Source organism: Butyrivibrio sp., from assembly GCF_017635265.1.
In the GTDB taxonomy this organism is placed as follows: domain Bacteria; phylum Bacillota; class Clostridia; order Lachnospirales; family Lachnospiraceae; genus Butyrivibrio.
The window spans coordinates 1-44,896 of sequence record NZ_JAGBLU010000093.1 but is presented as its reverse complement, the minus strand read 5'-3'; the positions used below and the strand labels follow the sequence as shown (position 1 = coordinate 44,896).

General features: G+C 39.0%; 52 protein-coding genes. 49 read left to right on the top strand and 3 right to left on the bottom strand.

The window, feature by feature from the left end; all coding sequences use genetic code 11:
• The 24 genes from rpsH to rplQ form a co-directional block, all read left to right on the top strand.
• Positions 1 to 217: 30S ribosomal protein S8 (rpsH, locus tag J6O61_RS11360; protein ID WP_292213184.1), on the top strand; the 217-nt coding region annotated here is incomplete at its 5' end.
• A gap of 15 nt (positions 218 to 232) precedes the next feature.
• Complete coding sequence (gene rplF, locus J6O61_RS11355; protein WP_292213180.1) at positions 233 to 772, top strand: 50S ribosomal protein L6; 540 nt, start codon at positions 233 to 235, stop codon at positions 770 to 772.
• A gap of 21 nt (positions 773 to 793) precedes the next feature.
• On the top strand, positions 794 to 1,162 hold the full coding sequence (rplR, locus tag J6O61_RS11350; RefSeq protein WP_292198979.1) for a 50S ribosomal protein L18: 369 nt from the start codon (positions 794 to 796) through the stop codon (positions 1,160 to 1,162).
• Between the two features lie 18 nt (positions 1,163 to 1,180).
• The gene (gene rpsE, locus J6O61_RS11345) at positions 1,181 to 1,690 is read left to right on the top strand and encodes a 30S ribosomal protein S5 (RefSeq protein WP_022772944.1); all 510 of its coding nucleotides are present in this window, start codon (positions 1,181 to 1,183) and stop codon (positions 1,688 to 1,690) included.
• 14 nt (positions 1,691 to 1,704) lie between these two features.
• Positions 1,705 to 1,893, top strand: a complete 189-nt coding sequence (rpmD, locus tag J6O61_RS11340) for a 50S ribosomal protein L30 (RefSeq protein WP_022764368.1) — start codon at positions 1,705 to 1,707, stop codon at positions 1,891 to 1,893.
• Positions 1,894 to 2,010: 117 nt separating this feature from the next.
• On the top strand, positions 2,011 to 2,451 hold the full coding sequence (gene rplO / locus J6O61_RS11335) for a 50S ribosomal protein L15 (RefSeq protein WP_292213177.1): 441 nt from the start codon (positions 2,011 to 2,013) through the stop codon (positions 2,449 to 2,451).
• A complete protein-coding gene (secY, locus tag J6O61_RS11330) occupies positions 2,451 to 3,770 on the top strand; it encodes a preprotein translocase subunit SecY (RefSeq protein WP_292213174.1) in 1,320 nt (439 codons plus the stop codon). The genes rplO and secY overlap by 1 nt, the downstream gene beginning before the upstream one ends.
• Positions 3,771 to 3,879: 109 nt before the next feature.
• Complete coding sequence (locus J6O61_RS11325; RefSeq protein ID WP_292213171.1) at positions 3,880 to 4,524, top strand: adenylate kinase; 645 nt, start codon at positions 3,880 to 3,882, stop codon at positions 4,522 to 4,524.
• The gene (gene map / locus J6O61_RS11320; RefSeq protein WP_292213168.1) at positions 4,517 to 5,275 is read left to right on the top strand and encodes a type I methionyl aminopeptidase; all 759 of its coding nucleotides are present in this window, start codon (positions 4,517 to 4,519) and stop codon (positions 5,273 to 5,275) included. Before J6O61_RS11325 ends, map begins: the two co-directional genes overlap by 8 nt.
• Before the next feature lie 23 nt (positions 5,276 to 5,298).
• Complete coding sequence (gene infA, locus J6O61_RS11315) at positions 5,299 to 5,517, top strand: translation initiation factor IF-1 (protein WP_013280019.1); 219 nt, start codon at positions 5,299 to 5,301, stop codon at positions 5,515 to 5,517.
• 216 nt (positions 5,518 to 5,733) lie between these two features.
• Positions 5,734 to 6,813 carry a TRAP transporter substrate-binding protein gene (locus J6O61_RS11310; RefSeq protein ID WP_292213164.1) on the top strand — a complete coding sequence of 360 codons (1,080 nt, stop codon included), beginning with the start codon at positions 5,734 to 5,736 and terminating at the stop codon, positions 6,811 to 6,813.
• A 13-nt stretch (positions 6,814 to 6,826) separates the two neighbouring features.
• Positions 6,827 to 7,351 carry a TRAP transporter small permease gene (locus tag J6O61_RS11305; RefSeq protein ID WP_292213161.1) on the top strand — a complete coding sequence of 175 codons (525 nt, stop codon included), beginning with the start codon at positions 6,827 to 6,829 and terminating at the stop codon, positions 7,349 to 7,351.
• On the top strand, positions 7,351 to 8,646 hold the full coding sequence (locus J6O61_RS11300) for a TRAP transporter large permease (RefSeq protein WP_292213158.1): 1,296 nt from the start codon (positions 7,351 to 7,353) through the stop codon (positions 8,644 to 8,646). Before J6O61_RS11305 ends, J6O61_RS11300 begins: the two co-directional genes overlap by 1 nt.
• A gap of 21 nt (positions 8,647 to 8,667) precedes the next feature.
• Positions 8,668 to 9,138 carry a YcxB family protein gene (locus J6O61_RS11295; protein WP_292213155.1) on the top strand — a complete coding sequence of 157 codons (471 nt, stop codon included), beginning with the start codon at positions 8,668 to 8,670 and terminating at the stop codon, positions 9,136 to 9,138.
• Between the two features lie 79 nt (positions 9,139 to 9,217).
• Positions 9,218 to 10,720: a sensor histidine kinase gene (locus J6O61_RS11290; protein ID WP_292213153.1), complete on the top strand. Its 1,503-nt coding sequence runs from the start codon at positions 9,218 to 9,220 to the stop codon at positions 10,718 to 10,720.
• 9 nt (positions 10,721 to 10,729) lie between these two features.
• Complete coding sequence (locus J6O61_RS11285) at positions 10,730 to 11,515, top strand: response regulator transcription factor (RefSeq protein ID WP_292213152.1); 786 nt, start codon at positions 10,730 to 10,732, stop codon at positions 11,513 to 11,515.
• Positions 11,512 to 12,528, top strand: coding sequence for a TRAP transporter substrate-binding protein (locus J6O61_RS11280; protein ID WP_292213150.1), 1,017 nt, complete (start codon positions 11,512 to 11,514; stop codon positions 12,526 to 12,528). The genes J6O61_RS11285 and J6O61_RS11280 overlap by 4 nt, the downstream gene beginning before the upstream one ends.
• Positions 12,529 to 12,615: 87 nt before the next feature.
• Positions 12,616 to 13,998, top strand: a complete 1,383-nt coding sequence (locus tag J6O61_RS11275; RefSeq protein ID WP_292213147.1) for a uracil-xanthine permease family protein — start codon at positions 12,616 to 12,618, stop codon at positions 13,996 to 13,998.
• Between the two features lie 193 nt (positions 13,999 to 14,191).
• Complete coding sequence (gene rpmJ / locus J6O61_RS11270; protein ID WP_013280022.1) at positions 14,192 to 14,305, top strand: 50S ribosomal protein L36; 114 nt, start codon at positions 14,192 to 14,194, stop codon at positions 14,303 to 14,305.
• A 188-nt stretch (positions 14,306 to 14,493) separates the two neighbouring features.
• Entirely contained in the window at positions 14,494 to 14,862 is a 369-nt protein-coding gene (gene rpsM / locus J6O61_RS11265; RefSeq protein ID WP_026663745.1) for a 30S ribosomal protein S13, read from the top strand.
• 101 nt (positions 14,863 to 14,963) lie between these two features.
• Positions 14,964 to 15,374 carry a 30S ribosomal protein S11 gene (rpsK, locus tag J6O61_RS11260; RefSeq protein WP_022772964.1) on the top strand — a complete coding sequence of 137 codons (411 nt, stop codon included), beginning with the start codon at positions 14,964 to 14,966 and terminating at the stop codon, positions 15,372 to 15,374.
• A gap of 139 nt (positions 15,375 to 15,513) precedes the next feature.
• Entirely contained in the window at positions 15,514 to 16,107 is a 594-nt protein-coding gene (gene rpsD, locus J6O61_RS11255; RefSeq protein WP_022772965.1) for a 30S ribosomal protein S4, read from the top strand.
• A gap of 45 nt (positions 16,108 to 16,152) precedes the next feature.
• Entirely contained in the window at positions 16,153 to 17,109 is a 957-nt protein-coding gene (locus tag J6O61_RS11250) for a DNA-directed RNA polymerase subunit alpha (protein ID WP_292213144.1), read from the top strand.
• Between the two features lie 161 nt (positions 17,110 to 17,270).
• A complete protein-coding gene (gene rplQ, locus J6O61_RS11245; protein WP_292213141.1) occupies positions 17,271 to 17,807 on the top strand; it encodes a 50S ribosomal protein L17 in 537 nt (178 codons plus the stop codon).
• Between the two features lie 42 nt (positions 17,808 to 17,849).
• Here the strand turns inward: rplQ and J6O61_RS11240 are convergent, their stop codons facing one another.
• The gene (locus J6O61_RS11240) at positions 17,850 to 18,521 is read right to left on the bottom strand and encodes a Crp/Fnr family transcriptional regulator (RefSeq protein WP_292213138.1); all 672 of its coding nucleotides are present in this window, start codon (positions 18,519 to 18,521) and stop codon (positions 17,850 to 17,852) included.
• 263 nt (positions 18,522 to 18,784) lie between these two features.
• On the opposite strand from J6O61_RS11240, the gene J6O61_RS11235 reads away from it, so the two are divergent.
• The 6 genes from J6O61_RS11235 to J6O61_RS11210 are packed head-to-tail and all read left to right on the top strand — an operon-like array spanning position 18,785 to position 25,133.
• Complete coding sequence (locus tag J6O61_RS11235) at positions 18,785 to 19,570, top strand: nitrogenase iron protein NifH (RefSeq protein ID WP_292213134.1); 786 nt, start codon at positions 18,785 to 18,787, stop codon at positions 19,568 to 19,570.
• Positions 19,539 to 20,813 (top strand): nitrogenase component 1, encoded by a 1,275-nt coding sequence (locus tag J6O61_RS11230; RefSeq protein ID WP_292213131.1) that lies wholly within the window; start codon positions 19,539 to 19,541, stop codon positions 20,811 to 20,813. The genes J6O61_RS11235 and J6O61_RS11230 overlap by 32 nt, the downstream gene beginning before the upstream one ends.
• Before the next feature lie 21 nt (positions 20,814 to 20,834).
• Positions 20,835 to 22,013 (top strand): nitrogenase component 1, encoded by a 1,179-nt coding sequence (locus tag J6O61_RS11225; protein ID WP_292213128.1) that lies wholly within the window; start codon positions 20,835 to 20,837, stop codon positions 22,011 to 22,013.
• 51 nt (positions 22,014 to 22,064) lie between these two features.
• Positions 22,065 to 23,258, top strand: a complete 1,194-nt coding sequence (locus J6O61_RS11220) for an ABC transporter substrate-binding protein (protein WP_292213126.1) — start codon at positions 22,065 to 22,067, stop codon at positions 23,256 to 23,258.
• Between the two features lie 25 nt (positions 23,259 to 23,283).
• Complete coding sequence (locus J6O61_RS11215) at positions 23,284 to 24,312, top strand: FecCD family ABC transporter permease (protein ID WP_292213124.1); 1,029 nt, start codon at positions 23,284 to 23,286, stop codon at positions 24,310 to 24,312.
• A 32-nt stretch (positions 24,313 to 24,344) separates the two neighbouring features.
• Positions 24,345 to 25,133 carry an ABC transporter ATP-binding protein gene (locus J6O61_RS11210; protein WP_292213123.1) on the top strand — a complete coding sequence of 263 codons (789 nt, stop codon included), beginning with the start codon at positions 24,345 to 24,347 and terminating at the stop codon, positions 25,131 to 25,133.
• A gap of 324 nt (positions 25,134 to 25,457) precedes the next feature.
• Here J6O61_RS11210 and J6O61_RS11205 read toward each other — a convergent pair whose 3' ends face one another.
• A complete protein-coding gene (locus J6O61_RS11205; protein WP_292213120.1) occupies positions 25,458 to 26,459 on the bottom strand; it encodes a M15 family metallopeptidase in 1,002 nt (333 codons plus the stop codon).
• 121 nt (positions 26,460 to 26,580) lie between these two features.
• Between J6O61_RS11205 and J6O61_RS11200 the strand changes: the two genes are divergently transcribed.
• The 17 genes from J6O61_RS11200 (at position 26,581) to J6O61_RS11120 (ending at position 40,507) form a co-directional block, all read left to right on the top strand.
• A complete protein-coding gene (locus J6O61_RS11200) occupies positions 26,581 to 27,432 on the top strand; it encodes an energy-coupling factor transporter ATPase (protein ID WP_292213118.1) in 852 nt (283 codons plus the stop codon).
• Positions 27,433 to 27,540: 108 nt separating this feature from the next.
• The gene (locus tag J6O61_RS11195) at positions 27,541 to 28,392 is read left to right on the top strand and encodes an energy-coupling factor transporter ATPase (protein WP_292213113.1); all 852 of its coding nucleotides are present in this window, start codon (positions 27,541 to 27,543) and stop codon (positions 28,390 to 28,392) included.
• Entirely contained in the window at positions 28,386 to 29,192 is an 807-nt protein-coding gene (locus J6O61_RS11190) for an energy-coupling factor transporter transmembrane component T family protein (RefSeq protein ID WP_292213111.1), read from the top strand. The genes J6O61_RS11195 and J6O61_RS11190 overlap by 7 nt, the downstream gene beginning before the upstream one ends.
• Positions 29,193 to 29,219: 27 nt before the next feature.
• Entirely contained in the window at positions 29,220 to 30,005 is a 786-nt protein-coding gene (gene truA / locus J6O61_RS11185; RefSeq protein ID WP_292213109.1) for a tRNA pseudouridine(38-40) synthase TruA, read from the top strand.
• A gap of 200 nt (positions 30,006 to 30,205) precedes the next feature.
• Entirely contained in the window at positions 30,206 to 30,634 is a 429-nt protein-coding gene (gene rplM / locus J6O61_RS11180; RefSeq protein WP_022772976.1) for a 50S ribosomal protein L13, read from the top strand.
• A 26-nt stretch (positions 30,635 to 30,660) separates the two neighbouring features.
• Positions 30,661 to 31,059, top strand: a complete 399-nt coding sequence (gene rpsI / locus J6O61_RS11175) for a 30S ribosomal protein S9 (RefSeq protein ID WP_026663746.1) — start codon at positions 30,661 to 30,663, stop codon at positions 31,057 to 31,059.
• 603 nt (positions 31,060 to 31,662) lie between these two features.
• Complete coding sequence (locus tag J6O61_RS11170; RefSeq protein ID WP_292213104.1) at positions 31,663 to 32,457, top strand: hypothetical protein; 795 nt, start codon at positions 31,663 to 31,665, stop codon at positions 32,455 to 32,457.
• 234 nt (positions 32,458 to 32,691) lie between these two features.
• Complete coding sequence (locus J6O61_RS11165; protein WP_292213103.1) at positions 32,692 to 33,465, top strand: class I SAM-dependent methyltransferase; 774 nt, start codon at positions 32,692 to 32,694, stop codon at positions 33,463 to 33,465.
• A gap of 28 nt (positions 33,466 to 33,493) precedes the next feature.
• Entirely contained in the window at positions 33,494 to 33,949 is a 456-nt protein-coding gene (locus J6O61_RS11160) for a GNAT family N-acetyltransferase (RefSeq protein WP_292213101.1), read from the top strand.
• A gap of 381 nt (positions 33,950 to 34,330) precedes the next feature.
• Complete coding sequence (locus J6O61_RS11155) at positions 34,331 to 35,635, top strand: ATP-binding protein (protein WP_292213099.1); 1,305 nt, start codon at positions 34,331 to 34,333, stop codon at positions 35,633 to 35,635.
• Between the two features lie 33 nt (positions 35,636 to 35,668).
• The gene (locus J6O61_RS11150) at positions 35,669 to 35,941 is read left to right on the top strand and encodes a hypothetical protein (protein WP_292213098.1); all 273 of its coding nucleotides are present in this window, start codon (positions 35,669 to 35,671) and stop codon (positions 35,939 to 35,941) included.
• Positions 35,942 to 36,049: 108 nt separating this feature from the next.
• Entirely contained in the window at positions 36,050 to 36,625 is a 576-nt protein-coding gene (locus J6O61_RS11145; protein ID WP_292213097.1) for a hypothetical protein, read from the top strand.
• A 334-nt stretch (positions 36,626 to 36,959) separates the two neighbouring features.
• Positions 36,960 to 37,871, top strand: a complete 912-nt coding sequence (locus J6O61_RS11140) for a helix-turn-helix transcriptional regulator (RefSeq protein WP_292213095.1) — start codon at positions 36,960 to 36,962, stop codon at positions 37,869 to 37,871.
• Positions 37,872 to 37,875: 4 nt separating this feature from the next.
• Positions 37,876 to 38,511 (top strand): GyrI-like domain-containing protein, encoded by a 636-nt coding sequence (locus J6O61_RS11135; protein ID WP_292213093.1) that lies wholly within the window; start codon positions 37,876 to 37,878, stop codon positions 38,509 to 38,511.
• Positions 38,512 to 38,513: 2 nt separating this feature from the next.
• A complete protein-coding gene (locus tag J6O61_RS11130; protein ID WP_292213090.1) occupies positions 38,514 to 39,266 on the top strand; it encodes an N-acetyltransferase in 753 nt (250 codons plus the stop codon).
• A 381-nt stretch (positions 39,267 to 39,647) separates the two neighbouring features.
• Entirely contained in the window at positions 39,648 to 40,352 is a 705-nt protein-coding gene (locus tag J6O61_RS11125) for a gamma-glutamyl-gamma-aminobutyrate hydrolase family protein (RefSeq protein WP_292213087.1), read from the top strand.
• Between the two features lie 2 nt (positions 40,353 to 40,354).
• Positions 40,355 to 40,507: a hypothetical protein gene (locus tag J6O61_RS11120; protein ID WP_292213085.1), complete on the top strand. Its 153-nt coding sequence runs from the start codon at positions 40,355 to 40,357 to the stop codon at positions 40,505 to 40,507.
• A gap of 239 nt (positions 40,508 to 40,746) precedes the next feature.
• On the opposite strand, the gene J6O61_RS11115 is transcribed toward J6O61_RS11120, so the two are convergent.
• The gene (locus J6O61_RS11115; protein ID WP_292213083.1) at positions 40,747 to 41,835 is read right to left on the bottom strand and encodes an acyltransferase family protein; all 1,089 of its coding nucleotides are present in this window, start codon (positions 41,833 to 41,835) and stop codon (positions 40,747 to 40,749) included.
• Positions 41,836 to 42,129: 294 nt separating this feature from the next.
• Between J6O61_RS11115 and J6O61_RS11110 the strand changes: the two genes are divergently transcribed.
• Both J6O61_RS11110 and J6O61_RS11105 read left to right on the top strand, forming a co-directional pair.
• On the top strand, positions 42,130 to 43,479 hold the full coding sequence (locus J6O61_RS11110; protein WP_292213082.1) for an MATE family efflux transporter: 1,350 nt from the start codon (positions 42,130 to 42,132) through the stop codon (positions 43,477 to 43,479).
• A gap of 667 nt (positions 43,480 to 44,146) precedes the next feature.
• Entirely contained in the window at positions 44,147 to 44,491 is a 345-nt protein-coding gene (locus J6O61_RS11105; protein ID WP_292213081.1) for a hypothetical protein, read from the top strand.
• Positions 44,492 to 44,896: the final 405 nt, after the last annotated feature.

Here is a 44,896-nt window from a genome sequence, read left to right as displayed (position 1 = left end):
CACTCTTAAGTATGGTGCTGACAGAAACGATAAGGTTATCACAGGTCTTAAGAGAATCTCAAAGCCTGGTCTTCGTGTATACGCAGGCAAGGATGAGCTTCCCAGAGTATTAGGTGGTCTTGGTATTGCAATTATTTCTACAAACCAGGGCGTTGTAACTGATAAAAAAGCAAGAGAGCTTCAGGTTGGTGGCGAAGTTCTTGCATTCATTTGGTAAATTGGAGGTACGGGCATGTCACGAATCGGAAAAATGCCAATCGCAATTCCTGCAGGTGTAACTGTAGAAGTTGCAGAAAATAATAAGGTGACTGTAAAGGGACCTAAGGGTACTCTTACAAGAGTTTTCCCGGCTGAGATTATTTTCTCACAGGAAGATGGACATATTGAGGTTAAGAGACCTGACGATCAGAAGAAGACTAGAGCTTTACATGGTCTTTCAAGAAGCCTTCTTAACAACATGGTTATTGGTGTTACAGATGGCTACGAAAAGAAGCTTGAAGTTAACGGTGTAGGTTACAGAGCTGCTAAGAATGGTAAGACACTCTCTCTGACACTTGGTTATTCTCACCCTGTAGAACTTGTTGATCCTGAAGGAATCGAGACAGTTGTTGAGGGTCAGGTAATTACAGTTAAGGGAATTGATAAAGAAGCAGTTGGACAGCACGCTGCTATCATCAGAGAAAAGAGAGCTCCAGAGCCATATAAGGGCAAGGGTATCAAGTATGCTGATGAAGTTATCAGACGTAAAGTTGGTAAGACTGGTAAGAAATAATTAAGATAAGGAGAGTGCAAAATGGTTAGTAAGGAATCAAGATCAAAAGTTCGTGCTAAAAAGCACATGAGGATTCGTAATCGTTTCAGCGGCACAGCTGAAAGACCACGTCTCGCAGTATTTAGAAGCAATAATCATGTATATGCACAGGTTATTGATGATGTAGCCGGTAAAACAATTGTATCTGCTTCAACTCTTGAGAAAGATATCAAGGCTGAGCTTAAAAATACAGATGACATTGATGCTGCTTCAAAGGTTGGAAGCGTAGTAGCGCAGAGAGCAATGGAAAAAGGTATCAAAGCCGTTGTATTTGACAGAGGTGGATATATCTACCACGGCAAGGTAAAAGCACTTGCTGATGCTGCCAGAGAAGCTGGCCTGGAATTCTAAGAAGGGAGAAAACACATAATGAAGCGTACAATCGTAGATGCTAGTCAGCTCGAATTGACAGATAAAGTTGTAACCATCAAACGTGTTACAAAGGTTGTTAAGGGTGGACGTAACATGAAGTTCACTGCACTTGTTGTAGTTGGTGACAACAATGGACACGTTGGTGTTGGTCTGGGCAAATCAACAGAAATCCCAGATGCTATCCGTAAGGGTAAGGAAGATGCTACAAAGAACCTTATTACTGTTCCTCTTGATGAGAACAACAGTATTACACATGATTTCGTAGGTAAGTTTGGCTCTGCTGAAGTTTTACTTAAGAGATCTCCAGAAGGTACTGGTATCATCGCCGGTGGTCCTGCTCGTTCCGTATGTGAGCTTGCCGGAATCAGAAATATCAGAACTAAGTCACTTGGTTCAAACAACAAGCAGAACGTTGTTTATGCTACAATCAATGGTCTTGCTCAGTTAAAGACACCTGAAGAAGTTGCAGCAAAGCGCGGTAAGTCAGTTTCAGAAGTAACCGCATAATAGGAGGAAGAGTGATGGCAAGCGAGAAGAAACTTAAAATCACATTGGTTAAGTCCACAATCGGTGCTGTACCTAAGCAGGTAGCAACAGTAAAATCAATGGGATTCAAGAAACTTAATAGTTCTGTTGAACTTCCTGACAACTCAGCTACAAGAGGTCAGATTCAGCAGATCAGACACCTTGTTAAGGTTGAAGAAATCTAATAAGGTTATTGAAACATAAAATGTGACTGGAGCTGTTCTACGTATACGCGAGTGGTGTATGATAAACATATGCTGCGCATAGCGGTACAAGCTCCAGTATTTATAAGGAGGAATATCATGGAATTATCCAACTTAAGACCTGCTGAAGGCTCAGTTCACAGCGATAGTTTTAGAAGAGGCCGTGGACATGCTTCAGGAAACGGTAAGACTGCCGGTAAGGGACACAAGGGTCAGAAAGCTCGTTCAGGAGCTCCAAGACTTGGTTTCGAAGGTGGTCAGATGCCACTTTTCAGAAGACTTCCAAAGAGAGGCTTCAAGAATATCAACCATAAGAATATCGTAGGTATCAACGTAAGCGCACTTGAAGTATTTGACAACGGAGCAGTTGTTGATGTTCAGGCACTTAAGGATAATGGTATCATAAAGAAAGAACTTGACGGTGTAAAGATTCTTGGAAATGGCGAATTTACTAAGAAGCTTACGGTTAAGGCTAACGCTTTCAGCGCATCAGCTAAGGAAAAAATCGAGGCACTTGGTGGAACAACAGAGGTGATCTAATGTTTAAGTCCCTAATGAATGCATTAAAAGTAAAAGAAATTCGAATGAAAATTCTGTTTACTCTTGCAATGCTAGCCCTGATCAGACTTGGTTCTGCTATTCCGGTACCTGGAATGAATACATCTGTATTCAAAAATTGGTTTCAGGGTTTGACAGAGAGTGATGCATTTGGCTTTATGGATCGATTTACAGGTGGTTCATTTGAGAATATGTCAGTTTTGGCGCTCAATATAACACCCTATATTACTTCTTCCATTATCATTCAGCTTCTTACAATTGCTATTCCCAAATTTGAGGAGTGGCAGAGAGATGGTGAAGACGGAAGAAAGAAGCTTACAGCTCTTACAAGATATATAACTGTAGCTTTGGCACTTATCGAATCCATCGCAATGGCAATCGGATTCTACAGAAATACAGGCTTCTTAACTTCACAGTCTGTTTTCCTTGTAGTTCAGATTGTAGCAGCACTCACAGCTGGTAGTGCATTCCTGATGTGGATTGGTGAAAGAATCACAGAAAATGGGGTTGGAAACGGTATATCAATAGTTCTGACTATCAACATTCTTTCAAGAATGCCGTCAGATATAAGCTCACTGTTTGGTCAGTTTGTGAGCGGCAAGCCTATTGCAAGGGGAGTAGTATCAGCAATTGTTATTATTGCAGTTATTATTGCAATGGTAGTATTGGTTGTTCTTCTTAATGGTGCTGAACGTAGAATTCCTGTTCAGTATGCCAAGAAGATTCAGGGAAGAAAAACTTACGGCGGAAACCGTTCGGAGATTCCTCTCAAGGTCAATACAGCAGGCGTTATGCCTATTATCTTTGCAATGTCACTTTTCCAGTTCCCTATCATTATAAGCCAGCTTGTTGGCTATAATGGATCAGGAGCCTGGGGACAGTTCATTGCATATTTGAACCAGAGTAACTGGTGCAATCCAAATCATTGGAATTATTCTATTGGTTTGGTTGTGTATATTTTACTGCTTATCTTTTTTGCATATTTCTATACCTCAATCACATTTAATCCGATTGAGATTGCAGATAATATGAAAAAGCAGGGCGGCTTTATTCCTGGAATCAGACCAGGTAAGCCTACTAGTGATTACCTCACAAGTATTCTGAACTATATCATTTTCATCGGAGCATGTGGTCTTACAATAATTGGTGTATTACCTATCTTCTTTAATGGTATGTTTGGAGCAAGCGTTTCATTCGGTGGAACAAGCCTTATCATTGTGGTAAGTGTTATTCTGGAGACAATCAAACAGGTTGAATCTCAGATGCTTGTACGTAATTACAAAGGATTCCTGGAAGATTAATTGGTAACTTAAAAGAGGTCGCAGGGGATGCATTTGCGCCCTTGCAACCTCTTATTTGTCTTTAATCAGAATATTGGATTTTATTTAAAAATAAAAGAGGGTTATGGGTATGAAGATAATAATGTTGGGCGCACCCGGCGCAGGAAAAGGAACACAGGCTCAGATGATTGCGGATAAATATAATATCCCACACATTTCTACCGGAGACATATTTAGAGCGAATATCAAAAATGGAACAGAGCTTGGTAAGAAGGCTAAAGAGTTCATGGATAAGGGACAGCTTGTTCCGGATGAGCTTACAGTACAGCTTCTTTTGGACAGAGTTGCAAATGAAGATTGCAAGAATGGTTATGTTCTTGATGGTTTTCCACGTACTATACCTCAGGCTGATGTTCTTGACAGTGAACTTACAAAACTTGGGGATAAAGTTGATTTCGCTATTAATGTTGATGTTCCTGATGAGAATATTGTTCGCAGAATGTCCGGTAGGAGAGCATGCCTAAAATGTGGTGCAACTTATCATATAGAGCATATTAAACCTAAACAGGAAGGTATTTGTGATAAGTGCGGCAGTGAACTTGTTCAGAGAGATGATGATAAGCCTGAAACAGTTCAGAACAGATTGTCAGTTTATCACGAGCAGACCCAGCCTCTTATTGACTATTATGATAAGAAGAATATACTAAAGACAGTTGACGGTACAAAGGATATGCAGGAAGTTTTCAGCAATATCGTAGGTATTTTGAATGCGTAAAGTTATTACAATTAAGACTGATGAAGAAATCGATCTTATGAGACAGTCCGGGCAACGACTTGCCAAGGTGCATGAGGCACTTCACGATGCGCTTAAGCCCGGAATTTCAACTTTAGAACTTGATAGAATTGGAGAAGATACTATCCGTTCTCTTGGTGGAATACCTAATTGCAAGAACTATGAGGGATTTCCCGCTTCTGTTTGCATTTCTGTGAATGACGAAGTTGTTCACGGAATTCCAAGTGCTGATAGAATCCTTAATGAGGGTGACATTGTAACCTTCGATACAGGACTCATATATAAAGGGTATCATTCCGATGCGGCCAGAACCTGGGGCGTCGGTAAAATAAGCGATGAAGCACAAAAGCTCATTGACGTTACCAGACAAAGTTTTTTTGAAGGCATAAAGAAAGCAAGGGCCGGAAACAGATTACATGAAATATCCAGAGCGATTGATGACTACATTACACCCTTCGGATATGGTATAGTAAGAGAGTTGACAGGTCATGGTATCGGAAAAAGTCTTCATGAAGAACCAATGGTACCTAACTATAAAAAATTGCTTCCGGGTGTTAAACTCAAAAAGGGCATGACAATATGTGTTGAACCTATGATAACTATGGGGGAGAGGTATGTTGGATGGCTTGATGATGAGTGGACAGTTGTAACTGTTGATGGCTCTCTGGCAGCACATTATGAAAACACGATCGCTATAACAGATGGCGAACCAGAGATATTAACTATTATTTGATAGTAAAGGATAGGAGGAAAGAAATGTCTAAGGCTGATGTAATTGAAATCGAAGGAAAGGTTATTGAGAAGCTACCAAACACTATGTTTCAGGTTGAACTTGAGAATGGACATGTAGTTCTTGCCCATATCAGTGGTAAGCTTCGTCAGAACTTCATCAGAATCTTACCCGGTGACAAGGTTACACTTGAACTTTCACCATATGACCTTACAAAAGGAAGAATTATCTGGAGAGATAAATAATCCATAATAGTGTAGGTGTTTTTATATTTCCGGATTAGATTGAAGTCATATATTCCGGCTAATATAAAGCAACTGCCACTATTGTTAAAAATATGCTAGGCTATGATAATAATGTCCGATTTTACCGCCCTTCGCGGTAACATATAATGGCATTGTCGAAAGACAATGTCATTTTTTTATTGCACTAATTTAATTTTATAACGGGAGGTTACAGAAATGAAAAAAAGAGTTGTATCAGTTCTTATGGCGTTAGCAATGGGACTATCTGTTGTGGCATGTGGAGTATCTGCTCCTGAAGCGCCGGCAGAAACACCCGCAGCGGAACAGAAAGAAGAGACAACGCAGACTGAAAGCACAGAGACAGTTACACCTGCAGCGGATGCTATCACACTTGTTATGGCTGAGGTTAACCCTCTTGATACCATTGTAGGTATGACAGACCAGAAGTTTAAAGAAGAGGTTGAGGCAAGATCAAATGGTTCAATCATCATTGACCTTCAGGCAAGTGGAGTACTTGGATCTGAAAATGATGTATTAGACACGATGCTTGGCGGAGGCGGAACAATTGATATGTCAAGAATTTCTGCTTTTGCGCTTACAAGCTATGGCGGACAGAAGTCTATGCTTCTTTCTCTTCCTTATATCTTTACAAGTCGTGATCACTTCTGGAATTTCGCAACATCAGATCTTGCACAGGAATTCCTTCAGGAACCTTCAGAAAATGGAAGTGGTGTAAGAGGTCTTTTCTATGGAGAAGAAGGTTTCCGTCATTTCTTCACAGTAAATGAAGTTACAGATATTAGTTCATTCAAGGGAATGAAGCTTCGCGTTTCAAATGACCCTATTATGAATGGTCTTGTTGAAGGACTTGGTGCTTCTCCTACAGTTGTCAGCTTTGGTGAACTTTATTCAGCTCTCCAGACAGGTGTAGTTGACGGTGCTGAGCAGCCTATAGCCAATTATAAGTCTAATGCGTTTCCGGAAGTTGCACCTTATATGATTCTTGACGGACATACACTTGGAGCTATTCAGGTAATTATTACTGACGATGCATGGAATAAGCTTTCTGCAGATCAGCAGCAGATTCTTGTTGAAGCCGGCAAGGCAGCTTCAGAATATAATCGTTCAATTTCAGAAGAAAAAGAGAATGCTGTATTGGAAGAACTCAAAGCTGAAGGGGTAAATATCATTGAAGTTGAAGATATCACTCCGTGGCAGGAAGCAGTTAAGCCTGTAATCGAGGAGAACATCAAAGGTCTTGAAGACTATTATCAGAAAATTGTTGATATGAAGTGATAAAAGGGGAAATATGGAATCATTTTTTAAAACTGTTGATAAAATCAAGCCTGTATATGATGTGACATATAAGGTTATGCTTTTTATCTGTAAACTGCTGTTGATTGCAGATATTATTATTACGAGCATGAGCGTTTTGGGAAGATATATTCCTTTTATTCCCGATCCTTCCTGGACTGAGGAAATCGTACTTACGCTTATGGCTTACATGGCAGTTTTGTCTGCGGCGCTGGCAATAAGAAGAGGTGCGCATATCAGAATGACTGCTCTTGACAGATACTTGCCAAATAATCTGATCAAGATACTGGATCTGTTATCAGATGTCTGCATCATGTTTTTGGCATTTGTAATGCTTATTGTTGGATGGCAGTATGCTTCTACAATCGGAAGCAAAGGAGTGTATGTTTCTCTTCCTAAGCTCTCCAGGTTTTGGATGTATTTTCCGATACCTGTGGCCGGACTTGCGATGATCATTTTCGAGGTTGAGGCAATCTACAATCATATTAAGAGCTTTTTTGTAAAGGAGGGAAATAAGTAATGACTGCTAATTCTACAGCAATTGCAATATTACTCATAAGCTTTTTGATAATGATCTTTTTGAGATTTCAGATAGCGTATGCAGTAGCCTTATCTTCAATCCTTTGCCTGTTGTATCAGGGACTTCCCCTTACAACAGTTTGTCAGCAGATGGTAAAGGGAATTAGTTCTTTTTCACTTATGGCGGTACCATTCTTTATAACAATGGGATGCATTATGGGAACAGGCGGAATATCAGAAAAGCTTATTGCTTTGGCGGATGCCTGCGTCGGTTGGATGACCGGCGGCATGGCAATGGTCAATATAGTAGCTTCCTATTTCTTTGGAGGAATATCAGGTTCTGCAGCTGCAGATACTGCCTCTCTTGGAAGTATTTTGATCCCTATGATGGTTGAACAGGGATATGACGATGACTTTTCAACTGCGGTTACAATAACTTCATCTTGCGAAGGTTTACTGGTTCCTCCCAGTCATAATATGGTTATTTATGCTATGAGTGCAGGGGGCGTATCTGTCGGAAGTCTGTTTCTTGCAGGATATTTTCCGGGGGCACTTCTCGCAGCATCTCTTATGATCGGATCTTATATTATTTCAAAGAGACGTCATTATCCTAAGGGAGATGCATTTAGCATAAAGAGATTCATTGAGCAGCTCGGAGTTTCATTCTGGGCGCTGGCCGCAGTAGTTATCGTTGTAGTAGGTGTTGTCGGTGGAATTTTTACAGCTACCGAATCAGCGGCTGTTGCAGTAATTTATAGTCTTGTTGTAAGTGTTTTTATCTATAAGGGACTTGATTTTAAAGGGGTATGGAAGACACTTGAACAGTGCGTTGATACATTGTCAATTGTTCTCATACTTATATCTACATCAAGTATTTTCGGTTACTGCCTGACAACGCTGCATGTTCCTGATCTTGCTGCAAATGCTATTATAGGACTTACACGAAATCCAATACTTATTGCACTGCTTTTAAATGTTATTTTGCTGGTACTTGGATGCATTATGGATATGGCACCAATTATCCTTATTGCAACACCTATTCTTTTACCTATTGCAACTTCAATCGGAATCAATCCGATACAGTTTGGTATAATGATAATTTTAAACTGCGGTATAGGACTTTTGACTCCTCCTGTAGGAGCGGTTCTTTTCATAGGTTCTGCTGTGGGTAAGGTTAAAATGGAAAAAGTAGTAAAAGCAACATTGCCATTTTATCTTTGTATGATAGTAGTGTTATTGTTGTTGACCTTTATCCCTGAAATAAGTATGTTTTTACCTAATCTGTTGATGAAATAATGATTATTTGAAAGGCTTTTTATGGAATATAAGTATATTTGTGATATTAAAGCATCAGATCTATGGAAAATGGCTATGCTTAGAACTTACAAGTCTGTGGTTGGAATTGTGAATATAGTGTTTACTGTGGCACTTTTTCTTTTGACAATCAGGTTTTGGGGTGCAAGTTCCGGCATCATTAAGAGCTTTTTGGTTTTGGGATGTATTCTTTTCCCGGTGATACAGCCTCTTGCAACCTATGGGATGAGCGTAAAACAGCTTGAGGCTCTTACAAAAGACATTGAGTTAACCTTTAATGACAAAGGGCTTCATGTGGAAACAGGTGGACAGACTCAGAACATTAAGTGGAAAAATATATCAAATGCCATAAAAAGAAAGAACATGATTATTATAATGTCAGATGACAGACATGGGTATATGCTGACTGACAGGGTACTGGGAAAAGAGAAAGATGCTTTTTATGATTTTCTCTGTTCTAAAATAACAGCATAGATATAATAGTTTTTTTAAGGAGGCAGCGCTATAATTTTTTGGTAAATATAACGTTGTCTCCTTATTGTGTTGTGGATGTATGAAAAAGATAAGAAATATCTGGAAAAATCTGACTATAAAAAATAAGATAAAAGTGTTTACTGGAAGTGTATTTGTGGCAATCCTGGCAGCGCTTTTATTTTGTGTGTGGATAATTAAGCTCTTTCTGATGGATTTCAACGATATTATGGAAGACAATGCCAAAAGCGGGGAAATCATCAATTCGTTAAACAGAGAGATTGAAGTATTTGATCAATATGTGCACGGCTCAGATCCTGCCAACACCATAGAGTGGGAAGCAAGTGCGGGTGGAACCTGGAGAGTAATACACAAAGTTACTCTTGATTACAAAAGGCTTGGGGAAGAGAGATATGCTCTTTTATTTGCATTAAAGACAGCTTACAGTGAATACTGCAATAAACGGGATAAGGTAATTAATGACTTTCAAACCGATAATATGCATATAAGTGAACTGTACGAAGTTTACGGAATGCAAAAATATCTTGCCCAGTATGCGCAGCGCTTTGTAGACATAACTCTGAAAGAAGGAAATGCCAAATATCAGGAGCTTGTGCCTGTAATTGTCAGTATTCCTTTTTTGGTGGCAGCACTCGGCGTAATTGTCTTTATTGTAATAATAGAAATATCAGTTATGATGGACAGGTCAATTACTGTCCCTGTATTAAAGCTTGCAGGTGCATCGAGGAAAATAGCTGCCAATGACTTTTTTATTGATGATATACATGTTGATAATAAGGACGAGATAGGAGAGCTTGTTACTGCTTTTAATAAAATGAAATTTGCCACAGGCGAATATATCAAGGCTCTTGAGGAAAAAAGAGAAGCACTTGACCGGCTTCATGCTCAGGAAATGGAGAATCTTGAGATAGAAAAACAGCTTGAAACTATGAACCTTGAACTACTAAAAAACCAGATTAATCCACATTTTCTTTTCAATACATTAAACGTGATTGCAGGAACAGCCAATCTTGAAGATGCTCACACTACAGAACAGATGATTGAGGCCTTAAGCTCGCTTTTCAGATACAATCTTAAGACTCAGGCAAAAGAAACTGTACTGGCCCAGGAATTAAAGATATCCAAAGATTACATGTACCTTCAGAAGATGCGATTTGGGAGCAGAGTCGATTTTGAAGTCGATTCAGATGTTGATGAAAATGCTGTTGTGGTGCCGACGTTTACGTTGCAGCCGCTTTTGGAAAATGCTATCATTCACGGTATTTCACCAAAAGTAGAGGGCGGAAAGATATATGTAAGGGTAAGACAAAAAGAGAAGAGACTTTTGATTGAGGTCGGAGATTCCGGTGTTGGAATCGATGAAATCATGTTGTGGAAAATCAAAAAGAGGCTGTTTGATGATGAGAGAAATCAAAGCCCGAGTGATGTTGTCGGAATCGGAATTGGTAACATAAACAGGAGAATCAGGGCTATGTACGAGGACGGAAAGCTTGATATCGAAAGCCGGCCGGACGTGGGAACTGTAGTGAAAATTGATATTCCATTGAGAGGAAAAGAAATTTAGGGAGATGAAATGTACAGAATACTTGTGGCGGATGATGAACCTATTGAGCGCAGGGTCATAAATAAAAAAATAAAAGAATTTTTTTCTGACAGGGTGGAAGTATTTGTGGCGGAAAATGGAATTGAGGCCGTCGAAGAATACAGAAAAAATGCCTGTCAGATAGCTATTTTAGACATAGAAATGCCGGGGATGAATGGGCTTGATGCAGCTTGGATGATAAAAGAAAAAGACAGGAAAAGCAATATTATATTCCTGACAGCATTTGATGAGTTCAGTTATGCAAAAAGAGCTATTGAAGTACGGGCACTGGATTATCTTCTAAAGCCCGGATCTGATGAGGAACTTATAAATGTATTGGAAGAAGCCTTCAGAATATGTGACAGGTCTTTGGAAGGAAAAGAGTTTTTTTCAGAAAACAATGCTGAAGGAGACATGGAAGGCGAGGCTTTGACCGGCACTTCGGATCGCCCGGGGGCACTTATTGACGAAATATCTTCATATATAAGCAGGCATTATGCCGAAGATATTGCGCTTCAGGATATAGCAGGATTTCTTGGCTATTCAGATGTTTATTTTTGCAAATTGTTCAAACAGAATTTTGGTAAGAACTTTATTACTTATCTGAATGAATACAGAATGAGTAAGGCCAAAGAGCTTTTGGCCAATCCCATGATTAATATAAAAGATGTGGGATTAAAGGCCGGATACAGAGATGCCAATTATTTTACAAGACTTTTTAAACGTATGGTTGGTAAGACACCAAGCGAATACAGAATCGGAGTATTAGGTCAATGAAAAAAAGATTGGGATATGGCTTGATATTTTTATCAGCACTCATAATAGTGATAATAGTAGGGGGAAGGCTCTTTTTCTGGGCCAATAAGGACGTATATGGGAATATGCCGGAATATGTTTTGCTTTATGCTGAAAATCAGACAGATGATTATCCTACAACCATGGGAGCCCGTAAATTTGCTGATCTTGTCTATGTCAGATCAGGTGGGAGAATCAAGATAGAAGTAAAATGCGATGCAGAGCTTGGCAGTGAAATGCAGGTTATTGAACAGCTAAAGTTCGGCGGAGTTTCTTTTGCCAGAGTATCATTATCCCAACTTGCTGAGTTTGAGCCTGAAATGAATATATTACAGCTTCCGTATTTATATAAGGATTCTGAACATATGTGGCGTGTCCTTGATGGGGAAATAGGTGATGATTTTTTAAAGAAAACATCAGACATAGGAATAGTTGGACTTTCATGGTATGATGCGGGTGCCAGAAATTTTTACAGCACTTTGCCAATCAGGAAACTGGAGGATTTGGAAGGCTTAAATATAAGAGTTCAGGAATCGGATATGATGGCAGACATGGTTTCGGCACTTTTGGCCAATCCTGTGAAAATAGTGTATTCTGACGTGTATTCAGCCATTGAGCAGGGAATTGTGGACTGCGCAGAGAATAACTGGCCATCATATGATGCTATGAAGCATTATGATGTAGCAAGATTTTATACTGTGGATGAGCATACCAGAGTTCCTGAACTTCAGATATGTTCCAAAGTGATATGGGATAAGCTTGATGAGAAGGATCAGCAGATTATACTGGACTGTGCCAAAGAATCGTCATTATATGAAAGAAAATTATGGCAGGAGAGTGAAAAGTCTTCGAGAGAAAACGCTGAGAAAAACGGTGTGACGGTTATAGAACTTTCAGAATCTGAAAAGGCTCGTTTCAGAAATGCAATGTCGACCGTATATGAGAAATATTGCGGCAATCAAATGGAACTGATAAATGAAATATCGGAATACTAAAATCTTGAAAAAAACGGTTTATTTGTCAGGCAGTAAATGATATACTAGCCGAGGAAAAAATTAAATACCTTTTTTAGGAGGAGAAAAATGGGAGAAAAAAGACAGGCTATCTATGATGCCACGACGTTGGGAAAACCCAAAATGGCGCTCTTGGGATTGCAGCATATGTTTGCAATGTTTGGAGCCACTATTTTAGTTCCGATTTTAGTTAATGGTTATTTTAATGGGGAAGGACTTTCGGTTCAGGTTACACTTTTCTTTGCCGGTATCGGTACACTTCTGTTTCATCTTTTTTCTAAGTTCAAGGTTCCCGCTTTTCTGGGATCATCATTCGCATTTCTAGGTGGTTTTGCCACAGTAGCTAATTTAAACAGTGGAAAATATGCTGATATGACATATGGAGAAAAACTTCCTTATGCATGCGGTGGTATTGTTGTTGCGGGACTTTTATATCTTATCCTTGCAATAGTTATTAAAATTGTTGGAGTTAAGAAGGTTATGCATTTCCTTCCACCTGTAGTTACAGGCCCTATCATTATCTGTATTGGACTTTCATTGGCACCTTCCGCTGTGTCAAATGCTTCTGCAAACTGGTTCCTTGCTCTTGTAGCACTTTTCGTTGTTATCTTCTTTAATATATGGGGCAAGGGAATGTTCAAGATTATTCCTATTCTTATGGGAGTAGTAATATCTTACGTTGTCGCTCTTATAATGAATGCTGTTGGCTTCACAAATGCAGATGGAAGTGCAATATTGGATTTTGCACCTGTGGCAGAAGCAAGCTGGGTTGGTCTTCCACCTTTCCAAATTGCCAAATTTGATCTTACAGCAGTACTTGTTATGGCACCTATTGCAATTGCTACAATGATGGAGCATGTTGGAGATATTTCAGCTATATCTGCAACTACAAACAAAAATTTCATAGAGGATCCGGGACTTCACAGAACACTCTTTGGAGATGGACTTGCAACAGCAATAGCAGGACTTTTTGGCGGTCCGGCAAATACAACATATGGTGAAAACACAGGTGTTCTTGAACTTTCCAAGGTTTATGACCCTAAGGTTGTTGAGATTGCAGCTGTTTATGCTATAGTGGTAAGCTTTATTCCGAAGATTTCAGATATCATTGGAACAATGCCTACAGCAATCATCGGTGGCATCAGCTTTATACTATACGGAATGATTTCAGCAATCGGTGTCAGAAACGTAGTTGAGAATAAAGTTGATTTTACAAAATCAAGAAACCTCATTGTTGCGGCAGTTATACTTGTGTCAGGACTTGGTTTTTCAGATGGAATCACTTTCACAATCGGAAATACTCCTGTAACACTTACTTCACTTGCAATAGCAGCACTTCTTGGAATTATACTTAATGCTGTTTTACCGGGAAATGATTATGACTTTGGTATAAATCATAAGGGAGACATAAACAGAGGCGTAAGCTTTAACAATCATGAAGAAGTAGGTTGAAGGGCTCAGCTGCAATAATATATTATCAGGATTTCGGTAGAAAATTTTTATCGGAATCCTGGTATTTTTTTTGTAAAAACATGTTGATTATTGAATTAATATATGCTATGATATCAAATGGTCTTTTTAGGAAAAGGGGATAGTGTGCCCTTTTTCAGGCATTATTCTGTTACCATGCAGGAAAGGAGAAACAATGAAAGTTAGGTCTTCTGTTAAGCCTATGTGCGAGAAGTGCAAGGTTATTAAGAGAAAGGGCGTTATCAGAGTAATCTGTGACAACCCTAAGCACAAACAGAGACAGGGTTAATTCGAGCCGTTTCGGATTACTTTTTGATACCAATAATGAATTGCGTATTGGAAAGATCGGATTAAGTACTGTCCGATTGGGCAATAAAGCCCCAATCAAACAAGTAACAGCTCTGGACAAGATTACCGGAGCAGGAGGAGTAAAGCTTCTCATTAAACTATTATTTATTTGTAAATGGAGGAATTAAAATGGCTCGTATTGCAGGTGTAGATTTACCTAGAGATAAGCGAGTAGAGATCGGTTTGACATATATCTACGGTATCGGTAGAACAAGCTCAAACAAGATTCTTGAGGCAGCAAAAGTAAATCCGGACACACGTGTTCGTGATCTTACAGACGAAGAAGTAAAGAGAATTGCCGAGATCATCGGTAACGACTACGAGGTAGAGGGTGACCTTAGAAGAGAAGTTGCTATGAACATCAAGAGACTTACTGAGATCGGATGTTTCAGAGGAATGCGTCACAGAAGAGGACTTCCTTGCCGTGGTCAGAGAACTAAGACAAATGCAAGAACAAGAAAAGGACCAAAGAGAACAATCGCTAATAAGAAGAAGTAATTCTTTCCAGAGGCTATTGGGACCGGATGAATTTGTGCATGGCAGATTCATAAAGTAACATTACAACTAGTATTTATAGGAAGAAAGTAGGTTAGTTTAAAATGGCAAATCAGAAATCAGCTACAGCTGCAAAGAAAGCAGCTGCAAAAAAGCGTGTCAAGAAAAACGTTGAACACGGACAGGCACATATCCAGTCATCTTTCAATAACACAATCGTTACTTTGACAGATGCTGCAGGAAATGCTCTTAGCTGGGCAAGTGCCGGCGGTCTGGGATTTAAGGGTTCAAGGAAATCTACTCCTTATGCTGCACAGGTAGCTGCAGAGACAGCAACTAAGGCTGCACTTGTACATGGCCTTAAGACTGTTGATGTATTCGTTAAGGGACCGGGATCAGGAAGAGAAGCTGCAATCAGAGCTCTTGCTGCAAGCGGTCTTACAGTTACATCTATCACAGACGTAACACCTGTACCACATAACGGATGCCGCCCACCTAAGCGTCGTAGAGTATAATCGGTGATCCTATCACGATTATAAGCAGTTACATGTGCATATAGATGTGTAAACTATAACTCGTTGGACGAAGGTGCATAACACTGTAAACAACATCAGAGAGCAAATGGCGATCTGAGAAAAAGAAAGGAGCCAAAAAATGGCAGTAAACAGAGTTCCAGTATTAAAAAGATGCAGATCACTTGATTTGGATCCAACATTTCTTGGATATGACAAGAAGTCAAAGAGAACATCAGCTAGAGCTGGTAAGAAGATGAGTGAGTACGGACTTCAGCTTCGTGAGAAGCAGAAGGCTAAATTCATCTACGGTGTTCTTGAGAAGCCTTTCAGAAATTACTATGTTCGTGCTGACAGAATGAAGGGTCAGACAGGTTCAAACCTTATGACAATTCTTGAGAGCAGACTTGACAATGTAATCTTCAGAATGGGATTTGCAAGAACAAGAAGAGAAGCAAGACAGGTTGTTCTTCATAAGTTCATTACTGTTAATGGCAAGATGATCAACATCCCTTCATACCTTATCAAAGCTGGTGATGTAATCGAAGTTAAAGAAGCAGCTAAGAATATCCAGAGATTCAAGGATATTTCAGAGATCACAGCAGGAAGACTTGTTCCTGAATGGCTTGATGTTAACAAGGAAGGCCTTAAGGGTACAGTAAAAGAACTTCCTTCAAGAGAAGTTATCGACGTACCGGTTGACGAAATGCTTATCGTCGAGTTGTATTCAAAATAATGATATAATTAACTTGTTAACAAACCACTTAAGGAGGGTATATCAGTGTTTGATTTTGAAAGACCAAATATTGAAGTTGCTGAAATCTCAGATGATAAGAAGTATGGTAAATTCGTAGTGGAGCCTCTTGAGAGAGGATACGGTATTACACTGGGCAATTCCCTTCGCAGGATTATGCTCTCTTCATTACCTGGAGCAGCAGTTAGTCAGGTTAAGATTGAAGGCGTTCTGCATGAGTTCAGTTCTATTCCCGGAGTTAAGGAAGACGTAACTGAGATCATTATGAATATCAAGAATCTTTCAATTAAGAATTCTTCAGACACAAATGAACCAAAGACAGCTTATATCGAGTTCAATGGTGAAGGTGTTGTGAAAGCTTCTGATATTCAGGTAGATCAGGATATTGAGATTATGAATCCTGATCAGGTAATCGCTACACTTTCCGGAAAAGATGCTAAGCTTTATATGGAGCTTACCATCACTAAAGGAAGAGGTTATGTAAGCTCAGACAAGAATAAGACAGGCGATCTTCCAATCGGAGTTATCGCTATCGATTCTATCTACACTCCTGTAGAGAGAGTAAACGTAACTGTTGAGAATACACGTGTAGGTCAGGTTACTGATTTTGATAAGCTTACACTTGATGTTCATACTGATGGAACACTTACTCCTGACGAGGCTGTAAGCCTTGCAGCTAAGGTTCTTTCAGAGCATCTTAGCCTCTTTATCGATCTTTCCGAGAATGCCAAGACTGCAGAAGTTATGGTAGAGAAGGAAGATGATGAGAAGGGTAAGGTTCTTGAGATGTCTATTGATGAACTTGAACTTTCAGTTCGTTCATTCAACTGTCTCAAGAGAGCCGGAATCAATACAGTTCAGGAACTTGCAAACAAGACTCCTGATGATATGATGAAGGTTCGTAATCTTGGCCGTAAGTCACTTGAGGAAGTTCTTGCTAAGCTTGATGAGCTTGGACTTTCACTCAGAGCAGATGGCGAATAATTACTAATATCATTTAAATGAATATCCGGACCGGATAAAGCCGATGTGTACCGGTCCGGGTTCTCATAGTAACATTAACAGCATCCGGAAAGTAAGACCGATGAGCATTTCCTCATGTTAACTGGCAGGGGAAACCTGCAGATGAGAAAGGAATTAAAACAATGGCAATGTACAGAAAGCTTGGAAAAGCAACAAAACCTAGAAGAGCACTTCTTCGTAATCAGGTAACAGCACTTCTTTACAATGGTAAGATTATTACCACAGAAGCAAGAGCAAAAGAAATCAAGAAGATCGTAGAGCCTATGATCACTCTTGCAGCTAAAGAGAAGGACAACTTCGAGACACTTACAGTTGATTGCAAGGTTCCTGAAAAGGACAAAGACGGTAAGAGAGTAAAAGAAGTTGTAGATGGCAAGAAGGTTACAAAGTATACAACTGTTAAGAAGGAAATCAAGAAAGATATGCCTTCACGTATGCACGCAAGAAGACAGCTTCTTAAGACTCTTTATCCTGTAGTTGAAGTTCCACAGGAGAATAAGGGAAGAAAGAGAAATACTAAGGAAATCGACCTTGTTGCAAAACTTTTCGATGAGTATGGTCCTAAGTATGCAGACCGTAAGGGTGGATACACAAGAATCGTTAAGATTGGCCAGAGAAAAGGCGATGCAGCTATGATGGTTGTTCTTGAGTTAGTATAATTCAGAGTTTTTTAAAAGGGATTAGTATTTGCTAGTCCCTTTTTATGTGAATGAAAAGTCATTGGAAATTGTGATAATATTGCCGTTTACCTTTATAAGTCCATCATCCTGCATTTTTCCAAGCTCCCGGCAAACAGATGAACGCTCGGAAAAGACATATCTTGCAAGTTCTTCTCTGGTAAAATGCAGCTCAAAGCTATTACTGCCGGCCATATCAGACAGATGAATAAAATATACCATCAGCTTTTCTCTAAGGGAGCGCCTTGTTAATAGCTTGATCTTACGATTAAGGATTATATTATTAGAAGCCAATATGTTTGTCAGATTTCTTATAAATATCGAATAGTATTCGGAACAAACCGGATTTTCCAGTATTTTGTTAATATTAAAGAAGAAAACTATTACATTATTCCTGACTCTGAATTGAGACAGATCGTTGCAGGTTCCTGTTATGCAAAAAGCCGGTCCGATTATATCCCCTTTGCAATCCCTTCCTACAATTTCCTCATCTCCGTGTATCGAGGTGTGCAATACATCGACTTCTCCGGATAATATTATTCCTGCATGGCTGATTGGTGAATCTGCGGGATATATGTCAGCTCCTTTCAGATATTCTTTGATATAGTAGTCTGATTTTTCTAAAAGTAAATCTATATCAGAAAAATCTATATCTTTAAAAAGTCTGCATTTTCCCAGTTCTTGAATGTTTTCCATAAAAATCAAAAAGTGTTGCGTAGGCAACATATTATTCTTTCTATATTTGATAATCTTGTCAGTGGTTAGCAATAGCTAACATTCTACTCCGATATTTTAATACAAAAAGCGCTTATATACAAGATTTGGAGTGATGTTTTATTGCAGTTTTATATACAAAAAAGTAACCGGTTACCTTTTATGACCGTCTTTTGGTCTGTTAAGGTATCCGCTTCTGACTGGATTTTGTCAGATAAAAACTATTGATTAAAGAGGAGAAACTTATGGTAAAAATTGCTGTATATGGCAAAGGTGGCATTGGAAAGTCCACCACAACTTCAAATTTATCTGCGGCATTGGCAGATGCCGGATATAAGGTAATGCAGATTGGCTGTGATCCCAAATCCGATTCAACAAAATGTTTGATGAATGGAGTAAAGATACCCACAGTTCTTGATCAGATTAGAGATAAAGGCCCAACAGGAGTTGAGCTTGACGATATTGTTTTCAAGGGCTTTCGCGATATCCTCTGTGTAGAGGCCGGAGGACCGACACCGGGAATCGGTTGTGCAGGAAGAGGCATAATAACGGCTTTCGATAAGCTGGAGGAACTGGGAGCATACGATATATATAAACCGGATATTGTGCTTTATGATGTGCTTGGAGACGTGGTTTGCGGTGGCTTCGCTATGCCTATAAGAGAAGGATATGCTGATCATGTACTTGTCGTAACTTCAGGCGAGATGATGGCTCTTTATGCAGCATCCAATATAGTCAGTGCTGTTCATAATTTTGGAAAAAGAGGTTATGCAAAACTTGGTGGAATTATATTAAACAGCAGAAACGTAGAAAACGAAGTGGAAATTGTTGAAAAAGCCGTAAATGAAATGGGTGAAAAAGTGTTATGCGTAATTCCGCGTGACGGAGCTGTTCAACAGGCAGAAGCACAGGGAAAGACAGTTATTGAAGCACTTCCCGATTCAAGAATGGCAGGTTGTTACAGGACTCTGGCAGAAAAAGTTTTGGAGGTAAGCGCCTATGAGTTGCAGCTTGATAGACAATGTGTTTGAAACAAGCCTTCATTATTCATCTCCTGCCCATGGTAGCTGGGGAGTATTAAAAGCAGCACAGCTGATACCTGAGAGTTATTTTTTGTTTGTAAGTCCGGCAGCGTGCGGAAGGCATGGAGCGCTTGGTGCCAGAATGGATGGCAGAAAAGAGCGTGTTTCGTATTTGTTTTTAACCGAACAGTCAATTGTATCCGGTGACTATGAACAAATGCTTAAAGATGCTCTTGAAGAACTTCTTTCTTTTTTAAAAAAAAGAAATAGAGTACCAAGAGTTATGGGAATTTTTGTCAGCTGTATAGACGATCTTCTTGGAACGGACCATGAGGCGCTTATGGCTGAACTTTGTGATATGTATCCGGGGATAAAATTTATTGACTGTCACATGAATCCGACATCGACAGATACAGGAGTTCCCCCGGTTGTAAATGTGCAGAATAAACTGTATTCAGTTCTTGAGAGAAATGATGACAGAGACAAAGGCATAAATATTATCGGGAATTTGCAGGAAATATCAAAGAACAGTGAATTATTCGAAGTGTTACTTTCAATGGGAGCCGATGAAATAAGGCACATATCTGACTATAAGTCTTTTGATAATTATCAGGATATGGCAAAAAGTGCACTTAATGTTGTAATTGCACCGTCAGGAGAATATGCAGCAAGAAATATGCAAAAAAAGCTTCAAATTCCCTATGAGAAAGTACTGATTGCATTTAGACCTGAGAATATAAGGGCGGGATATGAAAAAATAGCCGAAAAACTTGGATGTGAGTGTCCTGAACTTGAAAGCTATGAAAGCAGAGCAAGAAAAGAACTTGAGTTGACAAGAAACTATTTGGAAAATATGCCTATCATAGTGGATCAGGAAGCTATTACCAGACCATTTGAATTTGCCAGATGCCTTCTTGAAGCCGGATTAAATGTCAGAAGAATATATTCACAGTTGTTGATTCCATCTGACAAGGAAAACTATGAATGGGTGATGGAAAATTATCCTGAGATGGAGATTCGTCAGCCGCTTAATCCAAAGGTGACGGAAGAAGAACATGTGTCTGAAGATTATTTGGCGGTTGGCTATAGTGCAGGTTATATATCAGGTGCGAAACATGTGGTTGACATAGGAGGCCAGAATGGATTGTTTGGCTACAATGGCCTCATAGAACTGCTGAAAAAAATGCGTGAAACTAAAGATGAAATCACAGATTTAAAGAAAATTCTGGATGATGCGATTATTATTGTTTAACAGATAAAAGAGGAAAAAACAGTGGAACAGTTATGGATTACATTACCTGCCATTGCACCGGATTATTCAGGAGTTTGTTCCGCCATGTTCGATTTGGGCGGAATGAGTATTATTCACGATGCATCCGGATGTACAGGTAATTATACAGGATATGACGAGCCAAGATGGTATGGGACAAAATCCATGGTATATTGCTCGGGACTTAGAGAAATAGATGCAGTTCTTGGCAGGGACGACAAACTTATCAAAAACGTTCTTAAGACATCGGAATATAAAAATCCGACATGCTATTCAATTATAGGAAGTCCCGTTCCAATGGTAATAGGCTCTGATTTAAAAGGTATAGCACATGAAATTGAGGAATTGACAGGACTGCCTGCCTTTGGCTTTTCAACAAACGGATTGGGCCTGTATAACAAAGGAGTATCCGAAGCTATGCTGGCCGTTGTTAAGCGGTTCATAAAACCTTCGGAGGAAAAATTTGATAAAGGCATCAATGTTCTTGGCACTACGCCATTGGATTTTTCAGCTAATTCAAATGCAGATGATTTATATGATAAGCTCGGCAGTTTAGGCTATAGAGTAGTTGGAAAAATGATGATGGGAGCCTGCATTAGTCAGATAGAAAATTTAACCATGGCTCAGGTTAATCTTGTTGTTACAGAATCGGGACTTAATACAGCCAAGTATTTATATGAGAAATATGGAATACCTTTTGTGGCAGGAATGTTTACAGGTACTGATGATGAAGAGCTTATTGATATGTTGGAAATGACAAGAAAAGACAAAGTTAACAGAGTACTTGGAAAGGATGAAAGCGGTAAAGTAAATGGTTTTGGTGATAAGAAATCAATCCTGATTGTAGGAGAGCAGATTCTTGGAAACAGTATTCGCCGAAATATAAACAAAAGGACAAAAGACATAAATGTCGTAGTTGGAACTATGACAGGGCTGCGCAAGGAACTGGCTCTTGATGGAGATATGGATATAAAAAGTGAAGAAATGCTTCTTGATCTTATTGATTCGGGGAAATATGAGAAACTTGTCGGAGATCCGCTATTGGGTGATCTTTTAGACAATAATTCGATGAAAATCGTTGAGATACCGCATGTAGCCATTTCAAGTAAGCTTTATTGGAATAAGTCCGTACATTTTATCGGAAAAGAGATGGATGATATCTTGGGGCAAATTTTGTCCTAGGTTAATCAAATATATATTTGAAAAGCGTTTGCTTTTCGGAAAGAGGAGAAAATGAAAAAAGATTTTTTCAAAAAGCTGGCAGCGACTTTGTGTTCTGTTATGCTTTTCAGTTCTGTTGGATGCGGAAGCGTCCAAACGGAAACTACAGTTACTGAAGATTCATCAGAAGCTGCAAGCGTTGCAAGTGTGACAGCTGCAGTTGATCAGGCATCTGTTGAATCAAGTCAGGAGGCACAGGTAGCCACTTCAAACGAAAGCAGGGTTAATGCTGACGGAACAATCACGATCGTCGATCAGTTGGGAAAAACTATCGAGCTTGATGGTGTTCCTGAGAGGGTTGTTACAACTATTATGCCATTTCCTTATATTTTTTATGCCGTAGTAGGAAATAACGAGAATCTGGTAGGATGTAACCCGTCTTCAATTGTTGCCTATAACGACAGTGCACTTAAGTATATGTACCTTGAACTTGCAAATGCATCTACAGAGTTTGTGGATACGAGCTTTGTTGTTAATGTTGAGGAACTCATTAAGCTTCAGCCTGATGTAGTATTCCAGTGGAACTATATGGAAGATGAAATCAAGAAGATGGAAGATGCAGGAATAAAAGTCATTGCACTTCAATATGGATCAATTGACGATCTTGAAACCTGGATTCAGATTATAGCAACAATGATGGGGAAGCCTGAAAGAGCTCAGGAGCTGATTGCTTATTTCCATGCGCAGGTAGATGAGGTAGATGCTGCACTTGCAGATCTTACAGAAGAAGATTTCACTAATGTACTTCTTTTATCTGATGATATGAAAGTGACAGGAACCGGCTTCTCTTCATATTGGCTTGAGCACAGTGGTGCAACCAATCCGGCAGGAGATTTGTCAGGTGAGGCATTAAATATCAATATGGAGCAGGTTTATGAGTGGAACCCTTCAATAATATACATAGGTAATTTCACTGAACTGCAGCCTTCAGATCTTTTGGAAAACAAGCTTGAGGGAGAGGATTGGTCAGTTGTTGAAGCTGTACAAAGCGGACAGGTTTACAAAATACCGATTGGCGGATATAGATGGGATCCACCGGGAGTAGAAACACCTCTTATGATTAAGTGGCTTGCAAAGATACAGCATCCCGAAGCTTTTGAAGACATGGATATGAATGAAGAAGTAAAAGAGTTTTACAAGGAAGTTTACAACTTTGAACTTACAGATGAGATGCTGAATGAAATTTTAGGTGATACACAGAACTAAAGAAAGAAATTAGGTATTTGACCGGATGGAAAAAGAGACTGCAAAAAATATTGATCTGATCAGGAAAATTCATTTGAAAATTATCTGCCTTATTTTAATACTTGTAATTATTTTCTTTGCTGCAATTTGCGTGGGGAGATATGCAATTTCACTTGAAGATGTTTTTAAGGCACTTACAATGGATGAAACACTCGATCCGCTTATAAAAAATGTTGTTATGCAGGTGAGACTTCCGAGAATACTTATGAGCATGATTGTCGGAGCAGGTCTTGCCTGCTCCGGCGCATCATATCAGTGTATATTTGGAAATCCACTTGTTAGTCCGGATATTCTGGGAGTTTCTGCGGGAGCGGGCTTTGGAGCAGCTCTTGGGATTTTACTTTCGGGAAACAGTGCAATTGTTCAAGGTCAGGCACTTATTTTTGGCCTTTTGGCTGTAGCGCTTGTTTTGATGATATCCAGGGTTAATAAAAAGACTGAGTTATTTATGCTGGTGCTGTCAGGTGTAATAGTTGGAGCTTTTTTTGAGGCACTTATATCTTTAATAAAGTATGTGGCTGACCCACAGGATACACTCCCTGCTATTACAGTATGGCTGATGGGAAGTCTTGCATCTGTATCCTATGGCAAGGTTGTTATTGCGGCATGTACTATATTACCCTGCACAGTTATTTTGATGATGCTCAGGTGGAAGATGAATCTTTTGTCCCTTGACGAAGAGGAAGCTATATCCATGGGCGTAAATGTAGAATTATTGAGACTTATTATAATTGTAGTATCAACCCTTATGACGGCTGTATCTGTATCACTTTGCGGAATTATAGGCTGGATAGGTCTGGTTATTCCGCATATCGGCAGATTCATAGTGGGAGACGATCACAGAGGACTTATTCCTGCCTGTATTATTATAGGTGCAGGATATTTGCTGATAATTGACAGTATTGCCAGAAGCCTTACAGCGGCAGAACTTCCGTTGTCTATATTGACAGCAATGATTGGAGCACCTTTCTTTGGATTTATGCTTAGAAAAACTATGGGAAAAACCGGTGGCTGATAACGTGCTTTTTAATTATGGAGGAATCCGATATGAAACTTGAAGTAAAAAACGGATGCTTTGGATATGGAAATAAGACTATTTTAAAGGATATAAATCTTGAAATAGGTGAAGATACAATAATGACTGTACTTGGGCCAAATGGAGTGGGAAAAACCACTATGCTTAAGTGTATCATGGGATTTCTTAAGTGGAACAGTGGTGAGAACTACCTTGACGGACGAAAGCTAAGCTCATACACAGACAAGGAATTCTGGAAAAAAACCGGATATGTTCCTCAGGCAAAAAAGGGAGTTTTCTCTTATAGATGTATTGATGCAATTGTTATGGGACTTAATTCCAGGCAAAACTTTTTTGAGGTTCCTTCAAAAGAGGACTATGAGAAAGCTGAAAATATAATGGAGATGCTGGGAATACAAAAGCTTGCAAATAAGTTCTGCAATGCCCTTAGCGGTGGAGAATTGCAGATGGTAATGATTGCGAGAGCACTTATTTCTGAGCCGGAACTTATAATTCTTGATGAACCGGAATCCAATCTGGATATGAAAAATCAGCTCAGGGTAATAGATACAATTGTTAAGATATCAAACGAATATCATACGAGTTGTCTTATTAATACACATTTTCCCGACCATGCACTGGCAATTTCGGATACAACACTGATGCTTGGTTATAATAATCAGCAGCTCATGGGAAAAACTGATGAAATAGTGACGGAGGAGAATATTCAACAATTCTTTAATGTATGCTCAAAGATTGTTTCGTTTCAGATCAGCTCCGAAGAATATAAAACAATATTTCCTTATAAAGTTGCCCGTTAAAATGGTATGAGCTGCGCCGGGCGCTCTGCGAATGAGAGTCACTTACTGCTGCGCCATGCGTTCCACTCGAAATTTTGCTATGCAAAATTCCTCGTTGTACGGCATTCGCCGTATCCATAAAAAATAGACTATAGCCTTATGAAAGTAAACTTTCAACGTCTATATCCCTTTTTTATTGCTTATGGCTGCGCCATGCGTTCCACTCGAAATTTTGCTATGCAAAATTCCTCGTTGTACGGCATTCGCCGTATCCATAAAAAATAGACTATAGCCTTATGAAAGTAAACTTTCAACGTCTATAGTCTATTTTTTATTGCGCATGGCTCATTTTGAACGTTCAAAGTGTTGGTAGTCTTTGACGGAGTTCCAATTGCCGCCCCAGGTAAAGTCATGTTGTTTGAATAGTTTGAATGCCAGATCATTTTCATCTATCTTGTAGGGAAAGTTTCCTGCCCTGTCTGCATAAGCTTCACTTCCTTTAGGAGAGATATTGATTGTGCCATCGCTGTTGTACGTAATATATGGATTGTAGAACGGATTGAGGTCTATTGCCATGCCCAGGGCATGTTTGGACAGATGTGTTGTTCCTTCTACGACACGATAGTTAAAACATGAGGTATTGTTGGCAAGCATGGAAGAAGTGTCATCGCCGTCAAATTCATCTATTAATTTGATGCTTTCAATCTGATATCCGCTTATATATAGCTCATAAAATATTTCAACTATGTCTTTAGCAATAGCTTTATTGCAGATCATTTCACCTGTTTGATCGTTTCCGGAAAAATCCACGTACTGTAACACTACATATCGAAGGTCATCCAGCGGAACGCTGCAGTCTGTGGGATAGGATATTCCGGAAATGCGACCAAATATTTCATTTGATATGGGTTCATAGTAAAAACCTTCTGAATAAATAATTCTTCCTCCCGGTTCTTCTGCAACTGAAGATGCTTCAGTACTTTTCACTTCCTTTGAAGAAAAAGACATCGCGGCATTATCTGCATCTTTTGGAACGGTGGTGCCTTCAGCACTTGCTATTTCTTTTGAAGCTGCGGCACTGGTTATTTCTTTTTCGGATGGAGAACCTTTATCACTGTTTGTTACTTCGGAAACAGGGGAGATTTCAGCATTTTTTGTTTCTTCTGTAGCTGTTGATGCTATAATGCTTTCTGTTTCTGCAACTGTTGATATATTTTTAGTGGCGTCAGAGTTTTTTTGAGCATATTCTTCAAGGGTTTCGCCTCCGGATAAAAATCTTGCCAAAACACCGGTTATAACGATAACAACGGCTAATAACACAAAATCTTTAAAATATTTATTGTTCATTTTAGTGTCCCCTTAAATTGATAACAATAATATATTATAACATTTATTTTGGAAGTGATGCGATAAAGTATTGCAGATGCTTGATTTATGGTATAATGTTGCGGTATGGCAGGTGAAAAACATGATACGCACTGATAAACTGGTATTTGAATATATAAGAAGAGATGAAGAAGGCAATGTAGAAGGCATAACAAGGGCTGTCGATAATGTCGATCTTGATGTAAAGCCCGGTCAGTTCATTGCTATTCTGGGACACAACGGCTCCGGTAAATCTACCTTAGCCAAGCATTTTAATGCCCTTTTATATCCAACTGAGGGACACGTATTTGTTGATGGGATGGATACTGAAGATGAGTCTCATTTATGGGACATCAGACAGGAAGCCGGAATGGTATTTCAGAATCCGGACAATCAGATAATCGGCCAGGTTGTAGAAGAGGATGTTGGATTTGGCCCTGAGAACATGGGAGTTCCCACTGATGAAATATGGGAAAGAGTGGAAGAGAGCCTTCGCGCAGTTGATATGCTTAAATTCAGAAAATCATCTCCTAACCATCTCTCCGGCGGTCAGAAGCAGCGTGTGTCAATTGCAGGTGTAATCGCCATGCACCCCAAGTGCATAATCCTTGATGAGCCTACTGCGATGCTTGATCCTAACGGTCGAAAGGATGTTATAAGAGCTGCCAGAGCGCTCAATAATGTCGAGGGCATCACAATAATTCTTATAACCCATTACATGGAAGAAGTAATTTATGCTGACAAAGTTTTTGTAATGGATGGAGGGCACATAGAAATGCAAGGCACTCCAAGAGAAATTTTTTCGCAGGTTGAAAAGCTCAAAGAATTAAGACTTGGTGTTCCGCAGGTAACTCTTTTGGCATATGAGCTTAAAAAGAGCGGCTTGCCTCTTCCTGACGGAATACTTAGCAGAGAAGAGTTGGTTGATGAGTTAAAAAAACTGAAGTCCAAATAGCTATTGCATTGTTTTGGCAGCAGATTGAAGTGAGCGCAAAATGCAGATTTTGCAGGAAATCTATATACTATTTCTTTTATCAATGAGAAATGAGAGATACATTAAACTATGTCGATAATACTTGATCATGTGAATTACATATATGATGAAGACACAGCCATGGCTCATGCGGCCTTGATAGATGTTAACCTTGAAATTCCCAAGGGACAGTTTATCGGACTTATAGGGCATACAGGGTCAGGTAAGTCTACGCTTATACAGCATATGAACGGACTTGTTAAACCTACAAGCGGAAACGTTTATTTTGATGGTAAGGATATTTATGATTCCGATTTTGATAAAAAGGCGCTCAGAGCCAAGGTTGGATTGGTGTTCCAGTATCCTGAACATCAGCTGTTTGAAATGGATTGTTTTAAAGATGTTTGCTTTGGACCCAGGAATCTGGGACTTCCGCAAAAAGAGGTGGAGCTTCGGGCCTATGAAGCTTTGAAGCAGGTCGGGTTTGATGATGCATACTTTTACCAGTCTCCGTTTGATCTGTCAGGCGGTCAGAAAAGAAGAGTGGCAATTGCCGGAGTACTTGCAATGAAGCCGGAGGTACTTATTCTTGATGAGCCTACAGCAGGGCTGGATCCTAAAGGGCGCGAGGACATATTAAACCTTATTGCAAAACTACATGATGAAATGGGAATCACGGTTATTTTGGTCAGTCACAGCATGGATGATGTAGCTGACTACGTTCAGCGAATAATCGTGATGAATAAAGGAAGAGTTTTTCTGGATGGTGAGCCCAAAGAGGTATTCAGACATTACAAAGAGCTTGAAGGTATCGGTCTTGCAGCGCCTGCAGTTACTTATGTTATGCAGGAACTGAAAGAAGCAGGTTTTGATGTGGATACTGAGGCTACTACTATTGCAGAAGCAAAAAATGAGATACTTAAGGTGTTTGGAAAATGTTAAGAGACATTACACTTGGACAATATTATAGAACAGATTCAGCGATACACAGACTTGATCCAAGGGTTAAACTGATTGCAACCTTTGCGTTTATCATTTCTCTTTTTCTGGTCAAGAACCTCTGGGGATACGTAATTGCGGCTGTTTTTCTTGGTTCATGCATTTATTTGTCAAATGTTCCTGTAAAGTTCATGTTCAGAGGCATGAAAACAATCTTTTTCCTGCTGATTATAACCATGATCTTTAATCTGGTGCTGACTCCGGGAGAGCCGATTGTAAGCTTTTGGAAGATCAGTATTACATACGAGGGACTAAAGCTTGCTGTATTGATGGCAATAAGGCTTGTTTTCCTTATTACGGGTTCATCAATCATGACACTGACTACCACTCCCAATAACCTGACCGATGGACTTGAAAGCGTACTTAAACCACTTAAGGTGGTTCATGTTCCCGTGCATGAGATAGCTATGATGATGTCAATTGCGCTTCGTTTTATACCTATTCTCTTGGAAGAAACCGACAAGATTATGAAGGCTCAAATGGCAAGAGGTGCGGATTTTGAGAGCGGATCACTTTTAAACAGGGCTAAGAGTCTGGTTCCTTTACTGGTGCCTCTTTTTATCTCTGCATTCAGGAGAGCTTTAGATCTTGCTATGGCGATGGAGGCCAGATGCTACCGCGGAGGTGAAGGAAGAACCAAGATGAAGCCGCTGATTTACAGGCGAAGTGATTATATCGCTTATATTGTGCTTATTATTTATCTTGTTGTCATAATAGTATTTGGCAGATTATTGTTTAGGTAAAAACATCTTTTTAATTAGGAGCTATGATTGAAAAAACGCAGAATTATGCTGGTTGTTTCTTATGATGGAACATCCTATAACGGTTGGGCACTTCAAAAAAGTACCCATAATACAATTGAAGAGATGCTTAACAGGGCGATACACGGACTGACCGGTGAGGAAGTGGAAGTAATAGGCGCAAGCCGGACAGATGCAGGTGTGCATGCATATGGTAATATAGCGGTTTTTGATACTGAATCTACAATACCGGGAGACAGGTTTTCATATGCTCTTAATCACATTCTTCCTCAGGATATATGTGTTGTTAAGTCAAAGGAAGTACATGCTGATTTTCATCCAAGACATTGTGATACGCTTAAGACATACGAATACCGAGTATTGAATACCAAGATGCCTGTTCCGACCAGGCGTTTTTATACATACCATTTCAGTATGCCGCTGGATATTGAAGTTATGAACGAGGCTGCGCGTTTCCTTGAAGGTGAGCACGATTTTACCAGCTTTTGTAATGTGGAATCTCAGGCAGTAAGTCATGTCAGAACAATTAAAAAGGTCGAAATTTTAAGGCATGGTGATGAAGTAATTATCAGAGTCACAGGAAACGGTTTTCTATATAATATGGTCAGAATCATTGCAGGGACACTACTGCAGATCGGAAGAGGCAAGGGAAAACCATTGGATGTGAAGGAAATGATCGAAAAAAAAGATAGAACTGCGGCCGGACCGACTGCACCTGCCTGTGGTTTGTTTCTTGTTAAATATGAGTTTTTGGATGGGATTCCGGAACCGGAAAAGGAGAGTGGAAATTCATAAATCATCTTGACAAACAGATAAAAACGGTCATATAATATCTTACTGTGTGACAGAGTTTTTCTGTAACTATGCCCACAAGTTAGTAAGTGACATATTGATGTCCCGGTAAGCTTCAATATGTTCATATATATTGCAGAATCAGGTGAAGGGTTTTGCATGAGTTACAAATTAAGTATTAGTTTTAATTTGGAGGAAACATAATGAAAACTTATATGCCTAGTGCAACTACAGTAGAGAAAAAGTGGTATGTAGTTGATGCTACAGATATGACACTTGGACGTCTTGCTTCTAACGTTGCAAACGTACTTAGAGGAAAGAACAAGCCTATTTACACACCTAACATCGATACAGGTGATTATGTAATCGTTATCAATGCAGAGAAGATTAAGGTTTCTGGTAAGAAGCTTGATCAGAAAATGTATTGGCACCACACAGATTATGTTGGACATCACAAAGAGTTCTCACTTCGTCAGATGCTCAACGACAAGCCAGAGAGAGTTATCGAGCATGCTGTAAAGGGAATGCTTCCAAAGGGATCTCTTGGTAGAGAAATGTACACAAAGCTTCACGTATATGCTGGTTCAGAGCATCCACACGCAGCTCAGAAGCCTGAAGTATTAACATTTTAATCTGGTAAGTGAAGGAGAATAATAAAATGGCAAAGTCAGCTAATTACTATGGAACAGGTAGAAGAAAGAAATCAATCGCTAGAGTATACCTTGTTTCTGGAAATGGAAATATAACAATCAATAAGAGACCTATCGATGAGTATTTCGGACTTGAAACACTCAAGGTTATCGTTAGACAGCCTCTCGTAGCTACAGAGACAGCAGATAAGTTTGATGTTGTTGTTACAGTAAGAGGTGGCGGCACAACAGGTCAGGCTGGTGCAATCAGACACGGTATTTCAAGAGCTCTTCTTCAGGCTGATTCAGATGAGTACAGACCTGTACTTAAGAAGGCCGGATACCTTACAAGAGATCCTCGTATGAAGGAAAGAAAGAAGTACGGCTTAAAGAAAGCTCGTCGTGCTCCACAGTTCAGCAAGAGATAATTGTTTCTGCTGTTGCAGATTGTTATTTCCTTGGAAATATTCAAAGAATTTTACCGGAAGCCTGTCTGGCTTCCGGTTTTCTATTTGAGTCAACCTGATGCCTGGCACTAGTTGACTGCAAATCTTGTATTGTTCAAATTAAGTCACCCATAAACTGCGTAGTAATTGACCGCAGATCTCCTATTATACAAATTGAGTCAATTAGATTGCTTACCATGGTTGACTTCAAAACTCATTTTTTTATAAGGAGTCAACTATTACAGATTAATTGGTTGACCTCAATCCGCGTTATTTCAAATTGAATCAATAAAAATAGTTTATATCTATGACTGCAACTCCCAAAAATTACTTAAGAGTCAATTCTTTATGTGGTCGTTCATTGACTATAATCTTTCAATATTCTAAAAAAGTCACTTTTGGCATAGGAGTATGGTGACTTCATATCTGCTGACTTCTTGAACTAAATCTCAGAAATCCGCATAAACTGCGGATTTCGTGGGATATGAGTCAAATAAGCTTGAGGAGGAGTATCCGCCTAAAGTGAGATATCAAGTAATTTCATAATTAATATCAAAAATATAAAAAGAAAAGAGGAAAAAATTATTGTATGGATTAAAAGAAATGTTATTAAAGGAGCAAAAATACTTAGAAAGCGTAATCTCTAAAGCGAATAAAGGTATAGATGTTACTAATAATCCTGAGGGAAGGCTTCGTATATCAGTAGATAGTGGAAAAGTAAGATATTATCATTGCGTTGATGATAGATATGGTTCATATATAACGAAAGACAATATGGAACTTGCTTATCGACTTGCACAGAAGTCTTACAATGACACAGTTATAAAAAAGGCGGAGAGCAGATTGAAACTGATCACAAGAAGTCTAAAAGACTATTCCGACGATGAGATTGAGCAGATATATAAATCTTTACATGATGAGAGGCAAGCACTTATAACTCCTGTCGAACCTACAGCACAACAACTAGAGGAACAATGGTTTAGTGCACAGTATAAAGGAAAAGAATTTAAAGAGGGAGTTCCGGTAATACTAACGGAAAAAGGTGAACGTGTGCGATCTAAATCAGAGAAGATACTTGCTGATTTCTTTTACAGGAACAATGTCCTATACAAGTACGAAAAGCCATTAATACTTTCGGGATATGGAATAATATATCCAGATTTTACATTCTTTTCCAAAAAACTGAAAAAAGAAATATATTGGGAGCATGAAGGAATGATGGACAAGCCGGAATATGTAAAAAAAGCTATAAGAAAGATCAACACTTACCAAATGAATAAAATATACCCGGGCGAGCGTTTGATACTCACTTTTGAGACGGAGCAGGATGTTTTAGATTCAAGGATTGTAAGTGAATTAGTAGATAGATATCTTAGATGACCTAAATGAGTGCATGAAAATATACGGTACATTTGGCTATTCAGTCAGGTCATCAGAGAGAAGAAATGGCTATGCAAAAATGCCGGTTAAGGCATTGTAGCGGAAATTGGTGCATAAGGAATAGTGGTTCATAAATAAAATCATTGTGTTTATTAACAACATAATATATTTTTATAAATGATGACAATTGTAGTTGTTGATTTAGCTTTATTCGCATCAGGGGAGGACTAGAAAATGAACGATATTAAAATTGATTGGAATAGCATGGCTAAGGCATACGAGGAGTTCAATAACGCTGAAGACTCATATAGCTTTAATATTGAGTGGCCGTGTATAAAAGAACTGCTTCCTGATTTAAAAGGAAAGACAGTATTGGACTTAGGATGTGGTACAGGTATATTCACATTTCTATTGGAAAACTGTAATCCAGATAAACTTCTTGGTATCGATCTGTCTGAGGAAATGCTACAGATAGCCAAAGAAAAGGCAGAAAAAAGTAATTCTGACGCGGAGTTTATTTTGCACGATGCTGCAACATGCGGTGAGGTGGTAGAAGAACCTGTGGACTTTATCTTTTCATCTACTACAAGTCACTACATAAAGGATTTAGGACAGCTTTTTGAGAATGTTTCAAAGAGTCTTAAAGCTGGAGGAGAATGCATATTTTCAATCATTCATCCGGTATATTCGGCAATGTATCCAATAGAACATGCAGATGGCAGTTATCCTGAGGATGAGGAGTGGAATGTCAGATACTTGGATAAGTCCATGAGAGCGTATATTCAGCCATGGCTTGAGTACAATGATGAGTATGAGAATCATCTTAGTAAAAGTTATCATCACACATTCGCGGATTACATGAATGCAATTATTGGTGCAGGGTTATCCATTGAGAAAGTATGCGAGCCTATGCCTCCAGAAGAATGGAAAGAATCTCAGCCATACCGATATGAAGGATTCGTTGAATCTCCTGTTTATATGATTATAAAGATGAGGAAGAATAAGTAACACAATTTCAATTTTGAGAGAATACAATATGATTATTGAAACAAATCGTTTAAAAATACAAACCGCATCAGAGTCAGAGATGCGAAGCATTATTGAAAAGCAGACAGATCCGGAATTGATAAAAGCATATAGTGAAATGCTGCAGGAATGTCTTGCTAATCCGGAAAAATGGAATTGGTATGCAACGTGGATGATAAATAAAAAGGATGGCACCCATATTGGCGATTTATGTTTCAAAGGGCAGGGTGATGATGGCTCAGTTGAGATTGGTTATGGTATTGTGGAAGAATACCAAGGACAAGGCTATGCGACTGAAGCAGTTGAATCAGCTGTTGCATGGGCCTTGAAACAGTCAGGTATTTCTCGCGTAGAAGCAGAAACTGATCCAGAAAATTCAAAGTCTCAAAGAGTTCTTGAAAAGTGCAAATTTTTCCCTCTTGGAATTATTGGTGAAGAAGGACCTCGGTTTTATAGGGAGAACTGATGAAACGGTCATTAGCAGTAAAGACATTTATTAAAGGTATTAGTAAAAAGAGAATGTAATGTTGCCACCAGCCGCATACAATAGCCCTGAGCTTCCTTGCGTACGCAGCAGGTAAACAGCAACTTGAGGTGAAAAAGCCTTAAATAAGGCACTTTATCACATCAAAACGTTCTCAAAGAGATAATCGTTTCACAACGTATTACGTCTTTGGACAATCATGTACGACTTATTACACCTCAGGACAACTGTCCTGGGGTGTTTTTTTATTTTGTTATATAAATCGCTAAAAATGTAGAATTCTACAATTTTGTTGATTAAGAAAATGTGTAATGGTAGAATATAATTGACAAAAATGTAGAATTCTACAATTTAGGAGATAATATGATAAAAAGAGATAGATATCTTAATCAGTTGATTAATGCTAGAAATAATGGCTTTCCAAAGGTAATAACTGGTGTGAGAAGATGTGGAAAGTCTTTTCTTCTTAAAGAAATATATAGAGAATACCTGCTTTCAGATAAGGTTCCGGAGAATAGAATAATTATCTTGGAATTGGATGATGATAAAAATAGTAAATATCGTGATCCTTTAGAATTAGGAGCATATATACGAGAGCAATGCGCTGGGGAAGAAAAATATTATGTATTTATTGATGAGATTCAGAAGGTATATTCCATAATTAATCCGACTCTCACAGATGGAAAGCATGTCTTGGCAGATTCTAGTGAAGCTGAAGTCATATCGTTTGTAGACGTTGTACTTGGTCTATCAAGAGAAAAGAATATAGATTTATATGTGACAGGATCAAATTCTAAGATGTTGTCTTCAGATATAGTTACTGAATTTAGAGATAAAGCAACGAATATAAAACTTTCTCCGCTTTCATTTGAAGAATACTATGGATATGTAGGAGGTTCAGCAACAGAGGCAATATATTCATATATGCAATATGGTGGAATGCCTCTGGCTGTATTAAAAAGTGACGAAGAGAGAAAAGAATATCTAAAGAGCTTGTTCACTACAACATACTTTGCTGATATTGTAGAAAGGAATCATCTGAAAAAAGGAGAGGCACTAGATGAACTGTGTAATATCATAAGTTCTTCAACAGGCTCACTGCTTAATTCAGAAAAAATTGCTAATACATTTGAGAGTGTTCGACATGAAAATATTGATAAACAGACTGTTGAAAACTATATAGGTTATTTTAAAGATGCCTTTCTATTGCGTGAAGCAAAACGATATGATCTAAAAGGACGGAAAGAAATTGGTGCACTTAGAAAATATTATTTTATTGATACAGGCTTGCGAAATGCTCGCCTAAATTTTGCTTTTCCAGATGAGGGGCAAATGCTTGAAAATATTGTCTATAATGAGCTTTGTTATAATGGATATTCTGTTAATGTTGGTGCATTTGATACTGTTGAAAAAGATAAAAATGGAAAATCAATAAGGAAAAATAATGAAGTGGATTTCTATGCAACAAAAGGGATTAGATCGCTTTATATACAGGTGACTGCTGATATCTCTAATGCAGAAACAAGAGAAAGAGAAGTACGCCCTTATTTTAAGCTGAATGATCAAGTACAAAAGATACTCGTTGTAAATAAACCAATTAATGAATCCATGGATGAAAATGGGTTTACTATTATAGGGATTAATGATTTTTTGTTGAGATTTATATAGTGTTAAATGGATTATTTGATATGTGAGGCGGATATGCAGAAAATGACTTTAAAGCACACAAAGGAATTGGATATTTTTTTTAATGAGCATAGGAGAAATTGTACAAATTGTGGAAAGACATTTGTGGAAGGAGATACGGCGCATTTGGGGTACATGAAGGGAAGAGACGCTGCTCTTTTGTGTGATGATTGTGCACCTATGCTTGAAGAAACGGTTGTACGATACTATTGGCAAGAACTTGAATATGAGGAACCGCTTCCAGATGATAAATTGTGGAGATATATGGATTTAGCGAAGTTTGTTTAACTGATAAGTCGGAATGAATTATTTTTTTGTGCTGCGAGTTCTTTCGAAGATATTTTCGAAGGTGCAAAAGGAGTTGAAAAGAATAAAGAGAAATGGGATGCTTTCTATTTGGATTTTTTTAAGCATGCTGTATCCACCGCACCTGGACGAAATCCTTGCGATAATACACATGAAAAAATAATTGAAGAAGCGAATTGCTTGTTAAATCAAATTGAAAAAGTAGGACAGAAATCGAGAGAATATACCTATATCAGCTGTTGGCACTTAAATAGCTATGAATCGGAGGCGATGTGGAAGCTTTATTCAAAAGATGCTGCTAATGCAATTGCCATCCAGACAACGACTAAAAGGTTGTATGAAGCTTTTGATAAAGATCCTACTATAAGCATCGGAAAAATAAAATATATTGATTTTGATAAAAACTTTGCACCTATAAATGGAGCTTTTTGGTATAAGCGAAAATCATTTGAGTATGAAAACGAAGTAAGGGCAGTCATAAGTAAAATCCATTCAAGTGGAAAGGGTGTATTCATCCCTATTAGTATAGACAAGTTGATAGAAAAAATATATATTTCGCCTTATGCATCAGAGTGGTTTGTAGATGTTGTAAAAAGTTTGGTAGAGAAATATTGTGTGAAGGCAGACGTAACCTACTCTATGATGAAAGCTAGACCATTTTATTAAATATTCCAGATTATATAGCAAATATGGTAGAAAAAGTATCAGAGATTGATTTTTGGATTGCAAATAATAAAAATTGCCATCAGCTGCATACAGTAGCCCTGAGCTTTCTAACGTACGCAGCAGGTAAACAGCAACTCGTCCAACAAATGCCCAAAATAAGGCATTTAAGACAGTGAAAAAGTTCACAAAGAGATGAGAATATCTGCAGTTGCAGATTTCAGAAACCCACAACCATCTGGTTGTGGGTTTTTTGTTGTCTAAAATAGTGTAGAATATAAACATGACATATAGATGACGTGTTTGTGCTTGTATGATAATTATAGAAGGTGATCAAATGAAGATAGACAGACTGATCGGTATACTATCAATTCTTTTGCAAAAAGAGGTGACGACAGCTCCGGAGCTGGCTGAGCATTTCGAAGTGTCTAGAAGAACAATAAATAGAGATATTGAAACTCTTTGTCAGGCAGGAATACCAATCAAAACGACCCAGGGAGTTGGAGGCGGTATAAGCATCATGGATGGCTATAAGATGGATAGGACTCTTTTGACATCCCGTGACATGCAGATGATCCTGGCGGGACTACGAAGCCTTGATAGTGTTAGTGGAAGCGGATATTATGGGCAGCTTATGGAGAAGCTCCAGGCAGGTTCTTCGGAGTTTATCAGCGGTAGGGATTCTGTCCTTATCGACCTGTCTTCTTGGTACAAGACATCGCTGGCTCCTAAGATATCTACTATTCAGGATGCGATAGAAAACAGGCATCTTTTGACCTTCCACTATTATGCTCAGGCGGGAGAAGGAAAACGAACTATTGAGCCATATTATGTAGTGTTTAAGTGGAGCAGCTGGTATGTCTATGGATGGTGTCAAAAGCGTAAAGATTATCGTCTATTTAAATTAAACCGCATGGTTAAAGTGGTTGAAACGGATAAAGGATTTGTCTGCAGAAACGCTCCATTACCTGATCTGTCTACAGAAAAGATATTTCCTGGTGGAATCAAGGTAAAAGCGCTGTTTTCAAAGGATGTAAAGTGGCGCCTGGTGGAGGAATTCGGACCAAACTGTTTTACGGAAACAGAGGATGGTAGACTTATGTTTACTGCGGATTACACGGACTCAGATAATTTGATCACATGGATAATGACCTTTGGAAATAAAGCAGAAGTGCTTGAGCCGGTAGAAGCCAGGAGGCAGATTTCAAAGATGGTACAGAAAATGGCGACGATTTACAAGGAGGAATAAAGACATGGCATTCGATTACAAGAAGGAGTACAAAGAATTCTATATGCCTAATGATACGCCTTCCATAGTGACGGTTCCGAAGATGAACTATATTGCCGTGAGAGGCGTTGGTGATCCCAACGAAGAGGGCGGAGGGTATAAGCAGGCTATAGGTCTTTTATATGCGATCGCATTCACTATCAAGATGAGTAAAAGAGGCAGTCATCAAATCGAGGGCTATTTTGATTATGTAGTACCTCCATTAGAGGGCTTTTGGTGGCAGAACGGAGTAGAGGGAATAGATTATGCTCGTAAAACTGATTTTAACTGGATATCTGTAATACGTTTGCCGGATTTTGCGACAAAGGAAGATTTTGATTGGGCTATTGCAGAAGCTACAGTCAAGAAAAATGAAGATTTTTCCAAGGTGGAATTCTTCTCTTACGATGAGGGACTTTGTGTCCAGTGTATGCATGTTGGTGCCTATGATGACGAGCCTGCAACAGTGGAATTGATGCATAAGTTTGCGGAAGAGCAGGGATATGTTTTAGATATCACAGAAAATAGATTGCACCATGAGATTTACCTTAGCGATGCAAGGAAAGTGGTGCCAGAGAAGCTTAAGACGGTTATAAGACATCCTATTAGAAAGGAGAGCTGAAGATGGAGTATATAAGAGTATCCAAGGATAATCTTGAAGAAGAACACATCTGTTGTGCTATATCAAACAATAAAGATATACAGGTATCATCCAAGAAAGCCTGGCTTGCTGACAGATTTGATGAAGGGCTTGTTTTCTTAAAGAGTGTCGAACGCGGTAAATGCTTTATTGAATATATCCCGGCAGAGTATGCGTGGAATCCGATAAATGCACCGGAATATATGTATATCGATTGTCTGTGGGTTTCAGGTTCCTTAAAGGGACATGGATATTCAAGTGATCTTCTTAATGAGTGCATAAAGGACAGTAAGGAAAAGGGGAAGAAGGGAATTTGCATATTATCTGCTGCTAAGAAAAAGCCATTCCTTTCTGATCCAAAGTTTCTAGCATTCAAAGGCTTTCAAGTTTGTGATGAAGCCGATAATGGAATCCAGCTGTGGTATCTGTCCTTTGAAAAAAGTGTTGAAACACCATGCTTCAAGGAATGTGCAAAGCATCCTCGTATCGATGAAAAAGGATACGTGCTTTATTACACGAATCAGTGCCCATTTAATGCCAAGTATGTGCCTGTTTTGGAAGAGACTGCTAAGAACAATGGAATACCGTTTAGAGCGATCAAAATAGAGACCAGAGATCAGGCTCAGAATGCTCCAACACCAATTACCACATATGCACTGTTCTGTGATGGGGATTATGTAACTAATGAGCAAATGAATGATAAGAAGTTTTTAAAACTGGTCAATGCAAATCTTTAATATTATCATGACTTAGGGAGGCCTGAGATAGCTGAAAAGGCTAAAACAAGCATTTTACAAAAGCTAAGAGAAAGCCAGGCAATAGTTGATCAGAGAAAAGAGCAACAAGTCCCTAATCTTAATAGGAATAATCTAAGACCTGAGAGATGAATAACTGATAGTGCATAATATTGAACAGGATGGTAGATATAGGTATAATTATAAACAGTTGCTACAAAGAAAAATTTAAGTATTTCTGAATAGATTAACTTCCAGTTAATGTACCAAGATAAAAAGAAAAAGCTATGGCATTGGATAATCAACATTATTTGTAGTATGATAAAGAAAAGGCAAAGGCGCCGCAAAAGGTGCTTTTGCCTTTTGTATTTTTGGAGGAAGTGTATGAAACCTATAATAGGAGTTGTGCCACTGGTAGACGAAGTAAAAAACAGTTTCTGGATGCTTCCAGGTTATATGGAAGGAGTGGAAGAAGCAGGAGGCGTCCCTATTATGCTTCCACTTACATCAGAAGAGGAAACTATTGATATGCTTTTAGGGACAGTACAAGGGATTCTCCTGACCGGAGGACATGATGTTGAGCCATCAACTTATGGCGAGGATAAAATTCCACAGTGCGGAGCAACATGCAGGGAAAGGGACAAAATGGAGCATATCCTGCTTGGCCGGGCTCTGGGACGTGACATTCCGGTGTTGGGCGTATGCAGGGGAATCCAGTTTATAAATGTCTTTCTGGGAGGAACGCTATATCAGGATTTGCCAACTCAGCACTCATCGGCTACAGAGCATCATCAGACACCACCGTATGATGTACCTGTGCATAAGGTGATGCTGATGGAAAACAGCGGTCTTTTCAGATTGTTGAATCGGAAATCACTGCCTGTGAATAGTTATCATCACCAGGCAATAAAGGAAAAGGCTGGAGCTCTAAAGATAATGGCAGTTGCGGATGATGGCATTATAGAAGCAGTTGAAATGCCGGATAAGAAATTTGTATGGGGACTTCAGTGGCATCCGGAGTTCTCATATAAAAGTGATGATAACAGCAGGCTGATTTTTGAGGAATTTGTTAGAAAATGCATTGAGTGAATTTGGCTGGAAAGGAGGCAGATATGGCAGCATTTGACAGGGTGATGTCGGGTATTCCACAGATAGATGAAAACTTTGAGAACATCAGGGTTATTGACAATTATCCTCCATACGACAAACTCGACGGAGCTATATGCATGGCAATAGAATTATAAATCAGAATATTATTTTTGATCGCGGTTATTAAAGTTGCCACCAGCAGCATACAGTAGCCCTGAGCTTTCTTGCGTACGCAGCAGGTAGACAGCAAAATTCTCAAATCTCACCATGTAATCATAGGCTTTGATTTCCAGGCACTTCGCTTTCCGGTTCGCCTCCGATTCCTCTTAGGTTGATATTTCCCTGTCATTTATTACTCTACATATTTTTCATTTTTCTAAGAGTTACCAGATTGTCATGAAACATCGTTTTTTCCCTCTTTCTTTAATCCGAGTACCGCCCATCTGAAGAAAGGAATCCTTGATATCACGGCATTCAAAGCATATGCTACCACAAATCCGGCAATCAGGCTGATTGTATAAACCATTGTTGCCGGAAGATTCCCGGGTTTTCCCAGAAGCAAAGCAACTGTTGATATCCCAAGATAATGGAATACATATAGCCCGAAATTATTTTTGCTCATCCATGCCGTAAAAGCATTTTGCTTATCAGCATACTTTGATGCACCGCTAAGAATCGCCATGCTCATAAGCCATCCAAATCCTGAAAATAGCACTGATTTGTTAATAGGAGCATCCGCATAGTTTTTACCGAAGTACACGGCACAGAATGAAATTCCCACACCTGCGGCAAGTGCAAACAGCAATACGAAATACTTCTTCAGCGTCTTAATTACTTCATCATGTGAGAACACAAAATATCCAAGCATGAATGCAACACCGTAATATCCGAACCTATATACCACAACAACCGGAGTATTAAAAATCTGCGCCGCTCCCCATATTACTACAGTCATCAAAAGTATTGCTATTATGTTAGCCTTCCCTCCCGGTTCCCACAGTCTATCCTTCTCGATTTTTCTAACGAGCAAAAGCACCATCGAAAACAGCCATAACAGCTGTACATACCAAAGAACTCCGGTTCCGCTTAGCGCCATGATGAAATACTTGATTACACCGGGTACTTCCTGCATAGAATCGAAAGCGTCGCTAATTGACATACTGACATATCCCTGGATGAACTGAAATACAAATAATCCTATAGTAGAAGGAATCAACAGTTTTCTTGTCCTGCTTTTTGCAAATTCCTTTGCGGTATGATTATCCAAATAATATCTGGAGCATATTCCCGATATAAGGAACAGCAGAAGCATAAACCACGGATAGACTGCATACAGGAAAATGTCATAATACTGCACATCAAGAGCAGTAATCTTTCCTAAGCCACCAAGAATATCTTCGCCATTATACATGTAAAGCACATGATAAATGACAACCAGAACTACGGTCACCCATCTGATATTGTCTAAGTAGTATTTTTTCATAAATACCTCACCTTTGCAATTATTTTTAACATTATCGTAATTGTAAGGCAAAGAAATGTCCACCAACCAAACCGAACATTTACATAGGTGAAATGTTAAATTTGATTGCGAATCTAAAACTCCTTCAACACAAAACTCACCCCCTACAAGTTCCCATAGCCCGGAGAGTTCATGCTCTATGTGGTATCCTTCATTTTTAGGATATGCAGAAAAAAATAATTTTGGTAAAATGCCTTCAAGAGTATATTTTTCCCTTGGCTAAAAACATCAAGAGAAAGACCAAAGAGAGCGGCCATGACAAATACAGAACAGACCACACAAAATATGACCTCAGGAAACAGTATGAAACAGATCATACTGTTCTTTTTGCCCTTATTATGGGGGAATCTTTTCCAACAACTATATAGTCTTGTGGATAGCATTATAGTTGGCAAGGGAATCTCGGATCAGGCGCTGGCTGCTGTTGGGGCAACCGGGACACTTAACTTCCTTATACTTGGATTTGTTGTGGGGATGACCAGAGGATTTGGCATAACCTTTGCCCAGAGCTTTGGAAAAAATGATATTGCTATGCTGAATGCATATATCAGGGCAGCCAAGAAGCTCAGTATAACTTTTGGAATAGTGTTTACTGTAGTATGCATTTCTCTGCTCAATAAGATGCTGACCTTCCTGAATACTCCTGAGGATATCTTTGGTGATTCATATAGATATTTTGCCGTGATCTTACTGGGAATTGTTGTGACGGTTATGAATAACCTTGAGATTACAATTCTCCAGTCAATGGGAGATTCCAGAACACCCCTCACTGCTATGATTTGTTCCTCACTTGTGAACATCATGCTGGATATTATTTTGATAATGGCCTTTGGCACGGGAGTTGCCGGGGCAGCAGTGGCAACAGTGGTTTCACAGTTTGTATCATACCTGTTGTGCCTTAGAAAGCTAAAAAGTATCGATTTTATGAGTTTTGAAAAAAATGCTTCAGAATTAGCAGATGAAAAGCTGTTACTGGTTGAACTGATGAAAATAGGACTTCCTGTGGCGTTTATGAATTCGGTCACAGCCGCAGGGGCCATGGTATTGCAGTACTTCGTAAATCTTATGGGAAGCGCATATGTGGCAGCCTATTCAGCCTGTATGAAATTTGCATCACTCTTTGAGCAGTTCGGAATGTCCGTAGGTCTTTCCATGATGACCTTTGTGGGGCAAAATAAGGGCGCCGGCAAATATGACAGGATACGCACAGGAGTAAGACAGGGCCTGATGCTCTCTACACTTGTGAATGTGCCTATATCGCTCCTTATGATATTTGTGCCCGGAAGCCTGGCTAAGATGCTGCTGACTGATAACACTATAATCGGTTATTGTACTAATTTTATGCCAATCATGGGAATTAGCTTTTTTGCCTTGGGCTGGCTTTTTGTATACAGATACTCTGTTCAGGGGTTGGGCAATACCCTTATACCAATGCTCTCAGGCGGGCTCGAAGTCATTATGAGACTGATCTTTGGCTTTTTGGTAGGAAGGAACGGATTTAAGGGAATTGCCATTTCTGAAGTATCTGCATGGATAGGCGCTTTTCTGATGCTCATGGTGACATACTATTGTTTAATTGGCAAAAGAACTAAAGCAATAGAATAAAGTAGCAATAATCAGAACCACCGGCTTAGCCGGTGGTTCTGATTACATATAAAACACGCATTGCGAGCGATGGAAAGGCATGATATAATTCACTCAACGCATTGCGTGGAGGTGCAATTATGGATATAGCGGAGAGAATATAACGACTCTGAAGAATTTGACTTAAAGTTGCCACCAGCCGCATACAATAGCCCTGAGCTTCCTTGCGTACGCAGCAGGTAAACAGCAACTTATCCTGTAAATGCCACAAACACAGCACTTAGGACATTGAAAAAGTTCTGCAAGAGATAATTACCGAAAGCCTGTCTGGCTTCCGGTTTTCTATTTGAGTCAAACTGTTGCTTGGCACTAGTTGACTGCAAATCTTGTATTGTTCAAATTAAGTCACCCATAAACTGCGTAGTAATTGACCGCAGATCTCATATTATACAAATTGAGTCAATTAGATTGCTTACCATGGTTGACTTCAAAATTCATTATTTCTATAAGGAGTCAACTATTACAGATTAATTGGTTGACCTCAATCCGCGTTATTTCAAATTGAATCAATAAAAATAGTTTATATCTATGACTGCAACTCCCCAAAATTACTTAAGAGTCAATTCTTTATGTGGTCGTTCATTGACTATAATCTTTCAATATGCTATTGGTTATAAGGAAGTCTGATATGAAGATGGTAGGTTGCATGCAGGTTCACAATGTTCTAAATGAGAGAATGAAAAAATATACAGGACATGTAGTCAAAAATAGATTATGGAGAAAAAACAGAATGATAGAGCTGGTTGATAATATCCTAACCCCTGAAGACTTTGTAAGACTAAGAACTGCTACAGGCTTTGCGGATATTCCTTTAGAACATGCAAGAAAGGCACTGCAAAACGGACTTATAAATGTCTCAGCCATTAAAGATGGTGAACTTATAGGAATGGGAAGACTTGTTGGTGATGGGGCAATGAATTCAAGGATCCTGAACTTCTCAATAAAGTTTGGGTATATGATGATGCATAGTTAAGGGAATGATGCATCTGGATGGAAAAGAAATTTCGGAATTATATGTAGATTACTTCTTTTGGAAACAGGGCATAGGAGCCCAATTGTTAGAGTTCGCAAAAGAAAAATATGAAATCTATTTAATGACAGATGGTAGCCATATTCTATGTAATGAAAAGTGCTATTATGGCAATATAATATGTGTAAACAAAGTGAGATCAAGACTATGAGGAAGAATGGTTATAAACTCAATCGCAGGGTTTATTAACAACAAATTATATATTCCGATAGCCTTTCGGAATTGAAGTGCATTTAGAGCATAAATAACGGGATCCGCCCGATTGAACCTTGAAAAGTTAATACTATCCTAAAAGATTGGAAGATATGGGATCGATTGAGAAGAATTGCCCTAAAAATGGCGTACTTT

Bases quoted from the DNA above. Each gene is read 5' to 3' on its own strand.
- J6O61_RS11305 (WP_292213161.1), top strand. From the start codon at position 6,827: ATGGAATCATTTTTTAAAACTGTTGATAAAATCAAGCCTGTATATGAT.
- J6O61_RS11295 (WP_292213155.1), top strand. From the start codon at position 8,668: ATGGAATATAAGTATATTTGTGATATTAAAGCATCAGATCTATGGAAA.
- rplQ (WP_292213141.1), top strand. From the start codon at position 17,271: ATGGCAATGTACAGAAAGCTTGGAAAAGCAACAAAACCTAGAAGAGCA.
- J6O61_RS11165 (WP_292213103.1), top strand. From the start codon at position 32,692: ATGAACGATATTAAAATTGATTGGAATAGCATGGCTAAGGCATACGAG.
- J6O61_RS11220 (WP_292213126.1), top strand. From the start codon at position 22,065: ATGAAAAAAGATTTTTTCAAAAAGCTGGCAGCGACTTTGTGTTCTGTT.
- J6O61_RS11160 (WP_292213101.1), top strand. From the start codon at position 33,494: ATGATTATTGAAACAAATCGTTTAAAAATACAAACCGCATCAGAGTCA.
- J6O61_RS11130 (WP_292213090.1), top strand. From the start codon at position 38,514: ATGGAGTATATAAGAGTATCCAAGGATAATCTTGAAGAAGAACACATC.
- J6O61_RS11290 (WP_292213153.1), top strand. From the start codon at position 9,218: ATGAAAAAGATAAGAAATATCTGGAAAAATCTGACTATAAAAAATAAG.
- rpsK (WP_022772964.1), top strand. From the start codon at position 14,964: ATGGCAAATCAGAAATCAGCTACAGCTGCAAAGAAAGCAGCTGCAAAA.
- rplO (WP_292213177.1), top strand. From the start codon at position 2,011: ATGGAATTATCCAACTTAAGACCTGCTGAAGGCTCAGTTCACAGCGAT.
- J6O61_RS11150 (WP_292213098.1), top strand. From the start codon at position 35,669: ATGCAGAAAATGACTTTAAAGCACACAAAGGAATTGGATATTTTTTTT.
- infA (WP_013280019.1), top strand. From the start codon at position 5,299: ATGTCTAAGGCTGATGTAATTGAAATCGAAGGAAAGGTTATTGAGAAG.
- J6O61_RS11125 (WP_292213087.1), top strand. From the start codon at position 39,648: ATGAAACCTATAATAGGAGTTGTGCCACTGGTAGACGAAGTAAAAAAC.
- rpmD (WP_022764368.1), top strand. From the start codon at position 1,705: ATGGCAAGCGAGAAGAAACTTAAAATCACATTGGTTAAGTCCACAATC.
- map (WP_292213168.1), top strand. From the start codon at position 4,517: ATGCGTAAAGTTATTACAATTAAGACTGATGAAGAAATCGATCTTATG.
- J6O61_RS11105 (WP_292213081.1), top strand. From the start codon at position 44,147: ATGAAGATGGTAGGTTGCATGCAGGTTCACAATGTTCTAAATGAGAGA.
- J6O61_RS11235 (WP_292213134.1), top strand. From the start codon at position 18,785: ATGGTAAAAATTGCTGTATATGGCAAAGGTGGCATTGGAAAGTCCACC.
- rplM (WP_022772976.1), top strand. From the start codon at position 30,206: ATGAAAACTTATATGCCTAGTGCAACTACAGTAGAGAAAAAGTGGTAT.
- rpsD (WP_022772965.1), top strand. From the start codon at position 15,514: ATGGCAGTAAACAGAGTTCCAGTATTAAAAAGATGCAGATCACTTGAT.
- J6O61_RS11215 (WP_292213124.1), top strand. From the start codon at position 23,284: ATGGAAAAAGAGACTGCAAAAAATATTGATCTGATCAGGAAAATTCAT.
- J6O61_RS11110 (WP_292213082.1), top strand. From the start codon at position 42,130: ATGACAAATACAGAACAGACCACACAAAATATGACCTCAGGAAACAGT.
- rplR (WP_292198979.1), top strand. From the start codon at position 794: ATGGTTAGTAAGGAATCAAGATCAAAAGTTCGTGCTAAAAAGCACATG.
- secY (WP_292213174.1), top strand. From the start codon at position 2,451: ATGTTTAAGTCCCTAATGAATGCATTAAAAGTAAAAGAAATTCGAATG.
- J6O61_RS11200 (WP_292213118.1), top strand. From the start codon at position 26,581: ATGATACGCACTGATAAACTGGTATTTGAATATATAAGAAGAGATGAA.
- rpsI (WP_026663746.1), top strand. From the start codon at position 30,661: ATGGCAAAGTCAGCTAATTACTATGGAACAGGTAGAAGAAAGAAATCA.
- rplF (WP_292213180.1), top strand. From the start codon at position 233: ATGTCACGAATCGGAAAAATGCCAATCGCAATTCCTGCAGGTGTAACT.
- J6O61_RS11275 (WP_292213147.1), top strand. From the start codon at position 12,616: ATGGGAGAAAAAAGACAGGCTATCTATGATGCCACGACGTTGGGAAAA.
- J6O61_RS11280 (WP_292213150.1), top strand. From the start codon at position 11,512: ATGAAAAAAAGATTGGGATATGGCTTGATATTTTTATCAGCACTCATA.
- J6O61_RS11240 (WP_292213138.1), bottom strand. From the start codon at position 18,521: ATGGAAAACATTCAAGAACTGGGAAAATGCAGACTTTTTAAAGATATA.
- J6O61_RS11300 (WP_292213158.1), top strand. From the start codon at position 7,351: ATGACTGCTAATTCTACAGCAATTGCAATATTACTCATAAGCTTTTTG.
- J6O61_RS11285 (WP_292213152.1), top strand. From the start codon at position 10,730: ATGTACAGAATACTTGTGGCGGATGATGAACCTATTGAGCGCAGGGTC.
- J6O61_RS11230 (WP_292213131.1), top strand. From the start codon at position 19,539: ATGAGTTGCAGCTTGATAGACAATGTGTTTGAAACAAGCCTTCATTAT.
- J6O61_RS11325 (WP_292213171.1), top strand. From the start codon at position 3,880: ATGAAGATAATAATGTTGGGCGCACCCGGCGCAGGAAAAGGAACACAG.
- rpsM (WP_026663745.1), top strand. From the start codon at position 14,494: ATGGCTCGTATTGCAGGTGTAGATTTACCTAGAGATAAGCGAGTAGAG.
- rpmJ (WP_013280022.1), top strand. From the start codon at position 14,192: ATGAAAGTTAGGTCTTCTGTTAAGCCTATGTGCGAGAAGTGCAAGGTT.
- J6O61_RS11310 (WP_292213164.1), top strand. From the start codon at position 5,734: ATGAAAAAAAGAGTTGTATCAGTTCTTATGGCGTTAGCAATGGGACTA.
- rpsE (WP_022772944.1), top strand. From the start codon at position 1,181: ATGAAGCGTACAATCGTAGATGCTAGTCAGCTCGAATTGACAGATAAA.
- J6O61_RS11135 (WP_292213093.1), top strand. From the start codon at position 37,876: ATGGCATTCGATTACAAGAAGGAGTACAAAGAATTCTATATGCCTAAT.
- J6O61_RS11195 (WP_292213113.1), top strand. From the start codon at position 27,541: ATGTCGATAATACTTGATCATGTGAATTACATATATGATGAAGACACA.
- J6O61_RS11190 (WP_292213111.1), top strand. From the start codon at position 28,386: ATGTTAAGAGACATTACACTTGGACAATATTATAGAACAGATTCAGCG.
- J6O61_RS11210 (WP_292213123.1), top strand. From the start codon at position 24,345: ATGAAACTTGAAGTAAAAAACGGATGCTTTGGATATGGAAATAAGACT.
- J6O61_RS11205 (WP_292213120.1), bottom strand. From the start codon at position 26,459: ATGAACAATAAATATTTTAAAGATTTTGTGTTATTAGCCGTTGTTATC.
- J6O61_RS11140 (WP_292213095.1), top strand. From the start codon at position 36,960: ATGAAGATAGACAGACTGATCGGTATACTATCAATTCTTTTGCAAAAA.
- J6O61_RS11115 (WP_292213083.1), bottom strand. From the start codon at position 41,835: ATGAAAAAATACTACTTAGACAATATCAGATGGGTGACCGTAGTTCTG.
- J6O61_RS11155 (WP_292213099.1), top strand. From the start codon at position 34,331: ATGATAAAAAGAGATAGATATCTTAATCAGTTGATTAATGCTAGAAAT.